Source organism: Enterobacter asburiae (assembly GCF_001521715.1).
Classification (GTDB): Bacteria; Pseudomonadota; Gammaproteobacteria; order Enterobacterales; family Enterobacteriaceae; genus Enterobacter; species Enterobacter asburiae.
In genome coordinates, this window is the sequence record NZ_CP011863.1 from 852,477 (window position 1) to 909,707 (window position 57,231).

Here is a 57,231-nt window from a genome sequence, read left to right on the forward strand (position 1 = left end):
GGATTATCAATCCCTGCATAAAAACGTGGATGACGTGCTGGCAAAAGCCGCTGCCCGCGATGTGAAATTCTGTCTTGCGGTGGCGACGACGCTGCCGGGCTACCGCTCCATGCGTGAGCTGGTGGGCGTTCGCGATAACGTGGTGTTCTCCTGCGGCGTGCACCCGTTGAATCAGGACGAGGCGTACGACGTTGAGGATCTGCGCCGACTGGCAGCAGAAGAGGGCGTGGTGGCGATGGGCGAGACCGGGCTGGACTACTTTTACACGCCGGAAACCAAACCGCGCCAACAGGAGTCCTTCCGCAACCATATTCGCATTGGCCGGGAGCTGAACAAGCCGGTTATCGTCCACACCCGCGACGCGCGCGCGGATACCCTGGCGATCCTCCGGGAAGAAAACGTGACGGATTGCGGTGGCGTACTACACTGTTTCACAGAAGACAGAGAAACGGCGGGGAAGCTGCTTGATTTGGGGTTTTATATCTCGTTTTCGGGGATCGTGACGTTCCGTAATGCTGAGCAGCTGCGTGATGCTGCACGTTATGTTCCGCTCGATCGCATTCTGGTGGAAACGGATTCTCCGTACCTGGCACCGGTACCGCATCGCGGTAAAGAGAACCAGCCCGCTATGACGAGAGACGTGGCTGAGTACATGGCCGTACTGAAGGGCGTCAGCATCGATGAGCTGGCCCGCGTGACGACGGAAAACTTCTCCACGCTGTTCCATATCGACCCCGCCCGCCTGCAATCTGTCTGATACACCTGTTTTTTTTAGGCTCGTAATTAATAAGTAAAGCGAGTAAAGTTCACCGCCTCATTTGGGGCGGTGAGGGTGTTTTTAGACACATCCGGACATGCTTTTTGTAAATAACTGAAAGTTTTTCGACCGCCTTAAGCTGAAACGTGATAGCCGTCAAACAAACTCAGAGGGAATTATTTTACTCTGTGTAATAAATAAAGGGCGCTTAGATGTCCTGTCCACGGCACGGTACTCCCCCCGGGCCAATGCGTGAAAGCGTAAAAAAAGCACAAATACTCAGGAGCACTCTCAATTATGTTTAAGAATGCATTTGCTAACCTGCAAAAGGTCGGTAAATCGCTGATGCTGCCAGTATCCGTACTGCCTATCGCAGGTATCCTGCTGGGTGTCGGTTCTGCTAACTTCAGCTGGCTGCCAGCCGTAGTTTCCCACGTGATGGCCGAAGCAGGCGGTTCTGTCTTTGCTAACATGCCACTGATCTTCGCGATCGGTGTGGCTCTGGGCTTCACCAATAACGACGGCGTTTCTGCGCTGGCTGCAGTGGTTGCCTACGGCATCATGGTGAAAACCATGGCTGTGGTTGCGCCGCTGGTTCTGCATTTACCGGCAGAAGAGATCGCCGCGAAACACCTGGCGGACACCGGTGTTCTGGGCGGTATCATCTCCGGTGCGATTGCAGCGTATATGTTTAACCGTTTCTATCGCATCAAGCTGCCTGAGTATCTGGGCTTCTTCGCGGGCAAGCGTTTCGTTCCGATCATCTCTGGTCTGGCAGCGATTTTCACTGGCGTGATCCTGTCCTTCATCTGGCCACCAATCGGCTCTGCTATCCAGACCTTCTCTCAGTGGGCTGCTTACCAGAACCCGGTTGTGGCGTTTGGTATCTACGGCTTCATCGAGCGTTGCCTGGTGCCATTTGGTCTGCACCACATCTGGAACGTTCCATTCCAGATGCAGATTGGTGAATTCACCAACGCAGCAGGCCAGGTATTCCACGGCGATATCCCACGTTATATGGCGGGCGACCCAACTGCAGGTAAACTGTCTGGTGGCTTCCTGTTCAAAATGTACGGTCTGCCAGCCGCTGCGATTGCTATCTGGCACTCTGCTAAGCCAGAGAACCGTGCAAAAGTGGGCGGTATCATGATCTCCGCAGCGCTGACCTCGTTCCTGACCGGTATCACCGAGCCGATCGAGTTCTCCTTCATGTTCGTTGCGCCGATCCTGTACGTTATCCACGCGATTCTGGCGGGCCTGGCGTTCCCAATCTGTATCCTGCTGGGTATGCGTGACGGTACGTCCTTCTCTCACGGTCTGATCGACTTCATCGTTCTGTCCGGTAACAGCAGCAAACTGTGGCTGTTCCCAATCGTGGGTGCGTGCTATGCCGTTGTTTACTACACCATCTTCCGCGTGCTGATTAAAGCACTGGACCTGAAAACTCCGGGTCGTGAAGATGCGACAGAAGACAGCAAAGCTGGCGCTACCAGCGAAATGGCTCCGGCACTGGTCGCAGCGTTCGGCGGTAAAGAGAACATCACTAACCTGGACGCGTGCATCACTCGTCTGCGTGTGAGCGTTGCCGACGTAGCGAAAGTAGACCAGCCGGGTCTGAAAAAACTGGGCGCAGCGGGCGTAGTTGTTGCAGGTTCTGGTGTACAGGCAATCTTCGGTACCAAATCCGATAACCTGAAAACCGAAATGGATGAGTACATCCGCAGCAACTAAGTTGTGACCTGGGGAGACTAAGGCAGCCGAATGGCTGCCTTTTTTATTTGTGTCTTAAAAAACGCCACTGAGACGCGAGAGCGGTCACTCTTCAGTCAGCTGATGAACATTCAGGAAAGAAATCGAGGGAGGAGGTTGAAAGGACAGGAGAAACTCGCTCATACTCTTGGATTGTGTCACACACCGATCCCGGGAGTGTGTTTACAGCGGACGCATTGCGCCAGATTAAACAAAAAAGGAAAAGGTCATGGCTGAAGAAACGATTTTCAGTAAAATTATCCGCCGCGAAATTCCGTCAGATATCGTCTATCAGGATGAACTGGTGACGGCTTTCCGGGACATTTCCCCTCAGGCTCCGACGCACATCCTTATCATTCCCAATATTCTGATTCCGACTGTAAACGACGTAAAAACCGAGCATGAAGTGGCGTTAGGTCGTATGCTGACGGTGGCAGCCAAAATCGCTGAACAGGAAGGGATTGCAGAAGACGGTTACCGTCTGATCATGAACTGCAACCGCCATGGTGGCCAGGAAGTTTATCATATTCACATGCATCTGCTGGGTGGACGTCCTCTGGGGCCGATGCTGGCACATAAAGGTCTTTGACATGCTGAAAGGGCGTATTGCAGCGCTGGTAATGGCGATGATGATTGTGGGGTGCAGCTCGCGTCCGGCGATACCCGTGAATGATGAACAGACGCTGGTCATGGAGTCCTCCGTGCTTGCCGCGGGCATCACGGCGCAACAGCCCGCGTTGACTATCAGTGAAATCAACTCATCTGCCTCCTCTACGCTCTTTAATGAAAGACATGAACCAGTGACGGTTCACTACCGTTTTTTCTGGTATGACGTAAGAGGTCTTGAAATGCATCCGCTGGAGGCGCCGCGCAGCGTCACCATTCCGGCCAGGTCGTCGGTAACGCTCTATGGCAGCGCCAACTATCTGGGTGCGCATAAGGTGAGACTTTATCTTTATCTCTGAGGGGTGAACCTTGATTAAAAATTTGAGCCGCTATGCGCTCGTGACAGCTTTCGCTCTGTTTCTTGCAGGGTGTGTGACCCGAACTGAACAGCCTGCGCCTGTGGAAGAGGCTAAACCGGGTACTGAACAGCCGACGCCGCCAACGCAGCAGCAGCCAACCGTGCCGTCTGTACCGTCTATTCCGGCGCAGCCAGGCCCGATTGAACATCCGGACCAGACGTCACAGCCCACGCCGCGCGTGCGCCATTACGACTGGAACGGGGCAATGCAGCCGATGGTCGGCAAAATGCTGCAGGCGCAGGGCGTGACGGCGGGCAGCGTGTTGCTGGTCGACAGCGTCAACAACCGTACCAACGGTTCACTGAACGCGGGTGAAGCGACGGAAACCCTGCGTAATGCTCTGGCTAACAACGGCAAGTTTACGCTGGTTTCGGCTCAGCAGCTCGCGGTCGCCAAACAGCAGCTGGGCCTGTCGCCGCAGGATAGCCTCGGTACCCGCAGCAAGGCGATCGGCATTGCCCGTAACGTTGGCGCACAGTATGTGCTGTACTCTAACGCCACCGGTAACGTGAATACCCCAGCCCTGCAGATGCAGCTGATGCTGGTTCAGACAGGCGAAATTATCTGGTCAGGTAAAGGTGCGGTTACGCAACAATGACAGCACGCGTGAAGAGATTCTGACGCGCTATTTTCCTCAGTACCGCCTTATCGCGCCGCAGGCCCATTCCGGGCTTGGCGGCGCGAGTTGCATTATAGAGCAGGGCGAACGACGTCTGGTCTTGCGGCAAAATCACGACCCCTTTGCTCCTGCCTCCCATTTCCGTCGTCAGTTTCGTGCCCTGAGACGTCTTCCGCCGGATCTCGTGCCTGCCCCTCGTTTTTTCAGACAGGGCTGGATGGCCGTCGACTATCTGGAAGGTGAAGTTAAAAGCGCGCTGCCGGACACGCCGGCGCTCGCGTCGATGCTGTATCATCTGCACCGGCAGCCACGTCTGGGATGGCGAACGACGTTATTCCCTCTGCTGGTACATTACTGGCAGCAAGCCCTGCCTGACAGGCGTACAACAGTATGGCTGGCAAATCTCAAGCGGCTGCGTAAAACGGGCGAGCCGCAGCCGATTCGGCTCGCGCCGCTGCATATGGATGTTCATGCCGGGAATATTGTTCATACGCCAGCGGGCATCAGGCTTATCGACTGGGAGTATGCCGGAGATGGCGATGTGGCGCTGGAGCTGGCGGCAGTCTGGACGGAGAGTGAAGCCGCGCGGCAGATGCTCATCAGGGACTACGCCCGGGTAGCGCATATTGACCCCGACGCGCTGAGGCGTCAGGTCAGACGCTGGCGACCCTGGGTCATCATGTTAATGGCTGGCTGGTTTGAAATGCGCTATCGGCAGTCCAGAGACAAACAATTTATTGCGCTGGCAGACGATGCCTGGCGTCAGTTACAAACTAAAGGATAAGAGAGGTGGATGTGGGTCCAGTCATGTTGGATGTAGAAGGGTTTGAGCTGGATGCGGAGGAGCGTGAAATTCTGGCGCATCCGCTGGTGGGTGGCCTGATCCTGTTTACCCGCAACTATCACGATCCGGCGCAGCTGCGTGAGCTGGTGCGTCAGATCCGCGCCGCGTCGCGTAACCATCTGGTGGTGGCCGTCGATCAGGAAGGCGGGCGCGTGCAGCGTTTTCGCGACGGTTTTACCCGTCTCCCGGCAGCCCAGTCATTTGCCGCGCTGCTCGGCACGGAAGAGGGTGGAAAACTGGCGCAGGAGGCCGGCTGGCTGATGGCCAGCGAAATGATTGCCATGGATATCGACATCAGCTTTGCCCCGGTGCTGGATGTAGGGCATATCAGCGCTGCTATCGGAGAGCGTTCATACCATGAAGATCCGCGTATTGCGCTGGCAATGGCGACCCGGTTCATCGACGGCATGCACGATGCCGGAATGAAAACCACCGGGAAACACTTCCCGGGGCACGGGGCGGTGACGGCGGATTCTCACAAAGAGACCCCGCGCGATCCGCGTCCGGAAGCGGAGATTCGCGCCAAAGATATGTCGGTTTTCCAGTCGCTTATCACCGACAAAAAGCTGGATGCCATTATGCCCGCGCACGTGATTTACAGCGACGTCGACCCGCGTCCTGCCAGCGGTTCTCCGCATTGGCTGAAAACCGTTCTGCGTCAGGAACTCGGTTTCAACGGCGTGATTTTCTCTGACGATTTGTCGATGGAAGGGGCCGCGATCATGGGCAGCTACGCTGAACGCGGTCAGGCATCGCTGGATGCGGGTTGCGATATGATCCTGGTCTGCAATAATCGTAAAGGTGCCGTTAGCGTGCTGGATAACCTGTCGCCGATCAATGCAGAGCGTGTTACACAATTGTATCATAAAGGTTCATTTAGCCGTCAGGAGCTAATGGATTCGGCGCGCTGGAAGACGGTCAACGCCCGGCTTGAAGACCTGAATGAGCGCTGGCAGGCACATAAAGCCAGCCTGTAAACCCTCCCGGAAGGCGTAGCGTGGTGAGAAGACGATGATCATCTATTTACACGGTTTTGACTCAAACAGTCCTGGTAATCATGAGAAGGTGCTGCAGCTGCAGTTTATCGATCCGGATGTACGGTTGATCAGCTACAGCACGCGCCATCCGAAGCATGATATGCAGCATCTGCTCAAAGAGGTGGACAAGATGTTGCAGCTCAACGTCGACGATCGCCCGTTGATTTGCGGCGTGGGGCTGGGCGGCTACTGGGCGGAGCGGATTGGCTTCCTGTGCGACATTCGCCAGGTGGTGTTTAATCCCAACCTGTTCCCGAACGAGAACATGGAAGGCAAAATTGACCGTCCGGAAGAGTATGTCGATATTGCGACCAAGTGCGTCAGCAATTTTCGTGAGAAAAACCGCGACCGCTGCCTGGTGATCCTTTCACGTAATGATGAAGCGCTCAACAGCCATCGGGCAGCAGAGCTCCTGCATCATTACTATGAGATCGTCTGGGACGAAGAACAGACCCACAAGTTCAAAAACATCTCCCCGCATCTGCAGCGCATCAAAGCGTTTAAAACGCTGGGTTAACCCTATACCCGCAGGCATCAAAGCCCGGCCGCGAAAGCGTTCCGGGCTTTCTTTTTGACCAGAATTGTCTACTTTTAAGCCATCAAAACTTGATGCATATCAATTTTGGTATGACCAATGCGCCTGACGTGGTATTCTCAATGCACCTGAATGGTTTCAGTGCTGTAACCTGTTGTTAATTAAGGGTTATTTTTATAACTTTTAATTAACAATTGGTTAATAATTTGAGGGGGTCACGTTGACTACGCCATTGAAAAAGATAGTGATTGTAGGCGGTGGTGCTGGCGGGCTGGAGCTGGCTACACAGCTGGGCAAGAAGCTGGGTCGCGGTAAAAAAGCCAAAATTACGCTGGTGGATCGTAACCACAGCCACCTGTGGAAACCGCTGCTGCACGAAGTAGCGACAGGCTCTCTGGATGAGGGCGTGGACGCGCTCAGCTATCTGGCGCACGCGCGCAACCATCATTTCCAGTTCCAGCTGGGCTCGGTGGTGGACATCAACCGTGAAAGCAAAACCATCACCCTGGCAGAGCTGCGCGATGAAAAAGGGGAGCTGCTGGTTCCCGAGCGTAAACTGCCGTACGACACGCTGGTCATGGCGCTGGGCAGTACCTCCAACGATTTCAACACGCCGGGCGTGAAAGAGCACTGCATCTTCCTCGATAACCCGCACCAGGCGCGTCGTTTCCATCAGGAAATGCTGAACCTGTTCCTGAAGTACACCAGCAATATGGGTGCGAACGGTAAGGTGAATATCGCTATTGTCGGCGGCGGTGCGACCGGCGTTGAGCTGTCTGCGGAGCTGCACAATGCGGTGAAACAGCTGCACAGCTACGGCTACAAAGGGTTAACTAACGAAGCGCTGAACGTCACGCTGGTTGAAGCCGGTGAACGCATCCTGCCCGCGCTGCCTCCGCGAATTTCCGGTGCGGCGCACAATGAGCTCACCAAGCTGGGCGTGCGGGTGCTGACGCAAACCATGGTGACCAGCGCCGACGAAGGCGGCCTGCACACCAAAGACGGCGAATATATCAAAGCGGATCTGATGGTCTGGGCGGCAGGTATCAAAGCGCCTGACTTTATGAAAGAGATCGGCGGTCTGGAAACGAACCGCATTAACCAGCTGGTAACCGAGCCAACGCTGCAAACCACGCGCGATCCTGAAATCTTTGCCATCGGTGACTGTGCCTCCTGTGCGCGTCCTGAAGGTGGATTCGTGCCGCCGCGCGCGCAGGCCGCTCACCAGATGGCAAGCCTTGTGCTGCACAACATTCTGGCGCAGTACAAAGGCAAGCCAATGAAAGCCTATATCTACAAAGACCACGGTTCACTGGTGTCGCTGTCAAACTTCTCTACCGTCGGCAGCCTGATGGGCAACCTGATGCGCGGCTCAATGATGGTAGAAGGGCGCATTGCCCGCTTCGTGTATATCTCCCTGTACCGCATGCACCAGATTGCGCTGCACGGCTATTTCAAAACCGGGCTGATGATGCTGGTGGGCAGAATCAACCGCGTGATCCGTCCGCGTCTGAAGCTGCACTAATCTTTCACTCCCTCCGGGCCCTCTGGAGGGAGTTTTTAGCATTTCATGCTGTAGATCACAGTTTGACTGCTTAAGAGTTCTCCTAAATACAATATATCTCCTCTCAACGCCCTTTTTTTGATCCTTTATCTGATTGGCGAAGCGCGGCCTCCATTGCAAAATTGTTACCAATAGCAACAAAGGAGGAAGTCCCGTGAATAAATCAATGTTGGCGGGTATAGGGATTGGCGTCGCGGCTGCGTTAGGTGTGGCTGCCGTTGCCAGTCTCAACGTATTAGATCGCGGCCCGCAGTATGCACAGGTGGTTTCTGCTACACCGATTAAAGAAACCGTGAAAACCCCTCGTCAGGAGTGCCGTAACGTCTCCGTGACGCACCGTCGTCCGGTGCAGGATGAAAACCGCATTGCCGGTTCTGTTCTTGGTGCGGTAGCGGGTGGCGTGATTGGTCACCAGTTTGGCGGCGGCCGGGGTAAAGACGTAGCGACCGTGGTCGGCGCGCTGGGTGGCGGCTATGCCGGTAACCAGGTGCAAGGCGCGATGCAGGATAATGATACCTACACCACGACTCAGCAACGCTGCAAAACCGTCTATGACAAGTCGGAAAAAATGCTGGGCTATGACGTGACGTACAAAATTGGCGATCAGCAGGGCAAAATCCGCATGGATAAAGACCCGGGCACGCAAATTCCACTGGATGGAAATGGCCAGCTGGTTCTGAATAACAAAGTGTAAAAAAGATGTTCTCTGAATTTAGCTCCTCATGCGCTCAGGCTGAGGAGCTTTTTTTTGCTTCAGGTTTTCAGTAGCTCAGGCCACAGCCGCAGCGTGGTTTCGCTAATATGCTGCAGTTTTTCCAGCGTGGCCCCTTCGCGGGCGCTGATCGACATCCCCTGCAAAATACAGCTCAGGTATTGTGCCAGCAGCTGAGGGTTGCATTGCGCGGGGATTTCACCGCGCTGCTGGCGCTGCGCCAGAAAGGCGCTGAGCGTCTCTTCCTGCATGGCATGCCGCGATTTCACCGTATTGGCAATCTCTTTGGATGACGCCGCAAGAGTGGCAGAGGTGTTAATCATAAAGCAGCCCGCAGGCGTCTCTTTACTGGTGAAGCAGGTCGCGACGGCGGTGAAATAGTCGCGAAGCGCCTGTTCAACGCTTTTCTCTTCACAGAACAGCTGGGCTTCGTGTTTCGCCGCAAAGCGCGAAATGTATCTGTCCAGCACCGCCCTGAACAGCCCCTCTTTATTGGTAAATTCGGCATACAGCGTCGGCGCTTTGGCTCCGGTGGCTTCTACCAGATCGGAAAGCGAGGTTGCTTCATACCCATGTTGCCAGAAGAGAGTCATGGCCTTATCAAGCGCTGCATCCCTGTCAAACACTTTTGGTCGGCCACGGCTTTTCTTCGCACAACTCGTGACATCGGTTGTCATTTGCCGTTGGTCCTCTGTTGGTTTGGTGAATGACCATTATAAAAATAAACGCAACCCACCACCAGCGCAGAATGCTTAAAAATAAATTAATCATATATGTATGAAAAATAACAATTTTAAAATTAAGTTAACGCTCGTTATAAAATTATGTTGACGCGTGACCTGGATCACATTTATTATTTACCTATCGATCGTTAACTAAATGATTAACGACCTCCAAATTCATCTGCTAAAGGTAAACATCATGAAAAACGTAAAAACCCTCATCGCTGCCGCTGTCCTGAGTTCACTCTCTTTCGCAAGCTTTGCTGCTGTACAAGTGCAATCTACGCCTGCTGACCAGCATAAAGTCGGGACTATCTCTGCGTCTGCCGGTACTAACCTGGGTTCCCTGGAAGATCAGCTGGCGCAGAAAGCGCAAGAGATGGGTGCAAAATCTTACCGTATCACCTCTGTGACCGGTCCTAACACCCTGCACGGCACTGCGGTCATCTACAAATAAGCCGGGCATAAACCCTCATTTATGCCACTGCAATAAAAAACGCCCTGCTTAGCAGGGCGTTTTTTTATTTCTGATTTACATCGGCTGCTGGACGACATCGTGATGCCGGGTGACATCGGTCGGCATACCTGACCGGGCTTCCATCGCACGCTCCATCACCACGCTGTTGGTATTCGCATTCGTTTTGAAGCTTACCATCGCGGCATTCAGGTTAATGGGCAGCGTCTGCGGATCGTCGCCAATGTTTTTCGATAACGGCTGATGAATCTCAACCAGCCGCACGCCGCCGGGCTCCTCTGAAACTTTAATCGGCGTATTGATAATATTCACTTTGGTTCCCGGCGTAACGACGTTGAACAGCGTTTTGATATCGTCATCGCGCAGACGAATACAGCCGGAGCTGACGCGCATGCCGATGCCAAAGTCCGCATTCGTTCCGTGCAGCAGGTAGACGCCGCCGTATGCCGCGAGGCGTATCGCGTGGTGCCCCATCGGGTTATCCGGACCAGCCGGCACCACGGCAGGAAGATCGATCCCCTGGGCCTTATAGCGGGCACGAATGTTGGCCGTCGGGGTCCAGGTTGGATTCGCGCGTTTATCCGAGACGGTGGTGACCATCGTCGGCGTCAGCGTGTCGCCGCCCAGCTGACCAATACCGATAGGGTAGACCGTCACTTCGTTTTTACCCGGCGGGTAATAGTACAGGCGCAGCTCGGCGAGGTTTATCACCATCCCCTCGCGCGGGGCGTCCGGCAGGATGGTCTGTAACGGGATGGTCAGTACGCTGCCCGCGCGCGGGACATACGGATCGACGCCGGGGTTCGCCTGCAGCAGGGCCAGAAAACCGACGTTATATTTTTTGGCAATCGCTTCCAGTGAACCACCATTATTTTCAACCACATGAAAGCGGTTTTCACCCACCACCTTGCTGCCGGGAGGGGGAAGGGGCCAGGTGTTTGCCCGAGCGGGAAGCGCAACCGCGACGGTGGCTGCCAGCGCAAACAGGGTCATCCAGCGAGTAAAACGCGAAGAGGTCATCATCACCATAATCCATATAAATGATAAGGTTATTGTTTTATAAGGCGTTAAACATAATTATGGCGAATGGGTGTGTCGGGAAGATCGGGTGAAGTGCAAAGAGTTTGTAAATTGTCCCCCCGTAGCGCCGGGCTAACAGGGGGAAGGGATCCCATAAAATAATGCCTGCACGGACGACCCCCTCTCCCTTGAGGGAGAGGGCTGGGGTGAGGGGGAACATACGGCTCTGGTGGTCATTCCGTTCACTTTATGTTCCTTGCTACTCTGTAACGACATGACCGGTGAACGTGCCAGGGTGGCTCAGTCGCCACCACCCTGGCGACCCGGGCTCCCGGCGGTAAATCGCCGCTACGCGGTACCTTCGACTTATTCCTTCCGGCTTTTCGGGGACGGGCGGAGGTAACATCCCTGTAAAGCCCGCCCTCTCGGCGCATCCCTGCGCCTCGCCCCGGCCTGCAGGAAACGCCTCAGCGATTTACAGCCGGACCAGGGTGTCGCTGTAAGCTGTTCATTTTCCGGAAGCAACTTTCATCGCTTCCGGTTAATAAACTACTGGGATTTTCTCAGTTAACAGGGGGAAGGAAGGTTAAGCGATCGTGTTCTCTTCCAGCTGACGCATAAAGTTACGCACCCAGTCCATACGGGTTTTGCGCTCCGTCAGCTCCTGGGTAAATTTCAGACGGGTTGGACCATCCAGACGGAAATGCTGCGGCTGTTTTTGCAGCAGGCCGATCAGCCACATCGGGTTGACGTGATTCTTCTCGGCGAATTCAATCACGCCGCCTTTTTCATTGCCTTCGAGCTTGCGGATCCCCAGCTTTTGCGCCTGCTGGCGCAGTCTCGCGATATCCAGCAAATTTCTCGCCGGATCGGGCAGCAGGCCAAAGCGGTCAATCAGCTCCACCTTAATCTCTTCCAGCTCGTTCTCCTTCTTCGCGCTGGCGATGCGCTTGTAGAACGACAGTCGGGTATTCACGTCCGGAATAAAATCGTCCGGCAGCAGGGAAGGCATACGCAGTTCGACCTCGGTCTGCTGGCTGGTGAGATCTTCCAGCGACGGCTCGCGCCCGGCCTTCAGGGCATCAACCGCGTTTTCCAGCAGCTCCATATAGAGCGAGAAGCCGATGGTCTCCATGGAGCCGCTCTGGTCTTCACCCAGCAGCTCGCCGGCACCGCGGATCTCGAGGTCGTGCGTGGCCAGCGCAAAGCCTGCGCCCAGGTCTTCCAGCGAGGCGATGGCTTCCAGACGCTTTTGCGCGTCGGTGGTCATCGCTTTCGGATGCGGCGTCAGCAGCCAGGCGTAGGCCTGATGGTGCGAACGCCCGACGCGGCCGCGCAGCTGGTGAAGCTGCGCCAGGCCAAAGTGATCCGCACGCTCAATGATGATGGTGTTTGCCGTCGGAATGTCGATCCCGGTCTCAATGATGGTGGTGCACACCAGCACGTTAAAGCGCTGGTGGTGGAAGTCGTTCATTACCCGTTCCAGCTCGCGCTCGCGCATCTGCCCGTGACCGATAGCGATGCGCGCTTCCGGCACCAGCTCCGCCAGCCTGTCAGCCGCTTTCTGGATGTTTTCCACGTCATTGTAGAGATAGTAGACCTGACCTCCGCGCAGCACCTCACGCAGAATAGCCTCCCGCACTACCAGATTATCGTACTCGCGGACGAAGGTTTTCACCGCCAGACGGCGCGCCGGCGGCGTGGCGATAATCGACAGATCGCGCATGCCGCTCATCGCCATGTTGAGGGTTCGCGGGATTGGCGTTGCGGTCAGGGTGAGGATATCGACGTCGGCGCGCATCGCTTTGATGCGTTCTTTATGACGCACCCCGAAGCGGTGCTCTTCGTCGACGATCAGCAGCCCCAGATCTTTCCACTTCACGTCGCTTTGCAGCAGCTTGTGGGTGCCGATCAGAATATCGATTTTGCCTTCGCTTGCCTGTTCGAGGATCTGCGTCTGTTCTTTGGTGCTGCGAAAACGCGAGAGCATCTCGATACGTACCGGCCAGTTGGCGAAACGGTCGCGGAAGTTATCGAAGTGCTGCTGTGCGAGCAGGGTGGTCGGCACCAGCACCGCCACCTGCTTGTTGTTTTCCACCGCAAGGAAGGCGGCGCGCATCGCCACTTCGGTTTTTCCGAAGCCGACGTCGCCGCAGACTAAGCGGTCCATTGCCAGCGGCTGGCACATATCGCTCAGCACGGCGTTGATGGCCTGGGCCTGATCCGGCGTGGTTTCAAACGGGAAGCTGTCGCAGAACAGCTGGTACTGTTCTTTATCATGCTTAAAGGCGAAGCCCTGTTTGGCCGCGCGCTGGGCGTAGATATCCAGCAGCTCGGCGGCCACGTCGCGTACTTTTTCCGCCGCCTTCTGGCGCGCGCGCGCCCAGGCATCGCCGCCCAGCTTGTGCAGCGGCGCATTCTCTTCGGCGCCCCCCGCGTAGCGGCTGATCAGATGCAGGGAGGAGACCGGGACATACAGTTTGGCGTCGTTGGCGTAGGTGAGCATCAGGTATTCACCTTTGATGCCGCCCGCTTCCAGCGTGGTCATCCCCTGATAGCGCCCAACGCCGTGTTCCAGGTGAACAATCGGCTGGCCCGGGTGCAGCTCGGCCAGGTTACGGATCAGCGTGTCCGGGTTGATGGTCCGACGGCTGTCCTGACGGCGGCGCGCGACGCGCTCGCCCAGCAGGTCGCTTTCGCAAATCAGCGCCAGGTTGTTGAGCGTGTCGATGAACCCGTGCTCGGCGGCACCAATCATCAGGTAACGACCGTTTCCGGTCGCTTCGCTCAGACGCAGGATGCGCTTCGGCGCCACCTTAATGCGTCCCAGCAGTTCACCTAACGCTTCGCGGCGGCCTTCACTCTCAACGGAGAACACTACCGGGCCGGTGAAGGACTCCAGGAACTTGCGCAGATTATCCAGCGGGGATTTCTGCTGCGCCTGAACGGCCAGGTCCGGCAGCGTCCGGAAGGCCAGGTTGGTATTGGCGGCCTTATCGGCAAGCGAATCGGTTTTCAGCTGCATGCGCGGCCAGCGCTTCAGTTCGGCGTTGAGCTCCTCGGTGCGCAGCCACAGCGCTTCCGGCGGTAGCAGCGGACGCATCGGATCAACGCCACGGTTTTCAAAGCGGGCGCGGGTTTCGCTTTCAAAGCGGCTGGCGCTGGCGTCGATATCCCCGGTGTTGACAATCAGCGTATTCGCCGGGAAGTAGCTGAACAGGGCAGGCAGCGGCTCGTTGAAGAACAGCGGCTGCCAGTATTCGATCCCGGCAGGAAGCGTGCCTTTACTGACCTGCTGATAAATATGTTCCGCGTCGCGCTTCACCTCGAACTTATCGCGCCACTGGCTGCGGAACAGCTCGATAGCGGTTTTGTCCGTGGGGAACTCATGCGCGGGCAGTAAATTGATGGACTCTACTTCCTCCAGCGTGCGCTGCGTGTCGGCGTCGAATACGCGCAGGCTGTCGATTTCATCATCAAAGAAATCCAGACGATACGGCTGGTCGCTGCCCATCGGGTAAAGATCGAGCAGCGCGCCGCGGGTCGCGTATTCCCCGTGTTCCATCACCTGGTCGACGTGGCGATAGCCGGCACCGTCAAGCTGCGCGCGCAGGGCATCCCGGGAGAGGCGCTGGCCTTTTTTCATCACCAGCGCGTGACCGTGCAGATAGCTGTGCGGACAGACGCGCTGCATCAGGGTATTCACCGGCACAATCAGCACGCCGCGCTGCATGGTCGGCAGCTGATAGAGCGTCGACAGGCGCGAGGAGATGATCTCCTGATGCGGAGAGAAGCTGTCATACGGCAGCGTCTCCCAGTCGGCCAGGCTGAACACCAGGCTATCGGTGAACTGGCGAATTTCATCGTGCAGGCGCAGGGCGTTTTGCATATCCGGGGCAACCAGAATCACCGGGCCTGGATGACGCTCGGCGATTTCCGCCACCAGCGTGGCGCACGCCGCGCCCGTGAGTTCACCCAGCTGGCGCTGGTCGCCCGCTTTGACAGGCAAGGAATAACGATAGTGTTCAGGCATGGCTATGTCAGAGTCTCTTATGGATATACCAACATTATTGGGGCATATCACTGATACGCAATGTCTTTATTATCCTCGATCGTTTTACATAAGCAAATCGTAACCGCACGGCAGGGCTAAACGCCCCCGAAACGGGGGCGGAGAGGGCGTTAACGCGTTGAAGGTGACAGGGTCAGCGTAGACGGAGGAGAGAAGAAAACGTCTCCAAAAAGCGCGGTGGAGATTTTACGCACTCCGAGCCCGGCAAGGGTACAGATAAGCAGGCTGGCAAACGGGTAGACCAGCACCAGGGTGAGCTCTGCCCAGACCGGCCACGAGGCGGCATTCATTTCGCCAATCAGGAACAGGCTAAAGGCCTCAATCAGGATGCGGTGGGTGGTATAAATCGCAATGGTATTTGAGCCAATCACGTTCAGCAGATTGTTCGGGTGAACGGCATAGCGCTGCTCAAGGCTGTAGAACAGCTTCATGATCAGCACAATCGACAGCAATGAGAGCAGCAGCGGAACGTTAGCAAACCACAGCACCACGGAGACGGCGGCGAAAGCCCCGGTTGCCAGCCAGATGCGGCGCAGGTTGACGCTTTTCATCCACGCCATCAGCTCTGCGCCATACCACGCCCCGAGGCTGTAGTAGATCATGTTGCGTACCACGCTGTTCATTCCCCACCACGGCAGCGGCAGGAAGTTAATCGCGATGCTTGCCAGCGCCAGCAGTCCCAGTACCGGCAGCTTCCAGCGGCTCAGCAGTTTACACAGCGTGAAGTAGACCACCAGGGCATACAGATACCACAGGCTGGTGCTTGCGGTCAGCATACCCCGTACAAATCCTGAGAACGAGTCGGCGTAGGCCGCGTTCGACGCGGTGGCAAGCTCACGCACGGGCGCCAGCCAGGCGTTCAGGTGGGTCAACGCCTGCCATTGCAGAACGCCCCACAGCGCCAGGACCCAGACAATGCTCCAGATCCGCTTGTCGAGACTGGTTCGCCAGTCCACTTCGTCAATATAACGACGGATCAGATAGCCGGAGATAAAGAAGAAGACCGGCATACGAAACGGTGCGAGATAGAGGTTAAAATAGACCCAGCATTTGGCGAGAAGGCCGGAGAGCGGGTGTTGTAGCCCGATCAGATGCGGATAAAACGTGATAACCGAATGATAGATAACCACCAGGCAGATACACAGCCCTTTTATCTGGTTAATCCATAATGCTTTTTGCTTCATTATTCGCCACTACCTTATTGCCATAAACGAACGAGCAATTGTTGTAAAACGAAGCCGGGATGTAATGGGTAACAGTCTGTATCCGGCGGTTTTTCGGAAAAGGTGGAGGTTGCGAGGTGAGTATTCAGACAATAGCACCCTGATTTCTCTGATTTTTTCGGAAGAATGATTACCAAAGCTTACTGTTTCAGTCATTTACGCTTAACGGATTCGCTTATATACTCGTGGGTCTGCTATCAGCAAACAGACGGATTTCATGTATCAACCTGTCGCACTCTTCATAGGCTTACGTTACATGCGTGGGCGCGCCGCGGACCGATTCGGTCGCTTTGTCTCCTGGCTTTCGACTATTGGCATTACGCTTGGCGTGATGGCACTGGTGACGGTGCTTTCCGTCATGAATGGCTTCGAACGCGAGCTGCAAAACAACATCCTGGGGCTGATGCCGCAGGCCGTTCTTTCATCATCCAACGGTTCGGTTAACCCGCAACAGCTGCCGGAAAGCGCGGCGAAGCTACAGGGTGTCACGCGCGTAGCGCCGTTGACGACCGGTGACGTGGTGCTGCAAAGCGCCCGCAGCGTGGCGGTCGGCGTGATGCTGGGTATTGACCCGGCGCAAAACGATCCGCTGACGCCGTATCTGGTTAACGTGAAGCAGACCGATCTGGAAGCCGGAAAATACAACGTGATTCTGGGCGAACAGCTTGCCGGCCAGCTTGGCGTCAACCGTGGCGACCAGCTGCGCGTGATGGTGCCTTCTGCCAGCCAGTTTACGCCGATGGGGCGCCTGCCAAGCCAGCGTCTGTTCAACGTGATTGGTACCTTTGCCGCCAACAGCGAAGTCGATGGTTACCAGATGCTGGTTAACATTCAGGACGCTTCACGCCTGATGCGCTACCCGGCAGGGAATATCACCGGCTGGCGCCTGTGGCTCGACGCGCCGCTGAAGGTCGATACCCTCAGCCAGCAAAAACTGCCGGACGGCACCAAATGGCAGGACTGGCGCGAGCGTAAAGGCGAACTGTTCCAGGCCGTGCGGATGGAAAAAAATATGATGGGGCTGCTGCTGAGCCTGATCGTGGCCGTGGCCGCATTTAACATCATTACCTCGCTGGGCCTGATGGTGATGGAGAAGCAGGGCGAAGTCGCCATTCTGCAAACCCAGGGGCTCACGCCGCGCCAGATCATGGCGGTGTTTATGGTGCAGGGGGCCAGCGCAGGCATCATCGGCGCGCTGCTCGGTGCCGTGCTGGGGGCCTTGCTTGCCAGCCAGCTTAATAACTTAATGCCGATCATCGGCGCTCTTCTCGACGGCGCGGCGCTGCCGGTGGCTATCGAGCCGCTGCAGGTGGTCGGTATTGCGCTGGCCGCGATGGCCATTGCGCTGCTTTCTACGCTTTATCCTTCCTGGCGCGCTGCCGCCACTCAACCCGCTGAGGCTTTACGTTATGAATAAGATCCTGTTGCAATGCGACAACCTGTCCAAACGCTATCAGGAAGGCTCTGTGCAAACCGACGTGCTGCACAATGTGAGCTTCAGCGTGGGCGAAGGCGAGATGATGGCGATTGTCGGCAGCTCCGGCTCGGGTAAAAGCACGCTGCTGCATCTGCTGGGCGGGCTGGATACGCCAACGAATGGCGACGTGATTTTCTCCGGCCAGCCGATGAGCAAAATGTCCTCCGCGGCGAAGGCAGAGCTGCGTAACCGCGAGCTGGGCTTTATCTACCAGTTCCACCATCTGCTGCCGGATTTCACGGCGCTGGAAAACGTGGCGATGCCGCTGCTGATTGGTAAAAAGAAACCGGCAGAAATTAACGCTCGCGCCAGCGACATGCTGAAAGCGGTAGGGCTGGGCCATCGCGGTAACCATCGTCCCTCTGAGCTTTCCGGCGGTGAGCGCCAGCGCGTGGCGATTGCCCGTGCGCTGGTCAACAACCCGCGTCTGGTGCTGGCGGATGAGCCTACCGGTAACCTGGATGCCCGCAATGCGGACAGTATTTTCCAGCTTCTGGGCGAGCTGAACGCCTCGCAGGGCACCGCGTTTCTCGTCGTAACCCACGATCTGCAGCTGGCAAAACGCATGGGGCGTCAGCTTGAGATGCGCGACGGCCATCTGAACGCGGAACTGACCATGATGGGAGCAGAGTAATGGTGTCACCGTTATCGTTACTCATCGGTTTACGTTTTAGCCGCGGCCGCCGTCGCGGCGGCATGGTGTCGCTGATCTCCGTCATCTCGACCATCGGTATTGCGCTGGGCGTGGCTGTGCTGATTGTGGGCTTAAGCGCCATGAACGGCTTTGAGCGCGAGCTGAATAACCGCATTCTGGCGGTAGTGCCGCACGGGGAGATCGAGCCGGTTAACCAGCCGTGGACTAACTGGAGCGATGCGCTCACCAAAGTCGAAAAAGTGCCGGGCATTGCCGCGGCCGCGCCCTATATTAACTTTACCGGGCTGGTAGAGAGTGGGGTAAACCTGCGCGCCATTCAGGTGAAAGGGGTCAATCCCGCCCAGGAAGCGCGTCTCAGCGCGCTGCCAGACTATGTGCAGAACGGCGCGTGGGCCAACTTTAAGGCCGGCGAGCAGCAGATCATCATGGGTAAAGGCGTGGCCGATGCCCTGAAGGTGAAGCAGGGCGACTGGGTATCAATCATGATCCCGAACGCCAGCGCCGACCACAAGCTGCAGCAGCCTAAGCGCGTGCGCCTGCACGTCACCGGTATTCTTCAGCTGAGCGGTCAGCTTGACCATAGCTTTGCAATGGTGCCGATGGAGGATGCACGCCAGTATCTCGACATGGCCGACAGCGTGACGGGCATTGCCATCAAGGTGAACGACGTCTTTAACGCCAACAAGCTGGTCCGCGACGCGGGCAGCGTGACCAATAACTATGTCTACATCAAGAGCTGGATCGGCACTTACGGCTATATGTACCGTGATATCCAGATGATTCGCGCCATTATGTATCTGGCGATGGTGCTGGTGATTGGTGTGGCGTGCTTTAATATCGTCTCGACGCTGGTGATGGCGGTCAAGGACAAGAGCGGCGACATCGCCGTGCTGCGTACGCTGGGGGCGAAAGACGGTCTTATTCGCGCCATCTTCGTCTGGTACGGTTTGCTGGCGGGGCTGTTCGGCAGCCTGTGCGGCGTGGTGATTGGCGTGGTGGTTTCCCTGCAGCTGACGCCAATTATCAACGGGATCGAAAAGCTTATTGGTCACCAGTTCCTGTCGGGTGATATCTACTTTATTGACTTCCTGCCGTCTGAACTGCACTGGCTGGACGTTTTTTATGTGCTGGTTACAGCACTTTTACTGAGTCTGCTGGCAAGCTGGTATCCGGCGCGTCGCGCAAGCCGAATTGATCCGGCGAGGGTATTAAGTGGCCAGTAATTACGTCATGATCTAGCGGCTTTCGGGCCGCCAGGTTAAAAGAGGAATGCGTTATGTATTACGGATTTGATATTGGCGGCACCAAGATTGCGCTCGGCGTGTTTGATAAAGATCTCAGGCTACAGTGGGAAACCCGCCTACCCACGCCGCGCGAAAGCTACGACGAATTTTTAACCGCGATTGCCGCGCTGGTGGCGCAGGCCGATGAACGCTTTGGCGTGAAAGGCAGCGTCGGCATCGGCATTCCGGGTATGCCCGAAACCGACGACGGCACGCTGTATGCCGCCAACGTGCCTGCCGCCAGCGGTAAACCGCTCCGCGCCGATCTCTCTGCCCTTCTTGAACGCGACGTGCGTTTAGACAATGATGCTAACTGCTTTGCGCTCTCCGAAGCCTGGGATGATGAATTCCGCCAATATCCGCTGGTGATGGGGCTGATCCTCGGGACCGGCGTCGGCGGGGGGATTGTGATCAACGGGAAGCCAATCACCGGGCGAAGCTACATCACCGGCGAATTTGGTCATATCCGTCTGCCGGTGGATGCCCTGGAAGTCGTGGGGCGCGATTTCCCGCTGACCCGCTGCGGCTGCGGCCAGCACGGCTGTATTGAGAACTACCTCTCCGGCCGCGGGTTTGCATGGCTTTACGAACACTTCTATCATCAGAAACTTGAGGCCCCTCAAATCATTACCCTGTGGGAGCAAGGGGATGCGCAGGCGTGCGAGCACGTCGAGCGTTATCTGGATCTGCTGGCGGTGTGTCTGGGAAATATTCTCACCATCGTCGACCCGGATCTGCTGGTGATCGGGGGAGGGCTGTCAAACTTTACCGCGATTACGGAACGGTTGTCCGGGCGTTTGCCCCGACATTTATTGCCGGTTGCCCGCGTGCCGCGTATTGAACGCGCGCGACACGGGGACGCAGGAGGCATGCGCGGAGCCGCATTCCTTCATCTCACCGATTAGTTTACGAGGTTTCTATGCTGTCGCGTCGCCAGGGTCGACTCAGCCGTTTTCGCAAAAACAAACGCCGCTTGCGTGAGCGCTTGCGCCAGCGGATCTTTTTCAGAGACAGAATGATGCCAGAAGCGATGGATAAACCCAGAGTCGTGGTGCTGACCGGAGCGGGGATCTCCGCCGAGTCAGGAATTCGAACCTTCCGCGCGGCGGACGGGCTGTGGGAAGAGCACCGCGTGGAGGATGTGGCCACGCCGGAAGGCTTTGCCCGCGATCCGGATCTCGTGCAGGCGTTTTACAACGCCCGCCGCCGCCAGCTTCAGCAGCCTGAAGTCGCGCCGAATGCGGCCCATCTGGCGCTGGCGAAGCTGGAAGAGGCGCTGGGCGATCGTTTTCTGCTGGTGACGCAGAATATCGACAACCTGCACGAGCGGGCCGGTAACAAGAACATCATCCACATGCACGGCGAGCTGCTTAAGGTTCGCTGCGCCTGGAGCGGTCAGGTGCTGGACTGGCAAGAGGACGTGCTGCCTGAGGATAAGTGCCACTGCTGCCAGTTCCCGTCGCGCCTGCGTCCGCACGTGGTCTGGTTCGGCGAAATGCCGCTGGGAATGGATGATATCTACAGCGCGCTGGCGATGGCCGACGTGTTTATTGCCATCGGCACATCCGGTCATGTTTACCCGGCGGCGGGGTTTGTCCACGAAGCGCGACTGCACGGTGCGCATACGGTTGAACTCAACCTTGAGCCAAGCCAGGTGGGCAGCGAGTTTGAAGAGAAACACTACGGTCTGGCAAGTACGGTCGTACCGGAGTTTGTCGACAAGCTGCTGAAAGGGCTGTAGCGGCAATCGCCTGAAAAGGCACCCGTCCAGCGGGTGCCTTTTTATTTATGAATGGAAGAACGCCAGCGTCTTCTCGAGCGATTTAGCCTGCTCATCCAGCGAGAGCGCCGCCGCTGAGATCTGCTGAACCAGCGAGGCGTTCTGCTGGGTTGTACTGTCCATCTGGTTAACGGCGGTGCTGACCTGGCTAATCCCGCGATTCTGCTCGTCCAGCGCCTGAACGATATCGTTGATGACCAGATGCACATGCGACACCGCTTCAATCACCTGTTTCATCATCACCCCGGTTTCATTGACCAGCTCAACGCCTTTGCTTACGCGGCCCGAGGACTCGGCAATCAGCTGAGAGATCTCTTTTGCCGCGTTGGCGCTTCGCTGGGCAAGATTGCGCACTTCCCCAGCGACTACCGCGAAGCCGCGCCCCTGTTCGCCTGCCCGTGCCGCTTCAACGGCAGCATTCAGCGCCAGAATATTGGTCTGGAAGGCGATGCCGTCGACAATGCTGTTAATCTCGCCGATCTTACGCGCGCTCTCATCAATCTCCCCAATCACCACGACTACGTCGTTTACCAGCGTTTCGCCATGCCCGGCGAGGCTCGCGGCGCGATCGGTCAGCGTGGTCGCCTTGTGGGCGTTGTCGGCATTATTTTTCACCGTGACCGAAATCTCTTCCATGCTGGCTGCCGTTTCAACAATCGCAGCCGCTTGTTCTTCGGTTCGCGAGGCGAGGTCAAGGTTGCCCGCCGAAATTTCGCTGGTGCCGCCGTGTACGGAGTGGCTGGCTTCGCTGATATTGTCGACGATGCGCTTGAGCTGCATCTGCATGGTGTGCAGGGCGTAAAAAATGCTGTGGGTATCTCCGGAACGCACCGGGATGGTGTTGTTCAGATCCCCCCGGGCAACGGCCAGGGCGATCCCGGCGGCTTCCGAAGGTTCACCCCCAACCGGACGGTCAACTTTGCGGGTGAAGATCTGTGCCATGACCAGGCTAACCGCCACGATGCTTAACACCATCATGATGATGGCTTTCAGTAAAAATGCGCGCGCTTCGGCCATCACTTCGCTGACCGGCGTGATAATGGCGAGTTTCCACGGCGTCTGGCTATTACCGACGGCGATGTCCTGCCAGGTGATGAACACATCCTCCTTCAGCAGCGGATCGCTTACCCGGGTGACGTCATGACCGGTAATCTGACCGGCGTAAGGCTTGCCTGCCGCGCGCTTGTCCGGGCTGGACACCACGTTATTACCCGCGGAGAGGAGCAGGGCGTAGCCTGCGCCGTTCCACGGTTTAATCGCGCCGATCGTCGATTGCAGCGTGGCGAGGGAGAAGTCCGAGGTGACCGAGCCCAGAAACTGACCGTCACGCATGATGGGGGCGGCAATCGAGGTGAGCATCACGTCCACGCCGTTGTAGGGATAGATATAGGGCTCGATGATCACATCTTTATGCCGTTGTTTCGGCAGCAGATAATAATCACCGCTGCCGGGGGTTTCGATGTCCGTCAGCAGGTGTAATGCCGGTTTGCCGGTGGCGTCCCGGTCGACGTAGCGGGCGTAGCGCCCGGCAGGATCTTCACCGCTTTGACCGGCCCAGACGGCATCTTTATCGTCGAACGCGTTAGGCTCAAAGGCCATCGACATGGAGAGAAACTGCGGGTGAGCCGAAAGGTAGTGGATGAGCAGCTGGTTCAGGCTCTGGCGTTCGGATACGCCCGCCTCGCGCAGCGCCAGGGCGCTGTTGCCCATATCCCGGGCGGCAGTCAGGGCAGAATCCAGCTGTTTACTGACCTGCAACGATTGCACCTCGGCAATCTGGCGGATATGTTTTTTGGCCAGAACCTCCTGCTGCGCCATCCACTGCCACATCATAAAACCGATCGTTGCCGTAAAGCCCACCGTTACGGTGAGGAAAATGGACAACAGCATCAACGTCTTGGTAATGACTCCAACTTACTGATAGTGTTTTATGTTCAGATAATGCCCGATGACTTTGTCATGCAGCTCCACCGATTTTGAGAACGACAGTGACTTCCTGCCCAGCCTTGCCAGATGCTGCCTCAGATTCAGGTTATGCCGCTCAATGCGCTGCGTATATCGCTTGCTGATAACGTGCAGTTCTCCCTTCAGGCGTGATTCATACAGCGGCCAGCCATCCGTCATCCATACCACGACCTCAAAGGCCGACAGCAGGCCCAGAAGACGCTCCAGCGTGGCCAACGTGCGTTCACCGAATACGTGCGCCACAACCGTCCTCCGTATCCTGTCATACGCGTAAAACAACCAGCGCTGGCGTGATTTAGCGCCGACGTAACCCCACTGTTCGTCCATTTCCGCGCAAACAATGACGTCACTGCCCGGTTGTATGCGTGAGTTTACCGACTGCGGCCTGAGTTTTTTAAGTGTCGTAAAATCGTGTTGAGGCCAACGCCCATAATGCGTGCACTGGCGCGACATCCGACGCCATTCATGGCCATATCAATGATTTTCTGATGCGTACCGGGTTGAGAAGCGGTGTAAGTGAACTGTAGCTGCCATGTTTTACGGCAGTGAGAGCAGAGATAGCGCTGATGTCCGGCAGTACTTTTACCGTTACGCACCACGCCTTCAGTAGCTGAACAGGAGGGACAGCTGATAGAAACAGAAGCCACTGGAGCACCTCAAAAACACCATCATACACTAAATCAGTAAGTTGGCACCATTACCGAGGAATTCAGCCAATACCGGGAAGAGGGATTCTCGCTGTTTCAGGGCTATTTTTTCTGCCGTCCGGAGGTCATTAAATATAAACGGCTATCGCAAAATCAGCTGGCGATTTTTCGGCTGCAAATGGAGGTCGGACGCAATAAACCCGATTTTCGGATCGTCGAGTCGTTGATTAAAACCGATCTCACCCTGTCCTATAAGATTATGCGCTACATGAAACACACCGCATTTAAACATATCGGTGCCTGTAATTTCAGTAAGTTAACCCTGAGCGAAGTGCTGAGATACCTCGGGGAAAACCAGCTGAGGCGGTTTGTTGCCGTCGTGGTCCTCGCCAGTGCGGGCAATGACACCGTCAGCGAGCTTTACCCGCTGAGCATGATGCGCGGCAAGTTCTGCGAACTGATAGCCGAGACGATGAACGAACCGACGCTGGCTGAAAATGCCTTCATGTGCGGCCTGTTTTCTCTGCTCGATACCCTCCTCGAACAGCCGATGGCCGAGTTGATGAAGCAAATTGCGGTCCCGCAGAGCGTGAGCAATGCGCTGTGCCATCAGGAGGGACGGTTAGCCGATATGGTGAGCCTGTGCCGTTACTATGAACAGCAGCAGTGGGACGAGGCTACCCGGGTTCGTGAGGCGCTGGGTCTGTCGGATGAGGAGGTGGTTGAGGCGATGAGAAAGGCGACAATCTGGGCAGGGGAGAATGCGGTCAGTTAATCCTTCCTCACGCCGTACGGGCGGCGTGAGGAAGAACGCGATACCGTTACCGGCCCGCTTTTAATTTCTGATAATACTCTTCGTAGAGACGGCTGGCGTCACCGACATCGTTCTGCCATTCACCTTTGCTGATGGTTTCGGCATCCGGATAGAGCGATTTATCGTTAGCTACCTCAGGCTTCAGCAGCCTGCGTGCTGCGAGGTTTGGCGTCGGGTAGCCAATCGTCTCGGCAACCTGTTTCGCCACGTCCGGGCGCAGCAGGAAGTTAATCAGCTTGTGTGCCCCTTCAACGTTTTTCGCGTTGGCGGGGATCGCAAGGCTGTCCATCCAGAAGATCCCGCCTTCTTTCGGCCAGACCACCTCAAGCGGCGTCCCGGCCTGGCGGGCGACATACGCAGAGCCGTTCCACACCATCCCCAGATTCACTTCGCCTTCCATATACGGGTTTGCCGGATTATCAGAATTGAACGCCGCCACGTTAGGCATCAGCTTCTTCAGCTCGGCATATGCCGCTTCGATCTCTTTGGGATCCGTCGTGTTGCCCGAGTAGCCCAGCTTGCGCAGCGCGACCTGGAACACTTCACGCGCGTCGTCGGTTAACAGCAGGCTCCCTTTGTATTCCGGTTTCCAGAGATCGGCCCAGCTTGTCACCGTTTTCGGATCGACGGCCTCGCTGTTCACGCCAATCGCGGTTGCTCCCCAGATGTATGGAATGGAGTAGTCGTTATTTGGGTCGAACGGCTTGTTGAGCATCTCAGGATCGAGGTTTGAAAAATGGGTTAGCTTCATTTTGTCGATCTTCTGGATCATGCCCTCTTTGCGCATTTTGTCGACAAAGTAGGTGGAAGGAACGACCAGATCGTACGCGCCGTCTTTGTAGGTTTTCAGCTTGGCGTACATGGTTTCATTCGACTCGTAGGTCGAGTAGATAACCTTGATGCCCGTCTCCTTTGTGAACTGTTCCAGCAGGCCCGGCGGCACGTATTCGGTCCAGTTGTAGAAGTAGAGCGTTTTGCTGTCATCAGCGTGCGCGGCACCCATGCCAAGCACCAGCGCCGCAGCGGCGAGCATTTTTTTCATTTCATTGTCCCCTGAGATTTTGTTTTATCACGAGCAATAACCTGGCTGGCGATCACCAGAACCAGCGAAAACACCAGCAGAATGGTCGCCAGCGCGTTCACCTCCGGTGAGACGCCGACTTTCACCATTGAATAGATCTTCAACGGCAGAATTTCATAGCTCGGACCGGTGACGAAGGAGGACACGACCACGTCATCCATCGACAGGGTGAAGCTAAGCAGCCATCCGGCCGCCACGGCAGGCATCGCCAGCGGCAGGATGATTTTGCGCAGGATGATCATCTCGCTGGCACCCAGATCTTTCGCCGCCTCCAGCATGCGCACGTCGAACCCTTTCAGGCGCGCGAAGACGGTCACCACCACAAACGGCAGGCAGAAGGTGATGTGCGAGAACAGCAGCGACCAGAAGCCAAGCTGTACGCCCAGCAGCATAAACAGCACCAGCAGCGAAATGGCCATTACGATGTCCGGCGACATCATCACCACAAACAGCATGCCGCTGACAAACGGTTTGCCGCGAAAGCGATAGCGGTACAGCGCCACGGCGGTGAGCGAGCCAATTAGCGTCGCGAAGGTGGCGGAGAAGATCGCCATCGTCAGCGAGTGCTGAGCGGCCTGCAGCAGGCTGTCATTGTTCATCAGCAGGCTGTACCAGCTGGTGGTAAAGCCCTGCCAGTTAATCCCGAAGCGGGAGCTGTTAAACGAGTTCACGATCAAAATAACGATCGGGATATAGAGATAGGCATAAATGACGGTCATAAAACCGCCGCGAAGCAGTCGACCGATCATTCGAGTTCCACCTTCTTATTCAGCAAGCGTGAGGCGCGCCAGTAGACCAGCAGCATCAGGCCCATGACCACTGTCAGCGTAATGCTGGTCGCGGATCCGAACGGCCAGTCGCGGATGTTGAGGAACTGGCTCTTGATGACGTTACCGATCAGCAGGTTTTTCGCGCCGCCCATCAGATCCGATACGTAGAACAAGCCCATCGCCGGGAGCATTACCAGCAGACAGCCCGCAATAATGCCGGGCATGGTCCGCGGGATAATAATGCGGATGAAGGTCTGCAGCTTGTTAGCGCCCAGATCTTTTGCCGCCTCCAGCAGCGGTTTATCCAGCTTCTCGATGCTGGAGTAGAGCGGCATCACCATAAACGGCAGCAGGATATAGACCAGGCCGACAATCACCGCGCTCGGGGTAAACATGATGCGGATCGGCGTATCAATCACTCCCAGCCACAGCAGAAACTCGTTGAGATAGCCTTTAGTGCTGAGGAAGATCTTCAGCCCGTAGATGCGGATTAACGAGTTGGTCCAGAAGGGAACAATCAGTAAAAACAGCAGCAGGGGCCGCACCTTTTGCGGCAGGCCCGCGAGGAACCATGCGAAGGGATAACCCAGCACCAGACAGGCGAGGGTAGCAATTAGCGCCATATTGAGCGAGTGCAGCAGCACGTCAAAATAGAGCGGATCGAGCAGGCGCGCGTAGTTGTCCAGCGTAAAGACCAGCGAAACGAAGCTAGCGTCGTCGCGGGTCAGAAAGCTGGTGGCAACGATCATCAGGTTGGGCAAAAAGACAAACAGCACAAGCCAACCGACGATCGTGGCAATCACCACATTCTGGAATTTACTTGTGTTCTTCATCAGCCAGCACAACCTCCCAGCTTTCTACCCAGTTGATAACCATTTTCTGGTCGAGAGAGTGGTCGAAGTCAGGGTCGTCTTCGTTAAAGAATTCGCTGACCATCACCATCTTGCCGTTCTCCAGTTCGACAACGGACTCCAGCGTCATCCCTTTGTAGTTGCGCTCGCGGATATAGCCGATTAACCCTTCGGCCTCGGTATTGCCGTGAATTTCATCAACGCGCAGATCTTCCGGGCGCAGCAGAACGTTGAGCTTTTGTCCCTTTTCGACGGGGAAAGTCACCGTGATATTGCACTCGCGTCCTTCGACGCTGGCGCGCACGCGCTGGTCGTCCAGACGCTCAATCACCGTGGCGTCGAAAATATTGATCTCGCCAATGAAGCTGGCGACAAACAGATTCTTCGGCTCTTCGTAGATTTCGCGCGGCGTGCCGTCCTGCTCGATTTTGCCGTCGCGCATCACCACGATGCGGTCGGACATGGTCAGGGCCTCTTCCTGATCGTGGGTGACGAAGACAAAGGTAATGCCGAGCTTGCGCTGCAGGGCTTTAAGCTCGTTCTGCATCTGCTTGCGCAGCTTGTAATCCAGCGCGGAGAGGGATTCATCCAGCAGGAGCAGACGCGGCTTGTTGACCACGGCGCGGGCGATGGCCACGCGCTGCTGCTGGCCGCCGGAAAGCTGATGGGGTTTACGCTGGGCAAACGTCTCAAGCTGCACCATGCGCAGGGCGTCGGTGACGCGCGGTTCGATCTCGTTCGCCGGGGTTTTTTGCATCCGCAGGCCAAACGCCACGTTTTCAAACACGGTCATGTGCGGGAACAGGGCATAGCTCTGAAAGACGGTATTGACGTGGCGATCTTCGGCGGGAACCCGGGTGATGTCCTGGTTCTCAAGATGGATATGGCCGTTATCGACGCTTTCCAGCCCGGCGATAAGGCGCAGTACGGTTGTTTTGCCGCAGCCAGAGGGGCCAAGCAGCGTCAGAAACTCACCGTCATTGATGGTCAGAGTGAGGTCGGAAATAACGTCTTTACCATCAAAACTTTTACGAATTCGTTCCAGTTGCACCAGCGGTGAACGTGAACGGGATTGTGTATTCAATTTTTGCGCTGTCCCATATAGACGCCTCAGGCAGCAGACTGAAGCGGGGTTTGTGTGTAACCACCTTGGTGACTCGTAATGAGGGCGGACATTCTACGGCAATCCCCTGCGATCGCCAATCCTTGTCACTGATTCATAAGCTACATTTATTAACGCATAACGATATAAACGGAAAATATTCTCGTTTGCGGGATAAAAGTGACCTGACGCAATATTTGCGTTTTGATGCTTATTGATAATGTTGTCACAAAAAGTGAGGGTGACTGCATGGATAAATTACTTGAGCGTTTTTTACAGTACGTTTCGCTGGATACCCAATCTAAGCCGGGTGTTCGCCAGGTGCCGAGCACCGAAGGCCAGTGGAAGTTATTAAACCTGCTTAAAGAGCAGCTTGACGCCATGGGGCTGGTCAACGTCACGTTAAGCGAAAAAGGCACTGTGATGGCAACGCTGCCGGCGAATGTCCAGGGTGATATTCCGGCAATTGGCTTTATCTCCCATGTCGACACCTCTCCGGATTTTAGCGGTAAACATGTGAACCCGCAGATTGTGGAAAACTACCGCGGCGGTGACATTGCGCTGGGTATTGGCGACGAAGTGCTCTCGCCCGTGATGTTCCCGGTGCTGCACCAGCTGCTGGGCCAGACGCTGATTACCACCGACGGTAAAACGCTGCTGGGGGCGGATGACAAGGCGGGCATTGCGGAGATCATGACGGCGCTGGCGGTGCTGAAGGGCAAAAACATCCCGCACGGGGATATCCGCGTGGCCTTTACGCCGGATGAAGAGGTGGGCAAGGGCGCAAAACATTTCGACGTAGAGGCCTTCAATGCGCAGTGGGCCTATACCGTCGACGGCAGCGGCGTCGGTGAACTGGAGTATGAAAACTTCAATGCCGCGTCCGTCACCATCAAAATTGTCGGCAACAACGTTCACCCCGGTTCGGCGAAAGGCGTTATGGTGAACGCGCTGTCGCTGGCGTCACGAATCCATGCGGAAGTCCCGGCGGAAGAGAGCCCTGAACAGACCGAAGGATATGAAGGGTTCTATCACCTGACCAGCATCAAAGGCACCGTGGACAGCGCGCAGATGCACTACATCATCCGCGATTTCGACCGCAAAGCCTTTGAGGCGCGCAAGCGTAAGATGATGGAGATCGCCAAGAAGGTCGGTAAAGGATTACACCCTGATTGCTATATTGAGCTGATCATTGAAGACAGCTATTACAACATGCGCGAGAAGGTGATGGCGCATCCGCATATTCTCGATATCGCCCAGCAGGCGATGCGCGACTGCGATATCGAACCGCAGCTGAAGCCGATTCGCGGCGGCACCGACGGTTCTCAGCTGTCGTTTATGGGGCTGCCGTGCCCGAACCTGTTTACCGGTGGCTACAACTACCATGGAAAGCATGAGTTTGTGACGCTGGAAGGGATGGAAAAAGCGGTGAAGGTGATAGTGCGGATAGCGGAGTTGACCGCGAAGCGGTAGCTGCTTTAAGCCGGGTGGCGGCTGCGCCTTACCCGGCCTACGTTCGGATTGTTGGCCCGGTAAGCGAAGCGCCACCGGGCATTAAGGCGACTCAGTCCTCAAAGAACCAGTACCCGCTGTTGACCAGTGCGGCCAGCATCGCGAGGAAGGAAGGATCTTCCAGCGCATCGCCAAAGGTGTCGGCAGTGAGCACCAGATGGCTGGCAATGGCTTCCAGCGCCGGACGGTGCGGAGAGTCCAGCTTCTCGCCGTTGACGAACACCTCTTCACCAATGCGCAGCACGCGCAACCCGCCCAGACGCGTCAGCTTGTCGCCCTGTTGAAGCGCATCATAAATCTCGTCAGCCTGGTACGGCGGCTCCGGTGGCGCAACGTCCAGCTCATGACGAGACTGGCTGATAAACTCACCAAACCACTGTTTGAAATGCTCCGGCTCGTTGATCAAATCCAGCATCATCCCGCGCAGCTTATCGAGTTCTTCTGGCACAATATCCGCCGGATGCTCGCGCGCAGGCACATCAGGATCGCTGTAACGATAGCTGCCCAGCTCGCGCTGCAGAACATAGTCGGCAAATCCGCTGATCATCTCGCGACCGCTCGGCGCGCGGAACCCTACGGAGTAGTTGAGTGAGTTTTCAAGGGAGTAGCCTTCGTGAGGGAATCCCGGCGGAATGTAGAGAATATCACCCGGCTCCAGCTCTTCGTCGATAATCCCTTCAAACGGGTCAACCTGAAGCAGGTCAGGATGCGGGCAGTGCTGCTTCATCGGCACTTTTTCACCCACGCGCCAGCGGCGGCGGCCCGTACCCTGAATGATGAACACGTCGTACTGGTCAAGATGTGGGCCTACGCCGCCGCCCGGCACGGAGAAAGAGATCATCAGATCGTCCATGCGCCAGTCGGGCAGGGTGCGGAACGGGCGCATTAATGCGGCAGTGGGCTCATGCCAGTGGTTGACCGCCTGCACCAGCAGCGACCAGTTGTTTTCACCGAGGTGATCGTAGCTTTCGAAAGGACCGTGGCTAACCTGCCATTTCCCGTCCTGGTGGCTCACCAGACGGCTGTCGACTTCGTTTTCCATGGCCAGACCGGCCAGCTCGTCAGGCGAGATAGGGTCGACAAAATTGCTGAATCCGCGTTTCAGAACCACCGGGCGTTTTTGCCAGTAGCGTTCAATAAACTCGGGCCAGTTAAGCGTTAAGTGATAATCCATAATTTTTTTATTCCGCAGGCTCTTACTGACTCGGATTATAACGGAAGCTCAGCCCCCCGGCTGCGAGATCCTCGCATTTTTCACATAACGGGTTAACTATCGTTCAATGTGGGCTGCTGGCGCCCAAAAATAACCTCCATTCTGGCGCCGCCCAGCAGGCTTTCACTGGTTTCTATTTTCCCGTCGTACTGGTCAACAATCTCACGGGCGACGGCCAATCCTACGCCCTGGCCAGGACGTAGCGTATCGGCGCGCTGACCGCGATCGAACACCACGTCACGCTTATTGCGCGGGATCCCCGGGCCATCATCCTCAACGATAATATGCAGTTCTGTTTCCGTCTGGCGCGCTGACACTTCCACGAACTCCAGACAGTATTTGCAGGCGTTATCCAGCAGGTTACCCATCACTTCCATGAAATCATTTTTTTCACCCACAAAGCTTATCTCTGGCGAGATATCGAGGCTGATGTTCACCCCTTTACGCTGATACACCTTGTTGAGGGCGGACGTGAGGTTATCCAGAAGCGGGGCTACCGGGTGCAGCTCGCGGCTCAGAAGCGCGCTTCCCGAACGCATACTGGCGCGGTGCAGGTAATAGCCAATTTGCTGGGAAATACGGCTGATCTGTTCCAGCATCACCGGCTCGGCATCATCGACGCTCAGCTTCGAACTGCGCATTGAACGCAGGGTACTTTGCATGACGGCCAGCGGTGTTTTCAGGCTGTGGGTCAGGTCGGTAAGGGTGGTACGGTATTTATCGTAGCGTTCGCGTTCACTTTTCAGCAGGCGGTTGAGGTTACGCACCAGGCTGGTGAGCTCACGGGTGGTTTCCGGGTTCAGCTTCTCGCGATGATGTTCTTCCAGCTCACGAACCTCTTTCGCCAGTGACTCAATGGGGCGCAAGCTCCACCACGCCGCTACCCACAGCAGCGGGATCACCAGCAGGAGATTCGCAGCCAGAACGTAGATGAACCAGCTCCAGACCATATAAGAACGCTTCAGCTCGACCGGAATGGTGTCGATCACCACGATGGTCAGCTGCGGCATGTTCAGCGTCGCCGGATAGAGGTTAATCGCGACGGAGTGCGTCATCTCCGTTTCGGCGTTGTCGGCGCGGATCTCGTTCAGCTTTTGCTGCAGGGAGCGATCTTCACGGATCAGCGAGCTGGTGGTGTTGAGATCGGCTTCAATTTCATGAAACCCGTTGGTTTTGAGCCAGTCCGGACGAATGCTTTTAACCAGCCAGGGGATATCACGCTGCGCCCACAGTAATTTCCCTTTTTCATTATAAATCAGGGCCAGCGTTGGACTCTGCTGGTTGAGGTTTTCCGGCATTTCGACGGTGATTCGGTTGTTTTCCCACTTCGCCAGGGTATAAAACAGATTGCTTTCGCCGCGCAACAGTCGAAAGGTGGTTTTATCAAAGCTGACGCTGTAGCCCACCAGGGCCACCATGCCGTAGGAGAGCGACAGCACCAGCACGACGGCGGCTGTTGCCAGTAAGAAACGAACCCGCAGCGAGAGGGGCAGAATGTGGCGCAAAATCCGTCTCATTTAGCGTAATTCGAACAGGTAGCCCTGGCCACGGACGGTGGTAATCACATCCTGCGGATACTGCGCCTGAATTTTCTTACGCAAGCGTCCCATCAGCACGTCAATGGTATGGCTCTCGCGCAGTTCAGCATCAGGGTAAAGCTGGAGCATTAATGAATCTTTGCTCACCACTTTGCCATTGTTACGGATCAGCGTTTCCATGATGGTGTATTCGAAGGCGGTGAGCTTAATCACTTCATCATTGATCGCTAATTCCCGGCGGGAGAGATCGACCTGGAATGGCGGGATGGAAATAACCTGTGAAGCCAGCCCGCTGTTGCGGCGTAACAGCGCCTGCATGCGCGCCGCCACCTCTTCAATATGAAACGGCTTGGTGACGTAATCGTCGGCACCCGCGCTGAGCACTTCGACCTTATCCTGCCAGCCTTCACGGGCGGTCAGAACCAGAACCGGCAGGGAGACATCGTGGCTGCGCCAGCGGCGAATTAACGACAGACCGTCTTCGTCAGGCAACCCTAAATCGACAATGGCGATATCCGGCAGGTGTTCATTGAGATAATAATCGGCTTCTTTTGCATCTTCAGCATCGTCCACCTGATGTCCCATCTCCTGAAGCTGAACCTTCAGGTGATGGCGTAGCAATGCGTTATCCTCAACAACCAGTACGCGCATCATCTCTTCTCCCTAAATAATTGGTATGAATAGTTTAACGCTGATTATGTTGTTGTGGGGATAAACATTGAGTAAACCGGGGAAAAGCATCCCCCTTTTCGGGCGAAAAGGGGGAGAGGGGCGTTACTTCAGCTCGTCGACCATGGTGATGGCGCGACCAATGTAGTTCGCCGGGGTCATCGCCTTCAGGCGCGTTTTCTCTTCTTCCGGCAGCGCCAGACCGTCGATAAACTGCTTCATGCCTTCGGCGTCAACGCGTTTGCCGCGGGTCAGCTCTTTCAGCTTCTCGTACGGTTTTTCGATACCGTAACGGCGCATAACGGTCTGGATTGGCTCCGCCAGCACTTCCCAGTTGTGGTCCAGCTCGTCCAGCAGACGGTCACGGTTCACTTCCAGTTTGCTCACGCCTTTCAGGGTGGACTGGTACGCGATCAGCGCGTAGCCAATGCCCACGCCCAGGTTACGCAGTACGGTGGAGTCGGTCAGGTCGCGCTGCCAGCGGGATACCGGCAGTTTGCTCGCCATATGCTGCAGCACGGCGTTCGCAAGGCCCAGGTTACCTTCGGAGTTTTCGAAGTCGATTGGGTTTACTTTGTGCGGCATGGTGGAAGAGCCGATTTCACCGGCGATGGTTTTCTGCTTGAAGTGGTTCAGGGCGATGTAGCCCCACACGTCACGATCGAAGTCGATCAGGATGGTGTTGAAGCGCGCGATGCAGTCAAACAGTTCGGCGATATAGTCGTGCGGCTCAATCTGGGTGGTGTACGGGTTCCACTGAATGCCCAGAGAGGTCACGAACTCTTCGCTGAACTGGTGCCAGTCAACTTCCGGATAAGCGGCGATGTGGGCGTTATAGTTACCGACCGCGCCGTTGATTTTGCCGAGGATCTCAACCTGCTCCAGCTGACGGTACTGGCGCTCCATACGGTACGCGACGTTCGCCATCTCTTTACCCATCGTGGATGGGGTGGCTGGCTGACCGTGGGTACGGGAGAGCAGCGGAATGTCGCGGTATTCCACGGACAGCGCTTTTACCGCGTCGATGATTTTACGCCAGTAAGGCAGCACGACTTCTTTGCGCGCGGTGGAGAGCATCAGCGCATGAGACAGGTTGTTGATGTCTTCAGAGGTACAGGCGAAGTGAATGAACTCAGACACGGCGTGCAGGGCAGGGACGCTTTCCACTTTCTCTTTCAGGAAGTACTCAACCGCTTTCACGTCGTGGTTGGTGGTGCGTTCAATGGTTTTAATGCGCGCGGCGTCTTGTTCGCTGAACTCGGCAACGATTTTATCAAGGTAATCGTTTGCCTTTTCGTCAAAAGCAGGAACTTCCTTGATTGCTGCCTGGGCGGCCAGCTTTTGCAGCCAGCGTACTTCAACCTGAACACGGAACTTCAGCAAACCATATTCGCTGAAGATCCCGCGCAGCGCGCTGACTTTATCGCCGTAGCGTCCATCGACAGGGGATACGGCGGTCAGTGAGGATAATTCCATAATTCGCAACTCCGGGAGGTTAACAATGAGCAAGAATTTGTTTTGCCTGAGTGGTCAGGCGATTACGAGAAAACATTAACTGCAGGCGGCCACCGCCAACCTGGTGCCACAGCACGGCGGCGCGGATCCCTGCCAGCAGGGACGCGCGCACTTTTGCCTGTACCTGCGGACTTTGCAGCACGGCAGGGGATCCGGTGACCTGAATACGCGGACCCAGCGGGCTGATGACGTCGACATAAATCCCCGCCATTGCGCTCAGCAGCGTTTCCGACTGCAGGTCAAAATGATCGAGCTGACGCTGCAGCCCGGCAATGCGATCGCCCAGCGTATTCATTGCGCCTTTTGCGGCGTTCAGCTTACGTTCCAGCACCATCAGGCTTAACGTGTAGCGGGTCAGCTCCGCGTTTAATCCCTGACGGCTGCTGGCGTTAAGCACGCCGAGCAGGGTTTCAAGACCGAGACGAAGATTGGTTTCACTGCCGCCGAACACGCCCAGTGTCGAGCCGGGGTTGAGATCGATAACGCTGTTCAGTGAAACGTGCAGGGCATCTGCGTCGCAGTGACCCTGATGCGCCAGCTGTTGCACCAGACGGGCTGACTGGCAAATTCCCGCCAGCGCCAGGGTGATGTCATAGTAGTTCTTCGCCACACGGTCTCCTTTATGTGTGAATCGTATTAAACAGCAGGCAGCGGCAGGCGCTGTTCAATGATCCCGCCGCCCAGACAGATTTCGCCGCTGTAGAAGACAGCAGACTGACCCGGGGTGACGGCGGCGACCGGCTCGTCGAAACGCACGTCAATGCGATCGTCATCGAGCGCGGTAATGGTGCAAGGAATATCGGTCTGACGGTAGCGTGTTTTCACCGTGCAGCGCAGCGTGCCTTTCAGCGGCTCACGATCGACCCAGTGCAGCTGCTGTGCAATAAGGCCAACGGACATCAGACGCGGATGATCGTGACCCTGGGCAACAACCAGAATATTGTTTTCGACGTCTTTGTCGACAACATACCATGGATCTTCGCTACCTTCTTTGGTCCCGCCAATACCCAGGCCTTTACGCTGGCCGAGCGTGTGGTACATCAGCCCCTGATGCTGGCCAATCTCTTCCCCGTCGACGGTGACAATTTTACCCGGCTGAGCAGGCAGGTAACGCCCCAGGAAATCGCGGAATTTGCGCTCGCCGATGAAGCAGATGCCGGTAGAGTCTTTTTTCTTCGCGGTGATCAGGTCCAGCTCTTCGGCGATTTTACGCACCTGCGGCTTTTCCAGCTCGCCGACCGGGAACAGGCTCTGGGCGATTTGCTCGTGGCTCAGCGTATAGAGGAAGTAGCTTTGATCTTTGTTGCCGTCCAGACCGCGCAGCAGCTGGCTTTTGCCATTCACATCTGCGCGACGCACGTAGTGACCGGTCGCGATGTAGTCAGCGCCCAGATCTTCCGCGGCGAATTCCAGGAAGGCCTTAAATTTGATCTCTTTGTTGCACAGAATATCCGGGTTCGGCGTGCGGCCCGCTTTGTACTCTTCGAGGAAGAGTTCAAAAACGTTGTCCCAGTATTCTGCGGCAAAGTTAACGGTGTGCAGCTCAATGCCGAGCTTATCGCATACGGCCTGCGCGTCGGCGAGATCCGCTGCGGCGGTGCAGTATTCCTCGCCATCATCTTCCTCCCAGTTCTTCATGAACAGGCCCTCCACCTTATAGCCCTGTTGCTGTAACAGGTAGGCGGAAACGGAGGAATCGACACCGCCGGACATGCCGACGATCACTTTTTTCTGGCTGTTATCTGACATGGAATACTCACGACATTGAACTTCAAGGCGGCGTATTCTATCACGCCCCCCCACCGTTGACACCCTCTGTAAACGGCCAGTTAAATGCGCCGATGACATCCAGCGGCAGACGTGCGCCTGACTGCCAGCAGCGAATGCTTTCCGCAACCAGCGGCGAGCGCAGGTTTGGCGCGTTCAGGATCTCGTCGGCAGTGACCCACAGACAGCGGTCGATATCGTCATCCTGCGGCTCTGTGGCGCACGTTTCGCTAAGCTCAACGGCGAATAAAAAACGCAGGAAGGGCGTGTGGTCAGGTGCGATCCACTGATGCATGCGGATGAAGTGCTGAGGCTCAGCGTGAATGCCGGTCTCTTCCCATAGCTCGCGTTTTGCTGCCTGCAGCAGGGTTTCATTAGCTTCAAGGTGTCCGGCAGGCTGGTTCCACAGCGCTTTGCCGTTAATGCTCTCTTCGACAACAAGGAATTTACCCCTGGCGTGGACCACGCAGGCAACCGTGACATGAGGTTTAAACATAGTGACTCCTTAAGGGGTGACGTCGCGCCATTCGCCGTTTGCCAGCGTTTCCAGGGTGTAGCTGCCCATGGCGTAGCGAATCAGACGCAGGGTAGGGAAGCCGACGTGTGCGGTCATGCGTCGAACCTGCCGGTTGCGGCCTTCATAAAGGGTAATTTTGAGCCAGCTTGTCGGAATGGATTTGCGTTCGCGAATCGGCGGGTTGCGCGGCCACAGCCACTCCGGTTCATTCACGCGTTCAATACCTGCAGGCAGGGTGGGGCCGTCGTTCAACGTCACGCCGCTGCGTAGCGCTGCCAGCGTCGCGTCATCCGGCTCGCCTTCCACCTGTACGAAGTAAATTTTACCGGTGCGTTTTCCGGGCTGCGTGAGCTTCGCCTGCAACGCGCCGTCGTTGGTTAAGACCAGAAGGCCTTCGCTGTCGCGGTCCAGGCGCCCGGCCGCGTAGACCCCCTGAACAGGAATATAGTCCTTCAGCGTGCTGCGCCCGGCTTCATCGGTAAACTGCGGCAAAACATCATAGGGTTTATTGAACAAAATAACCCGCTTCGGCTGGGTTTCCTGCGGTCTTCTGGCGGCTTGTCGCGAGCTGAATCGCTCAACCCGGTGTTTTGTAAAAGAAGTTTTCTTCATGGTATTTTCAGGCGTTATCAATTGCCGCATTATAGCCTAATAACGAAGACCTTTCATGGCGCAGGACAATCAGGTACTATCGAAGGGCTCATTACAATTTATTAACATAAGATCAGTAACAACCAGAAGCGCTCGAAGGAGAGGTTAATGGAAAGCAAAGTAGTTGTTCCGGCGGAAGGTAAAAAGATCACCCTGCAAAACGGCAAGATTAACGTTCCTCACAATCCGATTATCCCGTTCATTGAAGGTGACGGTATCGGTGTAGACGTTACCCCGGCGATGCTGAAAGTGGTTGATGCCGCTGTTGAGAAAGCCTACAAAGGCGAGCGTAAAATTTCCTGGATGGAAATTTACACCGGTGAGAAATCTACTCAAGTTTATGGCCAGGACGTCTGGCTGCCAGCAGAAACGCTGGACCTGATCCGCGACTACCGCGTTGCTATTAAAGGCCCACTGACGACGCCAGTTGGCGGCGGTATCCGTTCCCTGAACGTGGCACTGCGTCAGGAGCTGGACCTGTACGTGTGTCTGCGTCCGGTTCGTTACTATCAGGGCACCCCAAGCCCGGTTAAGCACCCTGAACTGACCGATATGGTTATCTTCCGCGAAAACTCAGAAGACATCTACGCGGGTATCGAATGGAAAGCGGACTCTGCTGACGCAGAAAAAGTGATTAAATTCCTGCGCGAAGAGATGGGCGTGAAGAAAATTCGCTTCCCTGAGCATTGCGGTATCGGCATCAAGCCGTGCTCTGAAGACGGTACTAAACGTCTGGTGCGTGCGGCCATCGAATACGCGATCACCAACGACCGTGACTCTGTGACCCTGGTTCACAAAGGCAACATCATGAAGTTCACCGAAGGCGCGTTCAAAGACTGGGGCTACCAGTTGGCGAAAGAAGAGTTCGGCGGTGAGCTGATCGACGGTGGCCCATGGCAGAAGATCAAGAACCCGAACACCGGCAAAGAGATCATCATTAAAGATGTGATCGCCGATGCGTTCCTGCAGCAGATCCTGCTGCGTCCTGCAGAATACGACGTGATTGCCTGTATGAACCTGAACGGTGACTACATCTCTGACGCCCTGGCAGCACAGGTTGGCGGTATCGGTATCGCCCCTGGCGCGAACATCGGTGACGAGTGCGCCCTGTTCGAAGCGACCCACGGTACTGCACCAAAATACGCGGGTCAGGACAAAGTGAACCCAGGCTCTATCATCCTGTCAGCAGAGATGATGCTGCGCCACATGGAATGGTTCGAAGCCGCAGACCTGATCGTTAAAGGTATGGAAGGCGCGATCAACGCGAAAACCGTAACTTACGATTTCGAACGTCTGATGGAAGGCGCTAAACTGCTGAAATGCTCAGAGTTTGGCGACGCGATTATCGCGAACATGTAATCCAGATTCTGGGTTAAACAAGAGCGGGGGCCTGATGGTTCCCGTTTTTTTTGCCTCTGCCTGTGGGAGACAACACGATGTTAGCCACTGTCCTTATCGCTGTCGTTGCATTCATCCATCTCTACATTCTTGTGCTGGAAATGTTCCTGTGGGATACGAAAACGGGCCACAAGGCCTTTAATCTGCGTCCTGATTTTGCGCGCGACACCCGCGTGCTGGCCGCAAACCAGGGGTTGTATAACGGTTTTCTGGCGGCTGGTCTGCTCTGGAGCCTCTGGCTTGGCGAAAAGGGGATTCAGGTGGCCATCTTCTTCCTGACCTGCGTATTGCTCGCAGGGCTCTTTGGCGCAGCCACCGCCAGCCGAAAAATTTTGTATGTACAGGCCGCGCCCGCTCTCGCAGCGCTGCTTGCGTTACTCATCTGAAGCAATGCTTTGGTTGAGATAAGGCGTCCGATATACTGATGGCTTTACCCGTAAAGATTAGCGACGAGACAGTTATGAATAACGATATCCCACTGAAATATTATGACATTGCCGATGAGTACGCGACGGAAGCCGCTGAGCCGGTCGCTGAGTCAGAGCGCGACGCGCTGGCACATTATTTCCAGCTGCTGCTCACCCGTTTATCGAATAATGAGGAGATTAGCGAGGAAGCCCAGCAGGAGATGGCCACTGAGGCCGGGATCCGTGCGGGTCGCATCGATGATATTGCGAACTTCCTCAATCAGTGGGGAAATGAATAGTCTGCTTCAAAAACCGTTATGCTGATGCTTTGCGATACAGCTCAGCATCACGCTATCGGACCACATGCATTTTTTCCGCAGAATATGCGACGCGGGGGCGTCGATAAACAGCGCGAAAATAACGGTCAGACAAAAGAGTACCACTGGTAATAGTAAGGATAATTTCACATTTTTAACCAAAATATGAGTGTGCTTCAGGGTAATCTACCGTCTGAATGTGACGACTATATGTTTTTGCGTAAAAAATAGAAATGCCCGACTGGAAAAAAACGGACGCGCAAGGCTTCGGGTTACGGTGCAACCCCGGTGAGTCGCTTCGCCAGCTCGCTTCGGGTGAGTGCTTTTGAAAAATACCATCCCTGAATCAGCGCATCGGGATATCTGCTTGCAATAAAGCGATATTGAATTTCATTTTCCACGCCCTCGAAAACAAGCGTTTTATTCAATCTTGCAAGGGCATCGCTGAAGATTACAAAGATGTTTTGCTTATAATGCTCGCTGATGCCGTCCACCAGCGACTTATCGATTTTGATTTCATCATATTCAAGCAGCGACAGGCGGGCGAGATTCGAGTTTTGCACGCCAAAATCATCTATTGATATTTTAACGCCGAGCGATTTCAGCTCCTGACAGAATCCCTCGAGGATATCTGCCGTGGAAACGGCTTTCTCAGAGAGTTCGACCTTTATCAGGGAAAGAGGAAGGTGATTGGCAAAACACGCACGACGCAAAATAGTAATGAACTGTCCATCTTCAATTTCCTTGTGCCCAACGTTTATTGAGACTATCAGCTGGTGTTTTATCGCCAGAGGGGCAATTTCGGAAAGGGATTTTTCGATAATATTACTGTAATATTTTTTATACAGGCCGATCTTCTTAATTAATGGGATAAACAGCTCCGGAGAGACGTCCCCGTGCTTTTGATCGCGCCATCTCGACAGAACTTCGACGCCCACGATTTTTTGATCGTGAATGCGAATAATGGGCTGATAGTTAACGCTGATGGTATTCGTGATGACGGCTTTTATCAGCGTACGTTCCAGAGAAAAACGGTCTTCATAGATACGGAAGATAAATAACGTTATCGCAATCCAGATAAAACAGAGAATGACCGCGAGAAGCGCAAAGATAAACGGAGGTAGCGAGGCCAGCCCGGCGTCGTGGTGTTTCACTATGACGCACAGGTCCCAGAAGGTGCTGCACTGTGTCAGAGTCAGGGTAAACAACGTCGAATGCAGCCAGCTCTGCTGATTTAGCTCCGTGGCGGCCGAAAAAAAGACTCTGCCGAAGTCTTTGGTGGTAGCGCTGAGCGAATAGCTTGCGGTAACCGGGGTGAATTTATCGTAGGCATAGCGGGAGGTGAAGATAATAATATTATTATAAATTGCCGCATTGCCCGTGAAAAAGTCTTTTCTCGAGAACTGGGCCAGGAGAAAGCCCCTCAGCGTTTTATGCAGTTCTGCAGGAAGTGCAACGGGCGTCGCGAGTTTTCCCCAAAAAGCGGTACAGACAATTTTTCCCTTATCAATAAAGCCGATATCGGCAAAATAAAGATTATTAAGCTTAATTTGTCTGTAGCGATCGAGGCTGGTTTTGTCACATCCCTGCGCCGTGATGCTTTTGAGACCCAGCGCCACGCTTTGGGACACGTCTTCTGAATAATGTAAAAGGGTACGGGATATTTCAAGCTGTTTGCTCTTCTGCTGACCGATGATTACAGCATTGACCGCATAAAGAGACAGGAAGACCAGAAGCGTTGAAACAATAGCAACGGCAATGAGCTTTTTCATTTTCCAGATATCCAGTCCGCTCCCTGATTTCACAAATCTTAACACAGCCAGGGCAAGGAACAAGCCTGATAGTCACGTCATGTGAGTAAATACCGGCAGATGAACTCATACGAAAGTATCAGTTTTTTAAGACAATTCTCAGCTAAGCTATTTTCATTGTTATAAGCAATACCGGGTTAGCACAGGCTCTTCTACCAGAACATCCATGCTTGATTTTTCTATTAAGGAAAACATCGTGCGCAACGTGATGATCCCTATTCTTAGCGCTCTGTTTCTTTTTCTGAGCGGCATTTTGATTATTAACTGGCAGCTATGGCAGATGGCGAAGCTGAGTAATAGTCATACCGCCACGGCCAGCACCCAAAAAATAGAAAACATTCTGGCTGAAGCAGTCAGTGCGGCCAGCACGGCAAAGCGCGTTGCGGCCGAAGGGTGTACCAGTAGCGGACAGCTGGCGCTGGGGACAGAGGCAGCGCTAAAACCGCATCTGCGCGCCATCATGATCGAGCTGCAGGGTAAAATCATCTGTACTTCCCTTCCGGGGAATGGCGTGTTGATTATTCATCCTGAGACGTTACCTGCCGAAAAATTGATGCTGTTACCCGGCAGTGGGCTGGTGAACGGCATTCCGGTGCTTGTCTTTCAGATGCCCATCGCGGGAGGGCGCGTCATCGTCAGCATCAGTGACGCGCATTTGCAGGACGTCATTGCAAGCGCATCGAACAGCATGGATCTGGGGCTGGTTGTCGGCGAAAGTATGCTTGTTCGCAACGGTGCCGTGAGGGGCTGGAAAGCGGCCTCCTGGAAGGGGGCGCTTACGGCATCATCGCAATTTCCCTTTAGCATCGCCTGGCAACCTCCTGCCTTTTTCAGCCTGACGCGGCTTTTGCAACAGGGATGGAGCCTGATACTGCTTATTCTTACGCTATCGGTGGCGGTGGGCATTTTGATCCGCCGATACAAGGGGAAAAGTACCTCATTTGAAGACGACTTACGTAAGGCCATTTTGCAGGGGGAGATCGTGCCTTATTACCAGCCGATCGTGAACGGCGATACCGGCGGGTTATACGGCGTTGAGGTCCTGGCAAGATGGAAGCATCCAAAGTCAGGCTTTATCCCGCCGGATGTCTTTATTCCGATTGCCGAACGTAGCGGGTTGATTATACCGCTGACCAAAGGGTTGATGGCAAAAGTTGTGACCCAGCTTAAGCCGCTTTTGCCTAAGCTACCGGACGGGTTTCATATCGGGGTAAACATCAGCGCCAGACATATTAATGCGCCTTCATTTATCGGTGACTGCCGCGTCTTCGGGAAAGGGTTTCAGGGTAAAGAGGTCAAACTGGTTCTCGAGGTGACCGAGCGTGAACCGCTGATCGATAATCCTCACCTCGTGGAAAACCTTAACATGCTGCATAACGCCGGCTTTGTCATTGCCCTGGATGATTTTGGTACGGGTTATTCCGGGCTGTCATGCCTTAATGCGCTGGCCATTGATTATATTAAAATTGATAAAAGCTTTGTGAACCGGGTTTCAGAGGAAAAGGACTCAACGATCCTGCTGGACTGCGTCATTGACCTGGCGAAAAAACTCTCTTTGCGCATTGTAGCTGAAGGTGTAGAAACAAAAGAGCAACTGGAGTATCTCAACCGTAATGAGATAACCCTGTTACAGGGATATTATTTTGGTAAGCCCGTCTCCTATATCGATTTTATTAAAGTCATTTTATCTAAACCCAGGGAGACCGTTAGTTTGTAAAACGAAATAAAGACGAGCTTCTGTTGTATGCTTAAGTGCAATTCATTTTCCTCTTATCCCGAGCTTTGTTACAGTGACAAGAGTTGTCAGCCAGGGATGTCAGGCGTGATAAGGTGGAAAAGCTCGTGCATGTGAAAAATACTTTTTACACAACAACCATTACCGTCATCATTGTCTCATTGATCATCTCGCTGTCGCTTGCCGTCCAAATTGCCACGTCCAGACAGCAGTCAATTAAGCAAATTAATACCAGCGTTGCTAACCTGAGCCATACCCTTGATGTCTACACCGAGGGGATCATGCGCCAAAGCGAAATGTTAATTACTACCGTTTCCGACATAATCGAATTTATGGCATGACGCCGCAACAGGCGACCAATATTCAGCGGATGATAAATAATCAGGATAATCTTCTTACCCAGATTAATAATGTGGTTGTTTACGACGCTCAGGGCGATATCTTTACCGCGTTGCACGAAACTTTTACAGGCCCACGCAAAGGATCGGACAGGTCATTTTTTATCTATCACAAGGAAAATAAAAATCAGCAGATTTTTATTGGTGAGCCCGTGGTAAGCAGAACCAATGGCAAATGGGTCATTACCATTAGTCGTCGCCTTGAAACCCACACCGGGGCATTTAACGGTGTCGTGGTGGTGACGCTGGGTATCGAGAATTTTCTCGCGCTTTACGGGCAGATTAATATTGGTCACCTGGGCGTCATTGGCTTAACGACACAATCCGGCGTGCTGCTGGTCCGTCACCCCTTTAAAAATACCTACGTCGGCACGATTTTTTCTGATTCACCCCTCTTCAGGAAATACCTAAAGGTACAAAATACGGGGATAGCCAGTTCCGTTTCGCGGTTTGATAAAATCGAACGCATTTACGCCTATGAGAAAAACCGACGCTACGGGCTGGTGACCACCGTGGCCGTCAGCATTGATGAAGCGCTCGCACCGTGGCGCAAGCAGGCCATTCAGCTGGCGCTACTCATTTTCGTTTTCACTGCGATACTTATCGTCGCGTCATACTTCCTGTATTCCGACTTATCCAGAAAAACCAGAGATAATAAGGCGCTGAAGATTATCGCTTCCGAGGATGCGTTGACCGGGCTGTACAACCGTCGCATCTTTGATGAAAAAATCCTCTCGGAAATCGCGACTTGTGCCGCACATGACGCAGCGATTTCGATACTGATTGTGGACGTGGACTACTTCAAAAAATACAACGATAACTACGGCCATCCGGAAGGGGACCGGTGTCTGGCGCTGCTGGGGAACAGTCTCCGGGAGAGCCTTACCCGTGATAATCAGATTGTGGCGCGCTACGGCGGAGAGGAGTTTGCGCTGATATTACCTGATACGGATATCCAGGAGGCGCTTCGACTGGCGCAGACGATTATTCGCAACGTGTTTTCCCTGCAAATCGCGCATGCTTTTAGCCCCTTCGGACGGGTGACGGTAAGCGTCGGGATTTCCACCGCGCGTGCGGTCGACATCGCGGGCAGTCAACAGAATATCATTATTGCCGCTGACCAGGCGCTCTACCAGGCAAAACGCGCAGGACGTAACCGGTACGCGTTTGTTGGGGTATGAACAGAAAAAAAAGCCCACTCAGGAGTGGGCAAAAAATACTGGAAGCAATGTGAGCAATGTCGTACTGAATACCTGAGTGTTACGCTCAACTATTCAGTATTGAGAAAGATAATCTTTCTCAACAAAAGATGCAACCCCACAGTTTATGCGGCAGGCTCTTTTTGTTGGTGAATAATTGCGCACTCTCTCATTGTGATGCCTATCACAAATTTCCTTTCTGAAATCCTGTGCTATTCTTTTTTGTGTCGTTGATTTAATGACAAAAACCATACAGAGAGGAAAGTTATGGGAATTTTATCCTGGATTATCTTTGGGCTTATTGCGGGTATTCTGGCGAAGTGGATTATGCCGGGCAAAGATGGCGGTGGTTTTATCGTCACCGTAATACTGGGTATTATCGGCGCGGTAGTCGGCGGCTGGATCAGTACGCTGTTCGGTTTTGGCAAAGTCGATGGCTTTAACTTCGGCAGCTTTGCCGTCGCGGTCATCGGTGCGCTGGTTGTTCTGTTTATCTACAGAAAAATCAAAAGCTAAGGCTTAAAAGCGTTAAAAAAGGCTGTCAGATGGCGGCCTTTTTTACGTGGTAGGTTTACCACCAGCCAAGCTGCGCGCCGGCAAACGCCGCGATGGCAACGATCAGCATAATGAGGGTCGTTTTTCTCATTTATGCCCCAGGCGCCGCGTAACCACCGACAAAAAACCATGCTAAAAAAATCACCGCCGTTATAAAAATAACGACCGGGAAGAGGATCCCTATTCTCATATCATCACCTGTTTCGGTTCTTGTAACGCCGTAGAGTGTACGGGGTTAATCCATAGTGAGAAAGCGTGTTTTGCTTTTTCCTTTCTTATCCTGATACATCGCGACATCCGCGTCGCGTAATGCGCTGTCCGGATCGGTTACCCGAGGGTCCACTTCGATAACGCCGACGCTGGCCCCGGGGTAAATGAGGTTGACGCTACCCAGCCAGTATTCACCGGCAATACAGGCGCTGAGGCGCGTTTTGACCAGAGTGACCTGCGCGTTATCTCCTTCGCTGTGGGATGTGCTCAATGACGCGACCAGAAACTCATCGCCGCCCAGCCGGCCAATGATATCGTCCTGCCGTTTTTCTTCCGTCAGACGCTTGCCCACTTCAATCAGGAACTGGTCGCCAGCCTCGTGTCCGTAGCGATCGTTAATCAGCTTGAAATCATCCAGATCGATGAACGCGATGACGGTGTTACGTTTAAGGTGCCGCGCCAGGGAAAACAGCGTGGTCAGATCTTCAAAAATGGCGCGACGGTTGGGTAAACCGGTAAGGGCATCCGTGTAAGAGTGGGCGATGAGGGCCGCATTGGCTTCGCGAAGCTGGGTTACCAGCGACTCTTTCTGAATGGACTGGGCAATCAGCCCGGCGAATAACTTCAGAACCTGTTCACCGCGCTCACTAAGCGGCTTTCTGGCCGTGCTGGTGGCACAGAGCGTTCCGTAAAGAGAACCATCCGCAAGATGGACAGGAATACTCATGTAGGTCGTAATGCCGAGCGCTTTCGCCGCCTCGCACTCCGGCCAGCGTTCGGGAACGTCGTTGCTGAATACGGTGTCGCTATCCAGCGCGCGCTTACACAGTGTTTCATCCCACGGGACGCTCAGCCCCTCAGGGATTGTCATCTGCTTGCTGTTGCGGGCGTAGAGGATATGCTGCAGTCGGGCTTCGATATCTACCTTGGTGAGGTAAGTCGACTCCATGTCAGTCACAATCTCCAGCATCTCCAGCAGCTGACGAACGAGACCTTCAAGGGATTGTTCAGTGGCGAGGGTTTCTGAAACACGGGCAAGGATAATATCCGACATGACGTAGAATGACTCCCAGGCAGAAGACGTCTGCATCTGCATGTTATGCTGAGTTTTTAGACTTCTGGCATAGTAAAACATGAATATAAAAAATTTAATATATGCAGGGAGGGGGCAGCAGCAGAGAAAAAAGGCCCCGTTGTTGAGACCGGGGCAAAGACATCTTGATTACGGAATGATGTTCTCTGGTCATATCGAGAACATGCGACACTATAGTGTTGAAAAGTGCAGTTAAAATGGAGAAATCATGGAGAAAGCGGCGATGACCCGTTACCCTTAGACTGTCATGATGTCACAAGGATCAATGAGATGAGATTTCTGCTTCTGGCGCTGGCGCTTCCCCTGGCAGCCTGCACCGCGAAAACAACCCCACCCGATGCGCCGAAACCGCCGCACGCTATCGGTATGGCGAACCCGGCCTCCGTGTACTGCCTGGAGAAAGGCGGGGAACAGATCCCGGTTCAAAGCCCGCAGGGCGTACGCACGGAGTGCAAACTACCGGGGGCGAAGTGATTGATGAATGGACGCTCTACCGTCGCGATCATCCGCAACCCACCAGGTGACAGACGTATATTGCCTGCGATACACTTCTCTTTAGGATTATTCTTAGCCAGCCCCTGGCTACCGTTACCGTGAGAGAAGTATGTTTCAGCTTAAACCGGGCAGCATGGCGATGATCATCGGTGCCCGCACGGCGTCAGGCCGTCGCAATATTGGTAAATCTGTTGAGCTGTTTGGCCTGTGTCAGCCCGGCCTGCGTTTCGTTAACCCGGTCAACGGCGTAATGACGCAATTACCCGCTACCGCCGATCGCGCGCTTTGGCTGGTGACTGGCGATGTTTACGCCTTTGACAATCAGCACGGCTTTGCCTTTGTCCGCGCCGAACATCTGATGCCGCTCACCCCGATGAAGCGCCGCAAATGCTTGACGAGCTGGCGATCGGCTGATCAAAGATGGCGCAGCCAGTCGGCTAATACCAGGGCGTGATTCTGCTTTGTGTCTTTGGCAGCAAAGAGCAGGGTGACAGTCTGCCTGTTCGCCAGCGTCGCAAGACGCATTCCCTCGTCAGCATGCTGCGCCAGCTCTTCCCTATAGGCCTTACTGAAGGCGGCAAAATCAATGGTTTCGCTATGAAAGGCCTCACGTAATTCATTCGAGGGCGTGAGTGCTTTACACCATTCATCATAGGCAAGGTCCGTTTTTTTAATCCCGCGCGGCCACAGCTTGTCCACCAGCACCCGATAGCCGTCGTCCGGGCCAGCCTGCTCGTATACGCGTTTGCATTGAATCATAATTCCACCCTCCCAATTTAAGGTATTGTGATAATTGCAGAAGATCGGTAGTCTGAGGTTCCTTATGTTATCTGATAATACTCTGGCATAAGGAACCTTTCATGGAACACCTCCCGGTTAAAACGACGCTGCGCATTGCGCTGGTTGGCGATTACAATCCCAGTGTTATTGCGCATCAGGCGATCCCGCTAGCCATTGATGACGCCGCCGCAGTCCTTGACCTCACCGCCGATTACGACTGGCTTGCCACCACGGAGCTGACAAGCCCTGAAGATCTGGTGGGCTACGATGCCATCTGGCTGGTGCCTGCCAGCCCCTATAAAAACACCGAGGCGGCCTTTATCGCCGCGCGCTACGCCCGTGAAAACGGCATTCCATTCCTTGGCACCTGCGGCGGATTCCAGCACGCGCTGATTGAGTATGCCCGCAATGTGTTGGGCTGGGCCGATGCGGCACATGCCGAGACGGATACCGAAGGCACCATGGTGATTGCGCCGCTGGCCTGCTCGCTGGTGGAAAAAACCGATGCGATTGAGCTGCGCAAAAATACGCTGATCGCGAAAGCGTACGGCAAGCCGGAAATTGAAGAGGGTTATCACTGTAACTATGGCGTGTCGCCGGCGTTTTCCCAGGCGCTGGAAAGCGGTGATATGCACGTTACGGGCTGGGACGAACAGGGGGAAATTCGCGCCGCAGAGCTGGTTACGCATCCGTTCTTCGTGATCACCTTATTCCAGCATGAGCGTAGTGCGCTGGAGGGACGCCCGGTCGTGCTGGTTCAGGCGATGCTGCGCGCGGCGCGCGGGTAAGAAAAGGCAGGCCCAATGGTCTGCCACACCATTTAACGGGGCGCGATTTCCCGGTCTCGCCCGGCGAGCACGCCGCAAATAGCCATTATCACGGCGGCCAGGGCGCAGCCCAGAAGCGGGATTTGCCAGTCTCCCGCGCTATCGTGAATTTTCCCCATCAGCGGAGGGCCGCAGGCGGCGAGCAGATAGCCGATCGACTGCGCCATGCCGGAGAGCGCCGCGGCCTGGTGCGCGGAGCTGGCGCGCAGACCGATGAACGTCAGGCCGAGGATCATCGTTGCTCCGGAGCCAAAGCCAAACACCAGCGTCCACATCACCGCCATGTCAGGCATAAACCATAGCCCCGCCGCGCTTACCGCGCACATCAGCGCCACCGCACCTGCGATCCCCCGCTGATCTTTCAGACGGTGGAGAACCAGCGGAACGGCAAGCCCCGGCACGGCCGTGGCCAGCTGCAACAGCCCGTGCACCGAGCCGGCCTGGGCTTCGCTGTAGCCGTGGCTGAGCAATATCGCCGGCAGCCAGCCGATGATGACGTAGTAAATCAGCGAGTTAATCCCCAAAAAGAGCGTCACCTGCCAGGCGAGGGCCGAGCGCCAGATGGCGCGGTTATGCAGCGCGCCAGCGCCCGTTACCGTCGCAACGTGTTTCTGACGCCACTGCGGCAGCCAGAGCAGCAGCGCGACCAGCGGAAACGCCATCAGCATCAGCAGCGCGCCATGCCAGCCCGCGCTACCCTGCGCCAGGGGAACAATCATCGCTGAGCCAAACGCCGCCGAGACGCCCATCGTCAGAGAATAGGCCCCGGTGAGTCGGGCTACCTGGCCCGGGAAGTCACGTTTAATTAATCCGGGTAACAGCACGTTCCCGAGCGCAATCCCGCAGCCGATGACCGCGGTTCCGATGAAAAGCAGCGCGGCGGAAGGCAGAGAGCGAAGTGCAATCCCGGCGCAAATTAGCAGCAGGGCGACAAACAGGCTGCGCTCCATGCCGATACGTCGGGCAACGCCTGCGGCGAGGGGTGAGACAAGGGCGAAAGCCAGCAGGGGCAGGGTGGTCAGCAGACCGGTTTGCGCCGTGCTTAAGCCATAATCAAGACGAATAGTGTCGAGCAGCGGAGCTGCGCCGGTAAAGGTGACGCGAAGCGTAGTGGCAATCATCAGGATGCCTGCAATCAACAGCGCGCCGTGTTTTCCTGAGGTGCGAATAGCAGTATTCATTATGTTCTCATACGTTCAAGCGAGCGCACACAATACCGATTTTCCCGGCGGTTTAAATCAGGCTAAAATGACAGTTTATCGCTAAAATCGGACAAACTGATGATTGGTCTGGGACTGGACGGCTATGATCCCGATAGCCAGCACGATGCGGCCGTCGCGTTTCGCATCCGCGTGGTGGCGGAAGAACAGTATATTCCCCGACATCATCACCGTAAGGGGCAGCTGATTCTCGCCCTCGGCGGCGCCATCACCTGCGAAGTGGAAAATGCCATGCTGATGGTTCCACCCCAGTACGCCGTCTGGATCCCTGGCCAAATGCCGCACAGCAACAGGGCCACGCCGGGCGCGCAGCTCTACTTTTTGTTCATTGAACCGGGTGCGGCAAGCTTGCCCGACCGCTGCTGCACCCTAAAAATCTCCCCTCTGGTGCGGGAGCTGATTTTATCCCTGGCGGAAAAATCGCGTGAACAGCTCTCTCTTACGGCCACATCGCGCCTGGTGCACGTTCTGTTTGACGAGCTGCCGCTCCAGCGTCAGGAGCATCTGCAGCTGCCCGTCTCCCCCCATCCAAAAATTCGGCTGATGAGCGAGAAAATGGCGGAAGAGCCTGCCGCATGGCAGACGCTGACGCAGTGGGCGAGCCACTTTGCCATGAGCGAACGCAGCCTGGCGCGGCTGGTGGTGAAAGAGACCGGCTTAAGCTTTCGCCGCTGGCGCCACCAGCTGCAGCTGATCGTGGCGTTACAGCATTTGATCGGTGGGAAATCGGTACAGCAGGTGGCACAGTCACTCGGCTATGACTCTACCACCGCGTTTATCACCATGTTCAGGAAGGGACTGGGCCAGACGCCGGCGCGTTATATGGCCAGCCTGACTACGACTTCCCAATAAACAGAGAGACAAGGCCCGCCGCAATCAGCGGCCCCACCGGAACGCCGCGAAAGAGCGCCACCCCCAGCACGGTGCCCACCAGCAGACCCGCCACCAGCGAGGGCTGGCTGCTCATCAGCGTAACGCCGCGCCCGCCCAGCCACGAAACAAAAATCCCCACCGCGATCGCCACCAGTGATTTCCAGTTTACAAACGAGTGCAGCAGGGTTGAGGCGGGAAGCGTGCCGCTGGCGATGGGCGCCATTACCCCGATGGTTAAAATGATGATCCCAATGGTGAGGCCTTGTTTTTCTATCCACGGGAAAAAGGTATTTAACGGGGTCACGCGAATAATAATCAGCACCAGAATCGAGATGGCGACGGTGGTGTTATGGCTGACAAAGCCGAGCGCGGCGAGTGCCAGAAGAATGAGCAGAGTAGGGTCAAACATAGGGAATCCTTGCCAAAATAATTAACCTGCTTACAGTACGCGCAAACGCGACGCAGGACAGTTTTAAAAAGATTTTATTGTTGTCATAACCTTGTCATTTACGCGGATTAAAACGGAGGCAGATATCGCAAAAGGGGTCGCCATCATGAACGATCACATGTTTGTTGAAACGCTGATTATCTCCTCATCGTTTTTCGCTATTGCCGTTATTCTCGTCGCCTCCGTGATGTTCCTGGAAAGAAAAGGCTGACAGGGTCGCCAGCCATAGCGGTTACGCTTTATGGAAGTTCACAAGCTCAGGACGGGCGATGCGCAGGTAATCCTGGGTATCCATAATCACGGATTTCTCCAGCAGGCCGGCATTAAACGCGATTTCATCAAAACGCTCGAACAGCAGCGGGTCGGCAACCAGTGCCAAATCAGGATGGAAGCTAAAGGGCGGGATCGCGCCGAAAACGCAGGCGGTCAGGGTATCGACCTCCGCCGGGCTGGCGAGGGAGGCCTTCAGCCCGCCAAAATGGCTGGCAAGCTGGCTCAGGTCGGCCTGCAGGTCGGCGGCGAGGATCGCCAGAACGTGTTTTTTTACGCCGTTTCCCTTCACCTTGCAGACCAGGGCCTTTGCGCCTTGCCGCAGATCGGTCCCGCGAATTTCACTTACCGCTTCACATTTCCCGACCGCCTCGTGCTCCATGACGCGAAACCGCGCGCCCTGCTCTGTGAGTAAGGTAATCAGCTGCTGGTGGGTTCCTGCCCCAATAACGTCGTCAGTCATAACGATTTCCCGGTGATAATCCTGTATGCAGGGTTCTACATTAGCACGGGATGGGCGGGGTCGAAAGAAAACAGCCAGCGCGTTCGCTGGCTGTTGGATTATGCGTTGCTGGTAGCAGATTGCTTGTGGAACAGCTCCCTGAACACCGGATAAATATCATCCTGGTCACGGATATGCTGCATGGCAAAATTATCGAACATTGCTTGCAGATGTTCATACTCCCGCCACAGGGTCTGGTGCGCGCGACGGGTAATTTCGATATAGCTGTAGTAACGCACCACCGGCAGAATTTTCTTCGCCAGAATCTCGTGACACAGCGGTGAGTCGTCGGCCCAGTTGTCGCCATCGGACGCCTGCGCGGCATAAATGTTCCACTGCGACGGGTCGTAACGCTCTTTGACCACTTCATCCATCAGCTTCAGGGCACTTGATACGATGGTCCCGCCGGTCTCCTGCGAGTAGAAGAACTCATGTTCATCTACTTCTTTCGCCTGAGTATGGTGACGAATATAAACCACCTCCACGTTCTTATAGGTTCTGCTCAGGAACAGGTAGAGCAGAATATAAAAACGCTTCGCCATATCCTTGGTGGCCTGGTCCATCGAGCCGGACACGTCCATCAGACAGAACATCACCGCCTGGCTGGAGGGCTCAGGGCGTTTTTCGTAATTCTTGTAGCGCAGGTCAAAGGTATCGATAAACGGTACCCGTTCAATCTTCGCTCTAAGTTCCGCAATCTCTTTACGCAGGCGCTCTTCTTCCAGCAGTTGCGCCGGTTCCGTGTTCTCCACGACCTTCAGGCTGCTCTCCAGCTCGCGCAGTTCGCGCCGTTTGCCCGCCGTCATGGCCGTTCGTCGCGCCAGTGAATTCTGCAACGAACGCACGACGCTGATATTGGCGGGCACGCCGTTGGCGGTGTAGCCCGCGCGATGGGTTTTATATTCATTAAGCTGACGATGCTGATTCTTTTTCAGATTCGGCAGCGCCAGGTCTTCAAACAGCAGGTCGAGATACTCATCTTTCGAAATCTGGAAGACAAATTCGTCCTGACCTTCACCGTCCTGGCTGGCCTGTCCCTGACCGCTTCCTGAACCACCGCCGCCGCCCTGAGGACGCTCAATTCTGTCGTTCTGAACGAAGTGGTCATTACCTGGGTGTACGCGATGGCGCAGGCCGCCTCGCCCCTGATGAAACATCGGTTCGCTGATGTCATCGGTGGGGATGGAGACAGATTCGCCGCTGTCGACGTCGGTCACCGAGCGTTTATTGATGGCCTCGGAGATAGACTGTTTAATTTGCGCTTTATAACGACGCAAGAAGCGCTGGCGGTTCACCGTGCTCTTGTTTTTGCCGTTAAGACGCCGGTCAATAAACCAGGTCATATACCCCCCGTACTGCATTTGCCAACTTGCATTTTGTAGGCCCGGTATGCGCTAACCGCCACCGGGCACTTGTTTTTAAGACGATTTACGCACGCGCAGATACCATTCGCAGAGCAGGCGGACCTGCTTGCGGGTGTAGCCTTTTTCCATCATACGGTCGACAAAATCGTCGTGCTTTTTCTGCTCATCGGTTGAGGTTTTGGCGTTAAACGAGATCACCGGCAGCAGCTCTTCGGTATTGGAGAACATTTTCTTCTCAATGACCGTGCGCAGCTTCTCGTAGCTGGTCCAGTTCGGATTGCGCCCGTTGTTATGCGCTCTGGCGCGCAGGACGAAGTTCACAATCTCGTTACGGAAGTCTTTCGGGTTGCTGATCCCGGCAGGCTTCTCGATTTTTTCCAGCTCCGCGTTCAGGGATTCACGGTCAAACAGCTGGCCGGTATCCGGGTCGCGGTACTCCTGATCCTGGATCCAGAAGTCAGCATAGGTGACATAACGGTCGAAAATGTTCTGCCCGTATTCTGAATAGGATTCCAGGTAGGCCGTCTGGATCTCTTTGCCAATGAACTCGGCGTATTTCGGGATCAGGTAGCCTTTGAGGAACTCAAGGTAGCGTTCAGCCTGCTCCTGCGGGAACTGCTCGCGTTCGATTTGCTGCTCCAGCACGTAGAACAGATGAACCGGGTTGGCCGCCACTTCCGCATGGTCGAAGTTAAAGACGCGGGAAAGGATCTTAAACGCGAAACGCGTGGACAGACCGTTCATCCCCTCGTCGACGCCAGCGTAATCGCGGTACTCCTGATACGATTTCGCTTTCGGGTCGGTGTCCTTCAGGCTCTCACCGTCATAGACGCGCATTTTCGAGTAGATGCTGGAGTTTTCCGGCTCTTTCAGACGCGAAAGGATTGAGAAGCGCGACAGCGTTTCCAGCGTGCCGGGCGCGCAAGGGGCGTGCACCAGCTCGCTGTGGTTAAGCAGTTTCTCGTAAATTTTAATCTCTTCGGAGATCCGCAGGCAATAAGGCACCTTGACGATGTACACGCGGTCAAGGAAGGCCTCATTGTTTTTGTTATTACGGAAGGTCACCCATTCAGATTCGTTCGAGTGGGCGAGAATAATCCCGTTAAACGGCAGGGCGGAGATACCTTCCGTCCCGTTGTAGTTACCTTCCTGGGTCGCCGTCAGCAGAGGATGCAGCACTTTAATCGGTGCTTTAAACATCTCGACGAATTCCATAATCCCCTGGTTCGCGCGGCACAGCGCGCCTGAGTAACCATAGGCATCCGGATCGTTTTGCGCGAAGTTTTCCAGCTTACGGATATCGACTTTACCCACCAGAGCCGAGATATCCTGGTTGTTCTCATCACCGGGTTCTGTTTTGGCGATGGCGATCTGTTCAAGGATAGATGGCCAGACCTTCACCACGCGGAATTTGGTGATATCGCCACCAAACTCGTGCAGGCGTTTTGCCGCCCACGGCGACATGATGGTGCCGAGGTAGCGACGCGGGATGCCATATTCTTTATCCAGAATCTGCGCGTCTTCCTGTGGATTGAACAGGCACAGCGGATGGTCGTTCACCGGGCTGCGTTCACCGTTGGCGCTCAGCACATAGATAGGGACGCGCTGCATCAGCGACTTCAGGCGTTCAGCCAGCGAGGATTTACCGCCACCCACCGGGCCGAGTAAATAGAGGATCTGTTTCTTCTCTTCCAGACCCTGAGCGGCATGCTTCAGATAGGAGACAATCTGTTCGATGGCATCTTCCATACCATAGAACTCTTCAAACGCCGGGTATCGGGCGACCACCCGATTCGAAAAGAGACGGGAAAGCCGAGGCTCCAGGGCAGTGTCAACCATGTTTGGCTCACCAATAGCCATCAATAGCCGTTCTGCCGCATTGGCATAGGCACTGCGATCTTGCCGACAGATGGTAAGAAACTCCTGCAGTGTGAACTCTTCGTCCTTGGCAGCTTCATAGCGCTGGCGATAGTGATCGAATATATTCATGGCATGCCGTCCTTTCGTTTTTTAGCACAGGATAAGAGCCGTTCGTATGAGTAGTGGAGGCTCCCGGAAGAGAATCTCTCGCACCTCACTGCCAGAGCAGCAACCTGTGTGCCAGGTCAGACGCTAAGAACCGCAGGGTGTTCAGGAAAACTCTTCTTAAATTAAAGCGTAGATGGCATTTGCAAAACTTGCATGCCCAGAAAATCTACTTTCAATGACATATCAATAACTCATCCAAAAATTTCCACTGTCGTTATAAGACAAATGCACGTTTTTCATTCAGTGGTCATATAAATGAAAGCGGGTTGTCATCTGAAAAGTTAAAAATAACGGGTTAATCAGACTGATTAGCAGGCAAAAAATTTTGGGATGTACGGGAATGGCGGTTACACTTCATCCGCTGATTATTTGACTACAGGAAAGAATGGATTGTGACCAAACTCAAACTTCTGGCATTAGGCATCTTTGCCGCGACCGCAGTGAACACCGCACAGGCGGAAAGTCAGTGGACGGTTGGCGCGGGTGTTGGCGTCATTAACAGCCCGTATAAACAGTATGACCGTGATGTTTATCCTGTTCCCGTTATCACCTATGAAGGCGACAACGTCTGGTTCCGCGGGCTCGGCGGCGGCTACTATCTCTGGAACGATAAGGCCGATAAGCTCTCCATCATGGCCTACTACGATCCAACGCACTTCAAGCCGGGTGACAGCGACAGCCATGCGCTTCGCCAGCTCGATAAGCGTAAAAGCACCATGATGGCCGGGCTCTCGTATGTACATAACACCGAGTATGGCTTCCTGCGCACGGCCCTGGCGGGTGACACGCTGGACAACAGCAACGGCTTTATCTGGGATCTGGCGTGGTTGTACCGCTACACCAACGGCGGGCTCACCCTGACGCCGGGTATCGGTGTGCAGTACAACAGCGAGAACTACAACGACTATTACTACGGCGTCTCTAAAAACGAGTCCCGCCGCAGTGGTCTGAAAAGCTACAGTGCAGATGACGGCTGGGATCCTTACCTGGAGCTGACCGCGAGCTACAACTTCCTCGGTGACTGGAGCGTGTACGGTACCGGCCGCTATGAGCGTCTGAGCGACGAAGTGAAGGATAGCCCGATGGTCGATAAGTCCTGGGCAGGCATCTTCTCTGTGGGTGTAAGCTACAAGTTCTGAT

Annotated in this window: 53 protein-coding genes and 4 pseudogenes (1 of these 57 cut by a window edge); 30 read left to right on the forward strand and 27 right to left on the reverse strand. The window is 55.1% G+C overall.

Annotation, left to right across the window (positions count from 1 at the left end; genetic code table 11):
* From ACJ69_RS04205 to ACJ69_RS04250, 10 genes are all read left to right on the forward strand, one after another.
* Window positions 1–757, forward strand: the 3' portion of a protein-coding gene (locus tag ACJ69_RS04205; protein WP_029739870.1) for a metal-dependent hydrolase. Its footprint begins 38 nt before the window's first position; the window shows 757 of its 795 coding nt (coding positions 39–795); its start codon lies off the left edge, out of view; it ends in the stop codon at window positions 755–757.
* 297 nt (window positions 758–1,054) lie between these two features.
* Entirely contained in the window at window positions 1,055–2,488 is a 1,434-nt protein-coding gene (gene ptsG / locus ACJ69_RS04210) for a PTS glucose transporter subunit IIBC (RefSeq protein ID WP_023311158.1), read from the forward strand.
* 247 nt (window positions 2,489–2,735) lie between these two features.
* The gene (gene hinT / locus ACJ69_RS04215) at window positions 2,736–3,095 is read left to right on the forward strand and encodes a purine nucleoside phosphoramidase (RefSeq protein WP_006809243.1); all 360 of its coding nucleotides are present in this window, start codon (window positions 2,736–2,738) and stop codon (window positions 3,093–3,095) included.
* A 1-nt stretch (window position 3,096) separates the two neighbouring features.
* Window positions 3,097–3,471, forward strand: coding sequence for a YcfL family protein (locus ACJ69_RS04220; RefSeq protein ID WP_023311159.1), 375 nt, complete (start codon window positions 3,097–3,099; stop codon window positions 3,469–3,471).
* Window positions 3,472–3,484: 13 nt separating this feature from the next.
* Window positions 3,485–4,129, forward strand: coding sequence for a penicillin-binding protein activator LpoB (gene lpoB / locus ACJ69_RS04225; protein WP_103791505.1), 645 nt, complete (start codon window positions 3,485–3,487; stop codon window positions 4,127–4,129).
* The gene (thiK, locus tag ACJ69_RS04230; protein ID WP_059346488.1) at window positions 4,110–4,934 is read left to right on the forward strand and encodes a thiamine kinase; all 825 of its coding nucleotides are present in this window, start codon (window positions 4,110–4,112) and stop codon (window positions 4,932–4,934) included. The genes lpoB and thiK overlap by 20 nt, the downstream gene beginning before the upstream one ends.
* A gap of 11 nt (window positions 4,935–4,945) precedes the next feature.
* Window positions 4,946–5,971, forward strand: a complete 1,026-nt coding sequence (gene nagZ, locus ACJ69_RS04235; protein WP_054829825.1) for a beta-N-acetylhexosaminidase — start codon at window positions 4,946–4,948, stop codon at window positions 5,969–5,971.
* A gap of 34 nt (window positions 5,972–6,005) precedes the next feature.
* Window positions 6,006–6,548: an alpha/beta hydrolase YcfP gene (gene ycfP, locus ACJ69_RS04240; protein ID WP_008500781.1), complete on the forward strand. Its 543-nt coding sequence runs from the start codon at window positions 6,006–6,008 to the stop codon at window positions 6,546–6,548.
* Between the two features lie 238 nt (window positions 6,549–6,786).
* The gene (locus ACJ69_RS04245; protein WP_059346489.1) at window positions 6,787–8,091 is read left to right on the forward strand and encodes an NAD(P)/FAD-dependent oxidoreductase; all 1,305 of its coding nucleotides are present in this window, start codon (window positions 6,787–6,789) and stop codon (window positions 8,089–8,091) included.
* A 193-nt stretch (window positions 8,092–8,284) separates the two neighbouring features.
* A complete protein-coding gene (locus ACJ69_RS04250; RefSeq protein ID WP_008500779.1) occupies window positions 8,285–8,824 on the forward strand; it encodes a glycine zipper 2TM domain-containing protein in 540 nt (179 codons plus the stop codon).
* Window positions 8,825–8,883: 59 nt separating this feature from the next.
* Here the strand turns inward: ACJ69_RS04250 and ACJ69_RS04255 are convergent, their stop codons facing one another.
* Window positions 8,884–9,519 (reverse strand): TetR/AcrR family transcriptional regulator, encoded by a 636-nt coding sequence (locus tag ACJ69_RS04255; protein ID WP_054829820.1) that lies wholly within the window; start codon window positions 9,517–9,519, stop codon window positions 8,884–8,886.
* 244 nt (window positions 9,520–9,763) lie between these two features.
* Here ACJ69_RS04255 and bhsA point away from each other — a divergent pair, with 244 nt between their 5' ends.
* Window positions 9,764–10,021 (forward strand): multiple stress resistance protein BhsA, encoded by a 258-nt coding sequence (gene bhsA / locus ACJ69_RS04260; protein WP_023616599.1) that lies wholly within the window; start codon window positions 9,764–9,766, stop codon window positions 10,019–10,021.
* Between the two features lie 75 nt (window positions 10,022–10,096).
* Here bhsA and ldtC read toward each other — a convergent pair whose 3' ends face one another.
* From ldtC to ACJ69_RS04280, 3 genes are all read right to left on the reverse strand, one after another.
* Window positions 10,097–11,062, reverse strand: coding sequence for a L,D-transpeptidase LdtC (gene ldtC, locus ACJ69_RS04265; RefSeq protein WP_047648091.1), 966 nt, complete (start codon window positions 11,060–11,062; stop codon window positions 10,097–10,099).
* A gap of 583 nt (window positions 11,063–11,645) precedes the next feature.
* On the reverse strand, window positions 11,646–15,092 hold the full coding sequence (gene mfd, locus ACJ69_RS04275) for a transcription-repair coupling factor (RefSeq protein ID WP_059346490.1): 3,447 nt from the start codon (window positions 15,090–15,092) through the stop codon (window positions 11,646–11,648).
* A gap of 149 nt (window positions 15,093–15,241) precedes the next feature.
* A complete protein-coding gene (locus ACJ69_RS04280; protein ID WP_054829822.1) occupies window positions 15,242–16,315 on the reverse strand; it encodes an acyltransferase family protein in 1,074 nt (357 codons plus the stop codon).
* Between the two features lie 256 nt (window positions 16,316–16,571).
* On the opposite strand from ACJ69_RS04280, the gene lolC reads away from it, so the two are divergent.
* From lolC to cobB, 5 genes are read left to right on the forward strand one after another with little or no spacing between them, the layout of a single operon-like run.
* Complete coding sequence (lolC, locus tag ACJ69_RS04285) at window positions 16,572–17,771, forward strand: lipoprotein-releasing ABC transporter permease subunit LolC (protein WP_032668182.1); 1,200 nt, start codon at window positions 16,572–16,574, stop codon at window positions 17,769–17,771.
* Entirely contained in the window at window positions 17,764–18,465 is a 702-nt protein-coding gene (gene lolD / locus ACJ69_RS04290) for a lipoprotein-releasing ABC transporter ATP-binding protein LolD (RefSeq protein ID WP_059346491.1), read from the forward strand. The genes lolC and lolD overlap by 8 nt, the downstream gene beginning before the upstream one ends.
* Complete coding sequence (gene lolE, locus ACJ69_RS04295) at window positions 18,465–19,709, forward strand: lipoprotein-releasing ABC transporter permease subunit LolE (RefSeq protein ID WP_059346493.1); 1,245 nt, start codon at window positions 18,465–18,467, stop codon at window positions 19,707–19,709. The genes lolD and lolE overlap by 1 nt, the downstream gene beginning before the upstream one ends.
* Window positions 19,710–19,762: 53 nt before the next feature.
* On the forward strand, window positions 19,763–20,674 hold the full coding sequence (gene nagK / locus ACJ69_RS04300) for an N-acetylglucosamine kinase (RefSeq protein WP_054829823.1): 912 nt from the start codon (window positions 19,763–19,765) through the stop codon (window positions 20,672–20,674).
* Between the two features lie 14 nt (window positions 20,675–20,688).
* Entirely contained in the window at window positions 20,689–21,510 is an 822-nt protein-coding gene (gene cobB, locus ACJ69_RS04305; RefSeq protein WP_054829824.1) for a Sir2 family NAD+-dependent deacetylase, read from the forward strand.
* 45 nt (window positions 21,511–21,555) lie between these two features.
* On the opposite strand, the gene ACJ69_RS04310 is transcribed toward cobB, so the two are convergent.
* Window positions 21,556–23,439 carry a methyl-accepting chemotaxis protein gene (locus ACJ69_RS04310; RefSeq protein WP_059346496.1) on the reverse strand — a complete coding sequence of 628 codons (1,884 nt, stop codon included), beginning with the start codon at window positions 23,437–23,439 and terminating at the stop codon, window positions 21,556–21,558.
* Window positions 23,440–23,463: 24 nt separating this feature from the next.
* Window positions 23,464–24,161, reverse strand: a protein-coding gene (locus ACJ69_RS04315) for an IS1 family transposase (protein ID WP_223274117.1) whose coding sequence is annotated in 2 segments (ribosomal slippage) — window positions 23,464–23,912 and window positions 23,912–24,161 — 699 coding nt in all. Because the reading frame shifts where the segments join, the coding sequence is not laid out codon by codon here.
* Between the two features lie 55 nt (window positions 24,162–24,216).
* Here ACJ69_RS04315 and ACJ69_RS04320 point away from each other — a divergent pair.
* Window positions 24,217–24,936, forward strand: a pseudogene (locus ACJ69_RS04320) (EAL and HDOD domain-containing protein); the annotation flags it as partial.
* A 46-nt stretch (window positions 24,937–24,982) separates the two neighbouring features.
* Here ACJ69_RS04320 and potD read toward each other — a convergent pair.
* Genes potD through potA form a run of 4 tightly spaced genes read right to left on the reverse strand, consistent with a single transcriptional unit; the run spans window position 24,983 to window position 28,791 of the window.
* The gene (gene potD, locus ACJ69_RS04325) at window positions 24,983–26,017 is read right to left on the reverse strand and encodes a spermidine/putrescine ABC transporter substrate-binding protein PotD (RefSeq protein ID WP_059346498.1); all 1,035 of its coding nucleotides are present in this window, start codon (window positions 26,015–26,017) and stop codon (window positions 24,983–24,985) included.
* Complete coding sequence (gene potC, locus ACJ69_RS04330) at window positions 26,014–26,805, reverse strand: spermidine/putrescine ABC transporter permease PotC (RefSeq protein WP_059346500.1); 792 nt, start codon at window positions 26,803–26,805, stop codon at window positions 26,014–26,016. The genes potD and potC overlap by 4 nt, the downstream gene beginning before the upstream one ends.
* Window positions 26,802–27,659: a spermidine/putrescine ABC transporter permease PotB gene (gene potB / locus ACJ69_RS04335; protein ID WP_054829926.1), complete on the reverse strand. Its 858-nt coding sequence runs from the start codon at window positions 27,657–27,659 to the stop codon at window positions 26,802–26,804. Before potB ends, potC begins: the two co-directional genes overlap by 4 nt.
* Window positions 27,643–28,791 carry a spermidine/putrescine ABC transporter ATP-binding protein PotA gene (potA, locus tag ACJ69_RS04340; protein ID WP_176600594.1) on the reverse strand — a complete coding sequence of 383 codons (1,149 nt, stop codon included), beginning with the start codon at window positions 28,789–28,791 and terminating at the stop codon, window positions 27,643–27,645. Before potA ends, potB begins: the two co-directional genes overlap by 17 nt.
* A 237-nt stretch (window positions 28,792–29,028) precedes the next feature.
* Here potA and pepT point away from each other — a divergent pair, with 237 nt between their 5' ends.
* Window positions 29,029–30,252, forward strand: coding sequence for a peptidase T (gene pepT / locus ACJ69_RS04350; protein ID WP_059346505.1), 1,224 nt, complete (start codon window positions 29,029–29,031; stop codon window positions 30,250–30,252).
* A gap of 91 nt (window positions 30,253–30,343) precedes the next feature.
* Here the strand turns inward: pepT and ACJ69_RS04355 are convergent, their stop codons facing one another.
* The 8 genes from ACJ69_RS04355 to rluE form a co-directional block, all read right to left on the reverse strand.
* Window positions 30,344–31,465, reverse strand: a complete 1,122-nt coding sequence (locus ACJ69_RS04355) for a ribosomal protein uL16 3-hydroxylase (RefSeq protein ID WP_059346507.1) — start codon at window positions 31,463–31,465, stop codon at window positions 30,344–30,346.
* A 92-nt stretch (window positions 31,466–31,557) separates the two neighbouring features.
* Window positions 31,558–33,021, reverse strand: coding sequence for a two-component system sensor histidine kinase PhoQ (gene phoQ, locus ACJ69_RS04360; RefSeq protein ID WP_029739851.1), 1,464 nt, complete (start codon window positions 33,019–33,021; stop codon window positions 31,558–31,560).
* Window positions 33,022–33,693, reverse strand: a complete 672-nt coding sequence (phoP, locus tag ACJ69_RS04365) for a two-component system response regulator PhoP (RefSeq protein ID WP_028019015.1) — start codon at window positions 33,691–33,693, stop codon at window positions 33,022–33,024.
* Between the two features lie 123 nt (window positions 33,694–33,816).
* Window positions 33,817–35,187 carry an adenylosuccinate lyase gene (gene purB, locus ACJ69_RS04370; protein WP_008500757.1) on the reverse strand — a complete coding sequence of 457 codons (1,371 nt, stop codon included), beginning with the start codon at window positions 35,185–35,187 and terminating at the stop codon, window positions 33,817–33,819.
* Window positions 35,188–35,206: 19 nt separating this feature from the next.
* Window positions 35,207–35,836 (reverse strand): high frequency lysogenization protein HflD, encoded by a 630-nt coding sequence (gene hflD, locus ACJ69_RS04375; RefSeq protein ID WP_023311236.1) that lies wholly within the window; start codon window positions 35,834–35,836, stop codon window positions 35,207–35,209.
* A 26-nt stretch (window positions 35,837–35,862) separates the two neighbouring features.
* Window positions 35,863–36,975, reverse strand: coding sequence for a tRNA 2-thiouridine(34) synthase MnmA (mnmA, locus tag ACJ69_RS04380; RefSeq protein WP_032657963.1), 1,113 nt, complete (start codon window positions 36,973–36,975; stop codon window positions 35,863–35,865).
* Window positions 36,976–37,015: 40 nt separating this feature from the next.
* Window positions 37,016–37,489, reverse strand: coding sequence for an NUDIX hydrolase (locus tag ACJ69_RS04385; protein ID WP_054829927.1), 474 nt, complete (start codon window positions 37,487–37,489; stop codon window positions 37,016–37,018).
* A 9-nt stretch (window positions 37,490–37,498) separates the two neighbouring features.
* Window positions 37,499–38,152 carry a 23S rRNA pseudouridine(2457) synthase RluE gene (gene rluE, locus ACJ69_RS04390; protein WP_023311239.1) on the reverse strand — a complete coding sequence of 218 codons (654 nt, stop codon included), beginning with the start codon at window positions 38,150–38,152 and terminating at the stop codon, window positions 37,499–37,501.
* A 117-nt stretch (window positions 38,153–38,269) separates the two neighbouring features.
* Between rluE and icd the strand changes: the two genes are divergently transcribed.
* The 3 genes from icd to ACJ69_RS04405 all read left to right on the forward strand — a co-directional run bounded on the left by icd (window position 38,270) and on the right by ACJ69_RS04405 (window position 40,265).
* The gene (gene icd, locus ACJ69_RS04395) at window positions 38,270–39,520 is read left to right on the forward strand and encodes an NADP-dependent isocitrate dehydrogenase (protein ID WP_032657958.1); all 1,251 of its coding nucleotides are present in this window, start codon (window positions 38,270–38,272) and stop codon (window positions 39,518–39,520) included.
* 77 nt (window positions 39,521–39,597) lie between these two features.
* Window positions 39,598–39,945: a DUF1304 domain-containing protein gene (locus ACJ69_RS04400; RefSeq protein WP_047648078.1), complete on the forward strand. Its 348-nt coding sequence runs from the start codon at window positions 39,598–39,600 to the stop codon at window positions 39,943–39,945.
* A gap of 74 nt (window positions 39,946–40,019) precedes the next feature.
* Entirely contained in the window at window positions 40,020–40,265 is a 246-nt protein-coding gene (locus ACJ69_RS04405; RefSeq protein ID WP_029739845.1) for a YmjA family protein, read from the forward strand.
* A gap of 290 nt (window positions 40,266–40,555) precedes the next feature.
* Here ACJ69_RS04405 and ACJ69_RS04410 read toward each other — a convergent pair whose 3' ends face one another.
* A complete protein-coding gene (locus tag ACJ69_RS04410; RefSeq protein WP_059346509.1) occupies window positions 40,556–42,055 on the reverse strand; it encodes an EAL domain-containing protein in 1,500 nt (499 codons plus the stop codon).
* A gap of 205 nt (window positions 42,056–42,260) precedes the next feature.
* Between ACJ69_RS04410 and ACJ69_RS04415 the strand changes: the two genes are divergently transcribed.
* From ACJ69_RS04415 to ACJ69_RS04425, 3 genes and pseudogenes are all read left to right on the forward strand, one after another.
* Window positions 42,261–43,811, forward strand: coding sequence for an EAL domain-containing protein (locus tag ACJ69_RS04415; protein ID WP_232248379.1), 1,551 nt, complete (start codon window positions 42,261–42,263; stop codon window positions 43,809–43,811).
* A gap of 125 nt (window positions 43,812–43,936) precedes the next feature.
* Window positions 43,937–45,408 (forward strand): annotated as a pseudogene (locus tag ACJ69_RS04420) (sensor domain-containing diguanylate cyclase).
* Window positions 45,409–45,693: 285 nt separating this feature from the next.
* Window positions 45,694–45,942, forward strand: coding sequence for a GlsB/YeaQ/YmgE family stress response membrane protein (locus ACJ69_RS04425; protein ID WP_006174788.1), 249 nt, complete (start codon window positions 45,694–45,696; stop codon window positions 45,940–45,942).
* 130 nt (window positions 45,943–46,072) lie between these two features.
* Here ACJ69_RS04425 and ACJ69_RS25130 read toward each other — a convergent pair whose 3' ends face one another.
* On the reverse strand, window positions 46,073–46,171 hold the full coding sequence (locus tag ACJ69_RS25130; protein WP_029739841.1) for a YoaK family small membrane protein: 99 nt from the start codon (window positions 46,169–46,171) through the stop codon (window positions 46,073–46,075).
* A gap of 45 nt (window positions 46,172–46,216) precedes the next feature.
* A complete protein-coding gene (locus ACJ69_RS04430) occupies window positions 46,217–47,245 on the reverse strand; it encodes a sensor domain-containing diguanylate cyclase (protein WP_059347808.1) in 1,029 nt (342 codons plus the stop codon).
* A gap of 309 nt (window positions 47,246–47,554) precedes the next feature.
* On the opposite strand from ACJ69_RS04430, the pseudogene ACJ69_RS04435 reads away from it, so the two are divergent.
* Together ACJ69_RS04435 and ACJ69_RS04440 are read left to right on the forward strand one after the other, a co-directional pair.
* Window positions 47,555–47,808 (forward strand): annotated as a pseudogene (locus ACJ69_RS04435) (putative hemolysin).
* A gap of 80 nt (window positions 47,809–47,888) precedes the next feature.
* Window positions 47,889–48,193, forward strand: a pseudogene (locus tag ACJ69_RS04440) (hypothetical protein).
* Here ACJ69_RS04440 and ACJ69_RS04445 read toward each other — a convergent pair.
* Window positions 48,194–48,538: a DUF488 domain-containing protein gene (locus ACJ69_RS04445; protein WP_054829928.1), complete on the reverse strand. Its 345-nt coding sequence runs from the start codon at window positions 48,536–48,538 to the stop codon at window positions 48,194–48,196.
* Between the two features lie 101 nt (window positions 48,539–48,639).
* On the opposite strand from ACJ69_RS04445, the gene ACJ69_RS04450 reads away from it, so the two are divergent.
* Window positions 48,640–49,347, forward strand: a complete 708-nt coding sequence (locus ACJ69_RS04450; protein WP_059346511.1) for a CTP synthase C-terminal region-related (seleno)protein — start codon at window positions 48,640–48,642, stop codon at window positions 49,345–49,347.
* A 32-nt stretch (window positions 49,348–49,379) separates the two neighbouring features.
* On the opposite strand, the gene ACJ69_RS04455 is transcribed toward ACJ69_RS04450, so the two are convergent.
* Window positions 49,380–50,567, reverse strand: coding sequence for a CynX/NimT family MFS transporter (locus ACJ69_RS04455; RefSeq protein ID WP_054829929.1), 1,188 nt, complete (start codon window positions 50,565–50,567; stop codon window positions 49,380–49,382).
* Between the two features lie 99 nt (window positions 50,568–50,666).
* Here ACJ69_RS04455 and ACJ69_RS04460 point away from each other — a divergent pair, with 99 nt between their 5' ends.
* Window positions 50,667–51,458, forward strand: a complete 792-nt coding sequence (locus ACJ69_RS04460) for an AraC family transcriptional regulator (RefSeq protein ID WP_059346513.1) — start codon at window positions 50,667–50,669, stop codon at window positions 51,456–51,458.
* Here the strand turns inward: ACJ69_RS04460 and ACJ69_RS04465 are convergent.
* Window positions 51,442–51,888 carry a DUF441 domain-containing protein gene (locus tag ACJ69_RS04465; protein ID WP_059346515.1) on the reverse strand — a complete coding sequence of 149 codons (447 nt, stop codon included), beginning with the start codon at window positions 51,886–51,888 and terminating at the stop codon, window positions 51,442–51,444. The genes ACJ69_RS04460 and ACJ69_RS04465 overlap by 17 nt on opposite strands.
* A 145-nt stretch (window positions 51,889–52,033) precedes the next feature.
* On the opposite strand from ACJ69_RS04465, the gene yoaI reads away from it, so the two are divergent.
* Complete coding sequence (yoaI, locus tag ACJ69_RS25135; protein WP_153251226.1) at window positions 52,034–52,138, forward strand: small membrane protein YoaI; 105 nt, start codon at window positions 52,034–52,036, stop codon at window positions 52,136–52,138.
* A gap of 21 nt (window positions 52,139–52,159) precedes the next feature.
* On the opposite strand, the gene ACJ69_RS04470 is transcribed toward yoaI, so the two are convergent.
* The 3 genes from ACJ69_RS04470 to yeaG form a co-directional block, all read right to left on the reverse strand.
* On the reverse strand, window positions 52,160–52,660 hold the full coding sequence (locus ACJ69_RS04470; RefSeq protein ID WP_029739834.1) for a YbaK/prolyl-tRNA synthetase associated domain-containing protein: 501 nt from the start codon (window positions 52,658–52,660) through the stop codon (window positions 52,160–52,162).
* A gap of 98 nt (window positions 52,661–52,758) precedes the next feature.
* On the reverse strand, window positions 52,759–54,042 hold the full coding sequence (locus tag ACJ69_RS04475) for a YeaH/YhbH family protein (protein ID WP_047648072.1): 1,284 nt from the start codon (window positions 54,040–54,042) through the stop codon (window positions 52,759–52,761).
* Window positions 54,043–54,117: 75 nt separating this feature from the next.
* Window positions 54,118–56,052, reverse strand: a complete 1,935-nt coding sequence (gene yeaG / locus ACJ69_RS04480) for a protein kinase YeaG (protein WP_008500713.1) — start codon at window positions 56,050–56,052, stop codon at window positions 54,118–54,120.
* A 431-nt stretch (window positions 56,053–56,483) separates the two neighbouring features.
* Between yeaG and ACJ69_RS04485 the strand changes: the two genes are divergently transcribed.
* Entirely contained in the window at window positions 56,484–57,230 is a 747-nt protein-coding gene (locus ACJ69_RS04485; protein WP_023311255.1) for a MipA/OmpV family protein, read from the forward strand.
* Window position 57,231 lies beyond the last annotated feature (1 nt).

Bases quoted from the DNA above. Each gene is read 5' to 3' on its own strand.
- ptsG (WP_023311158.1), top strand. From the start codon at position 1,055: ATGTTTAAGAATGCATTTGCTAACCTGCAAAAGGTCGGTAAATCGCTG.
- hinT (WP_006809243.1), top strand. From the start codon at position 2,736: ATGGCTGAAGAAACGATTTTCAGTAAAATTATCCGCCGCGAAATTCCG.
- ACJ69_RS04220 (WP_023311159.1), top strand. From the start codon at position 3,097: ATGCTGAAAGGGCGTATTGCAGCGCTGGTAATGGCGATGATGATTGTG.
- ycfP (WP_008500781.1), top strand. From the start codon at position 6,006: ATGATCATCTATTTACACGGTTTTGACTCAAACAGTCCTGGTAATCAT.
- ACJ69_RS04255 (WP_054829820.1), bottom strand. From the start codon at position 9,519: ATGACAACCGATGTCACGAGTTGTGCGAAGAAAAGCCGTGGCCGACCA.
- bhsA (WP_023616599.1), top strand. From the start codon at position 9,764: ATGAAAAACGTAAAAACCCTCATCGCTGCCGCTGTCCTGAGTTCACTC.
- ldtC (WP_047648091.1), bottom strand. From the start codon at position 11,062: ATGATGACCTCTTCGCGTTTTACTCGCTGGATGACCCTGTTTGCGCTG.
- mfd (WP_059346490.1), bottom strand. From the start codon at position 15,092: ATGCCTGAACACTATCGTTATTCCTTGCCTGTCAAAGCGGGCGACCAG.
- ACJ69_RS04280 (WP_054829822.1), bottom strand. From the start codon at position 16,315: ATGAAGCAAAAAGCATTATGGATTAACCAGATAAAAGGGCTGTGTATC.
- lolC (WP_032668182.1), top strand. From the start codon at position 16,572: ATGTATCAACCTGTCGCACTCTTCATAGGCTTACGTTACATGCGTGGG.
- lolD (WP_059346491.1), top strand. From the start codon at position 17,764: ATGAATAAGATCCTGTTGCAATGCGACAACCTGTCCAAACGCTATCAG.
- lolE (WP_059346493.1), top strand. From the start codon at position 18,465: ATGGTGTCACCGTTATCGTTACTCATCGGTTTACGTTTTAGCCGCGGC.
- nagK (WP_054829823.1), top strand. From the start codon at position 19,763: ATGTATTACGGATTTGATATTGGCGGCACCAAGATTGCGCTCGGCGTG.
- cobB (WP_054829824.1), top strand. From the start codon at position 20,689: ATGCTGTCGCGTCGCCAGGGTCGACTCAGCCGTTTTCGCAAAAACAAA.
- ACJ69_RS04310 (WP_059346496.1), bottom strand. From the start codon at position 23,439: ATGCTGTTGTCCATTTTCCTCACCGTAACGGTGGGCTTTACGGCAACG.
- potD (WP_059346498.1), bottom strand. From the start codon at position 26,017: ATGAAAAAAATGCTCGCCGCTGCGGCGCTGGTGCTTGGCATGGGTGCC.
- potC (WP_059346500.1), bottom strand. From the start codon at position 26,805: ATGATCGGTCGACTGCTTCGCGGCGGTTTTATGACCGTCATTTATGCC.
- potB (WP_054829926.1), bottom strand. From the start codon at position 27,659: ATGAAGAACACAAGTAAATTCCAGAATGTGGTGATTGCCACGATCGTC.
- pepT (WP_059346505.1), top strand. From the start codon at position 29,029: ATGGATAAATTACTTGAGCGTTTTTTACAGTACGTTTCGCTGGATACC.
- ACJ69_RS04355 (WP_059346507.1), bottom strand. From the start codon at position 31,465: ATGGATTATCACTTAACGCTTAACTGGCCCGAGTTTATTGAACGCTAC.
- phoQ (WP_029739851.1), bottom strand. From the start codon at position 33,021: ATGAGACGGATTTTGCGCCACATTCTGCCCCTCTCGCTGCGGGTTCGT.
- phoP (WP_028019015.1), bottom strand. From the start codon at position 33,693: ATGCGCGTACTGGTTGTTGAGGATAACGCATTGCTACGCCATCACCTG.
- purB (WP_008500757.1), bottom strand. From the start codon at position 35,187: ATGGAATTATCCTCACTGACCGCCGTATCCCCTGTCGATGGACGCTAC.
- mnmA (WP_032657963.1), bottom strand. From the start codon at position 36,975: ATGTCAGATAACAGCCAGAAAAAAGTGATCGTCGGCATGTCCGGCGGT.
- ACJ69_RS04385 (WP_054829927.1), bottom strand. From the start codon at position 37,489: ATGTTTAAACCTCATGTCACGGTTGCCTGCGTGGTCCACGCCAGGGGT.
- rluE (WP_023311239.1), bottom strand. From the start codon at position 38,152: ATGCGGCAATTGATAACGCCTGAAAATACCATGAAGAAAACTTCTTTT.
- icd (WP_032657958.1), top strand. From the start codon at position 38,270: ATGGAAAGCAAAGTAGTTGTTCCGGCGGAAGGTAAAAAGATCACCCTG.
- ACJ69_RS04400 (WP_047648078.1), top strand. From the start codon at position 39,598: ATGTTAGCCACTGTCCTTATCGCTGTCGTTGCATTCATCCATCTCTAC.
- ACJ69_RS04405 (WP_029739845.1), top strand. From the start codon at position 40,020: ATGAATAACGATATCCCACTGAAATATTATGACATTGCCGATGAGTAC.
- ACJ69_RS04410 (WP_059346509.1), bottom strand. From the start codon at position 42,055: ATGAAAAAGCTCATTGCCGTTGCTATTGTTTCAACGCTTCTGGTCTTC.
- ACJ69_RS04415 (WP_232248379.1), top strand. From the start codon at position 42,261: ATGCTTGATTTTTCTATTAAGGAAAACATCGTGCGCAACGTGATGATC.
- ACJ69_RS04425 (WP_006174788.1), top strand. From the start codon at position 45,694: ATGGGAATTTTATCCTGGATTATCTTTGGGCTTATTGCGGGTATTCTG.
- ACJ69_RS25130 (WP_029739841.1), bottom strand. From the start codon at position 46,171: ATGAGAATAGGGATCCTCTTCCCGGTCGTTATTTTTATAACGGCGGTG.
- ACJ69_RS04430 (WP_059347808.1), bottom strand. From the start codon at position 47,245: ATGTCGGATATTATCCTTGCCCGTGTTTCAGAAACCCTCGCCACTGAA.
- ACJ69_RS04445 (WP_054829928.1), bottom strand. From the start codon at position 48,538: ATGATTCAATGCAAACGCGTATACGAGCAGGCTGGCCCGGACGACGGC.
- ACJ69_RS04450 (WP_059346511.1), top strand. From the start codon at position 48,640: ATGGAACACCTCCCGGTTAAAACGACGCTGCGCATTGCGCTGGTTGGC.
- ACJ69_RS04455 (WP_054829929.1), bottom strand. From the start codon at position 50,567: ATGAATACTGCTATTCGCACCTCAGGAAAACACGGCGCGCTGTTGATT.
- ACJ69_RS04460 (WP_059346513.1), top strand. From the start codon at position 50,667: ATGATTGGTCTGGGACTGGACGGCTATGATCCCGATAGCCAGCACGAT.
- ACJ69_RS04465 (WP_059346515.1), bottom strand. From the start codon at position 51,888: ATGTTTGACCCTACTCTGCTCATTCTTCTGGCACTCGCCGCGCTCGGC.
- yoaI (WP_153251226.1), top strand. From the start codon at position 52,034: ATGAACGATCACATGTTTGTTGAAACGCTGATTATCTCCTCATCGTTT.
- ACJ69_RS04470 (WP_029739834.1), bottom strand. From the start codon at position 52,660: ATGACTGACGACGTTATTGGGGCAGGAACCCACCAGCAGCTGATTACC.
- ACJ69_RS04475 (WP_047648072.1), bottom strand. From the start codon at position 54,042: ATGACCTGGTTTATTGACCGGCGTCTTAACGGCAAAAACAAGAGCACG.
- yeaG (WP_008500713.1), bottom strand. From the start codon at position 56,052: ATGAATATATTCGATCACTATCGCCAGCGCTATGAAGCTGCCAAGGAC.